This is a genomic window from Desulfofalx alkaliphila DSM 12257, assembly GCF_000711975.1.
Taxonomy (GTDB): Bacteria; Bacillota; Desulfotomaculia; order Desulfotomaculales; family Desulfohalotomaculaceae; genus Desulfofalx; species Desulfofalx alkaliphila.
The window spans coordinates 1-54,823 of the sequence record NZ_JONT01000016.1; the positions used below are offsets into that span (position 1 = coordinate 1).

The 54,823-nt window shown below is 41.6% G+C and carries 57 protein-coding genes and 1 other annotated feature; of the genes, 44 read left to right on the plus strand and 13 right to left on the minus strand.

The features are described 5' to 3' along the window. On the minus strand, positions 1-279 hold a 279-nt coding region (locus tag BR02_RS0109520; RefSeq protein WP_031516539.1), incomplete at its 3' end, for a transposase. Between the two features lie 289 nt (positions 280-568). On the opposite strand from BR02_RS0109520, the gene thpR reads away from it, so the two are divergent. The 3 genes from thpR (at position 569) to BR02_RS0109540 (ending at position 3,502) form a co-directional block, all read left to right on the plus strand. Continuing rightward, a complete protein-coding gene (gene thpR / locus BR02_RS0109525; RefSeq protein ID WP_031516541.1) occupies positions 569-1,102 on the plus strand; it encodes an RNA 2',3'-cyclic phosphodiesterase in 534 nt (177 codons plus the stop codon). Between the two features lie 138 nt (positions 1,103-1,240). Further along, entirely contained in the window at positions 1,241-1,537 is a 297-nt protein-coding gene (locus BR02_RS0109535; RefSeq protein WP_031516543.1) for a hypothetical protein, read from the plus strand. Between the two features lie 108 nt (positions 1,538-1,645). Continuing rightward, positions 1,646-3,502, plus strand: coding sequence for a heavy metal translocating P-type ATPase (locus BR02_RS0109540; RefSeq protein WP_207641009.1), 1,857 nt, complete (start codon positions 1,646-1,648; stop codon positions 3,500-3,502). Positions 3,503-3,628: 126 nt separating this feature from the next. Here the strand turns inward: BR02_RS0109540 and BR02_RS0109545 are convergent, their stop codons facing one another. From BR02_RS0109545 to BR02_RS0109555, 3 genes are read right to left on the minus strand one after another with little or no spacing between them, the layout of a single operon-like run. Further along, positions 3,629-4,153: a hypothetical protein gene (locus BR02_RS0109545; RefSeq protein ID WP_114638860.1), complete on the minus strand. Its 525-nt coding sequence runs from the start codon at positions 4,151-4,153 to the stop codon at positions 3,629-3,631. Positions 4,154-4,166: 13 nt separating this feature from the next. Continuing rightward, a complete protein-coding gene (locus BR02_RS0109550) occupies positions 4,167-4,457 on the minus strand; it encodes a hypothetical protein (RefSeq protein ID WP_031516550.1) in 291 nt (96 codons plus the stop codon). Beyond that, positions 4,454-4,765: an ArsR/SmtB family transcription factor gene (locus BR02_RS0109555; RefSeq protein WP_274377128.1), complete on the minus strand. Its 312-nt coding sequence runs from the start codon at positions 4,763-4,765 to the stop codon at positions 4,454-4,456. The genes BR02_RS0109550 and BR02_RS0109555 overlap by 4 nt, the downstream gene beginning before the upstream one ends. A 256-nt stretch (positions 4,766-5,021) precedes the next feature. Between BR02_RS0109555 and BR02_RS0109560 the strand changes: the two genes are divergently transcribed. Together BR02_RS0109560 and BR02_RS0109565 are read left to right on the plus strand one after the other, a co-directional pair. Beyond that, positions 5,022-5,255: a heavy-metal-associated domain-containing protein gene (locus BR02_RS0109560; RefSeq protein ID WP_031516553.1), complete on the plus strand. Its 234-nt coding sequence runs from the start codon at positions 5,022-5,024 to the stop codon at positions 5,253-5,255. 126 nt (positions 5,256-5,381) lie between these two features. Continuing rightward, the gene (locus tag BR02_RS0109565) at positions 5,382-6,248 is read left to right on the plus strand and encodes a DUF2935 domain-containing protein (protein WP_034639151.1); all 867 of its coding nucleotides are present in this window, start codon (positions 5,382-5,384) and stop codon (positions 6,246-6,248) included. A gap of 89 nt (positions 6,249-6,337) precedes the next feature. On the opposite strand, the gene BR02_RS0109570 is transcribed toward BR02_RS0109565, so the two are convergent. Next, positions 6,338-7,021 (minus strand): Dps family protein, encoded by a 684-nt coding sequence (locus BR02_RS0109570; protein ID WP_238442448.1) that lies wholly within the window; start codon positions 7,019-7,021, stop codon positions 6,338-6,340. A 216-nt stretch (positions 7,022-7,237) separates the two neighbouring features. Then, positions 7,238-7,482 (plus strand) — a binding site (T-box leader). Positions 7,483-7,571: 89 nt separating this feature from the next. On the opposite strand from BR02_RS0109570, the gene trpB reads away from it, so the two are divergent. The 5 genes from trpB to BR02_RS0109595 all read left to right on the plus strand — a co-directional run bounded on the left by trpB (position 7,572) and on the right by BR02_RS0109595 (position 14,289). Then, positions 7,572-8,753, plus strand: a complete 1,182-nt coding sequence (gene trpB / locus BR02_RS0109575) for a tryptophan synthase subunit beta (RefSeq protein ID WP_031516559.1) — start codon at positions 7,572-7,574, stop codon at positions 8,751-8,753. Between the two features lie 755 nt (positions 8,754-9,508). Next, complete coding sequence (locus tag BR02_RS0109580; RefSeq protein WP_031516561.1) at positions 9,509-10,798, plus strand: sulfite exporter TauE/SafE family protein; 1,290 nt, start codon at positions 9,509-9,511, stop codon at positions 10,796-10,798. Next, positions 10,798-11,493 (plus strand): hypothetical protein, encoded by a 696-nt coding sequence (locus tag BR02_RS0109585; protein WP_031516563.1) that lies wholly within the window; start codon positions 10,798-10,800, stop codon positions 11,491-11,493. Before BR02_RS0109580 ends, BR02_RS0109585 begins: the two co-directional genes overlap by 1 nt. Before the next feature lie 164 nt (positions 11,494-11,657). Further along, positions 11,658-13,316, plus strand: a complete 1,659-nt coding sequence (locus BR02_RS14830) for a HAMP domain-containing methyl-accepting chemotaxis protein (RefSeq protein ID WP_051688252.1) — start codon at positions 11,658-11,660, stop codon at positions 13,314-13,316. Positions 13,317-13,458: 142 nt separating this feature from the next. Next, positions 13,459-14,289: an undecaprenyl-diphosphate phosphatase gene (locus BR02_RS0109595; protein ID WP_031516566.1), complete on the plus strand. Its 831-nt coding sequence runs from the start codon at positions 13,459-13,461 to the stop codon at positions 14,287-14,289. Here the strand turns inward: BR02_RS0109595 and BR02_RS0109600 are convergent. From BR02_RS0109600 to BR02_RS0109610, 3 genes are all read right to left on the minus strand, one after another. Next, the gene (locus BR02_RS0109600) at positions 14,267-14,752 is read right to left on the minus strand and encodes an NUDIX hydrolase (protein WP_051688253.1); all 486 of its coding nucleotides are present in this window, start codon (positions 14,750-14,752) and stop codon (positions 14,267-14,269) included. The genes BR02_RS0109595 and BR02_RS0109600 overlap by 23 nt on opposite strands. Positions 14,753-14,832: 80 nt before the next feature. Beyond that, complete coding sequence (locus BR02_RS0109605; protein WP_031516569.1) at positions 14,833-15,543, minus strand: lysophospholipid acyltransferase family protein; 711 nt, start codon at positions 15,541-15,543, stop codon at positions 14,833-14,835. Between the two features lie 14 nt (positions 15,544-15,557). Then, positions 15,558-16,550, minus strand: coding sequence for a zinc dependent phospholipase C family protein (locus tag BR02_RS0109610; RefSeq protein ID WP_031516571.1), 993 nt, complete (start codon positions 16,548-16,550; stop codon positions 15,558-15,560). A gap of 99 nt (positions 16,551-16,649) precedes the next feature. Here BR02_RS0109610 and ychF point away from each other — a divergent pair, with 99 nt between their 5' ends. After that, on the plus strand, positions 16,650-17,750 hold the full coding sequence (ychF, locus tag BR02_RS0109615; protein ID WP_169738594.1) for a redox-regulated ATPase YchF: 1,101 nt from the start codon (positions 16,650-16,652) through the stop codon (positions 17,748-17,750). A gap of 35 nt (positions 17,751-17,785) precedes the next feature. Here the strand turns inward: ychF and BR02_RS0109620 are convergent, their stop codons facing one another. Beyond that, positions 17,786-18,556: a YkgJ family cysteine cluster protein gene (locus tag BR02_RS0109620; RefSeq protein WP_238442449.1), complete on the minus strand. Its 771-nt coding sequence runs from the start codon at positions 18,554-18,556 to the stop codon at positions 17,786-17,788. 374 nt (positions 18,557-18,930) lie between these two features. On the opposite strand from BR02_RS0109620, the gene BR02_RS0109625 reads away from it, so the two are divergent. Beyond that, positions 18,931-20,622, plus strand: coding sequence for a Na/Pi cotransporter family protein (locus BR02_RS0109625; protein WP_031516577.1), 1,692 nt, complete (start codon positions 18,931-18,933; stop codon positions 20,620-20,622). 63 nt (positions 20,623-20,685) lie between these two features. Here the strand turns inward: BR02_RS0109625 and BR02_RS0109630 are convergent, their stop codons facing one another. Then, a complete protein-coding gene (locus BR02_RS0109630) occupies positions 20,686-22,635 on the minus strand; it encodes an S-layer homology domain-containing protein (protein WP_207641010.1) in 1,950 nt (649 codons plus the stop codon). Between the two features lie 165 nt (positions 22,636-22,800). On the opposite strand from BR02_RS0109630, the gene BR02_RS0109635 reads away from it, so the two are divergent. The 7 genes from BR02_RS0109635 (at position 22,801) to trxA (ending at position 30,635) form a co-directional block, all read left to right on the plus strand. Beyond that, positions 22,801-24,267, plus strand: coding sequence for an S-layer homology domain-containing protein (locus BR02_RS0109635; protein ID WP_031516581.1), 1,467 nt, complete (start codon positions 22,801-22,803; stop codon positions 24,265-24,267). A gap of 101 nt (positions 24,268-24,368) precedes the next feature. Beyond that, entirely contained in the window at positions 24,369-25,103 is a 735-nt protein-coding gene (locus BR02_RS0109640) for a P-loop NTPase family protein (RefSeq protein WP_031516583.1), read from the plus strand. 158 nt (positions 25,104-25,261) lie between these two features. After that, a complete protein-coding gene (gene mltG / locus BR02_RS0109645) occupies positions 25,262-26,287 on the plus strand; it encodes an endolytic transglycosylase MltG (RefSeq protein ID WP_031516586.1) in 1,026 nt (341 codons plus the stop codon). A 17-nt stretch (positions 26,288-26,304) separates the two neighbouring features. Further along, the gene (locus BR02_RS0109650) at positions 26,305-27,525 is read left to right on the plus strand and encodes a peptidase U32 family protein (protein WP_031516588.1); all 1,221 of its coding nucleotides are present in this window, start codon (positions 26,305-26,307) and stop codon (positions 27,523-27,525) included. Positions 27,526-27,632: 107 nt separating this feature from the next. Beyond that, positions 27,633-29,342 carry a peptidoglycan D,D-transpeptidase FtsI family protein gene (locus BR02_RS0109655; protein ID WP_031516590.1) on the plus strand — a complete coding sequence of 570 codons (1,710 nt, stop codon included), beginning with the start codon at positions 27,633-27,635 and terminating at the stop codon, positions 29,340-29,342. A 63-nt stretch (positions 29,343-29,405) separates the two neighbouring features. Beyond that, positions 29,406-30,173: a helix-turn-helix domain-containing protein gene (locus BR02_RS0109660; protein ID WP_031516592.1), complete on the plus strand. Its 768-nt coding sequence runs from the start codon at positions 29,406-29,408 to the stop codon at positions 30,171-30,173. A 144-nt stretch (positions 30,174-30,317) separates the two neighbouring features. Beyond that, positions 30,318-30,635, plus strand: a complete 318-nt coding sequence (gene trxA / locus BR02_RS0109665) for a thioredoxin (RefSeq protein WP_031516594.1) — start codon at positions 30,318-30,320, stop codon at positions 30,633-30,635. A 40-nt stretch (positions 30,636-30,675) separates the two neighbouring features. Here trxA and BR02_RS0109670 read toward each other — a convergent pair whose 3' ends face one another. From BR02_RS0109670 to BR02_RS0109685, 3 genes are all read right to left on the minus strand, one after another. Further along, positions 30,676-31,716 (minus strand): ComEC/Rec2 family competence protein, encoded by a 1,041-nt coding sequence (locus BR02_RS0109670; protein WP_031516595.1) that lies wholly within the window; start codon positions 31,714-31,716, stop codon positions 30,676-30,678. A gap of 10 nt (positions 31,717-31,726) precedes the next feature. Then, positions 31,727-31,927 carry a DUF3006 domain-containing protein gene (locus BR02_RS0109675; protein ID WP_031516597.1) on the minus strand — a complete coding sequence of 67 codons (201 nt, stop codon included), beginning with the start codon at positions 31,925-31,927 and terminating at the stop codon, positions 31,727-31,729. 255 nt (positions 31,928-32,182) lie between these two features. Then, positions 32,183-32,527: a sigma-70 family RNA polymerase sigma factor gene (locus BR02_RS0109685; protein WP_238442450.1), complete on the minus strand. Its 345-nt coding sequence runs from the start codon at positions 32,525-32,527 to the stop codon at positions 32,183-32,185. Between the two features lie 456 nt (positions 32,528-32,983). Between BR02_RS0109685 and tcmP the strand changes: the two genes are divergently transcribed. The 25 genes from tcmP (at position 32,984) to BR02_RS14840 (ending at position 54,649) form a co-directional block, all read left to right on the plus strand. After that, positions 32,984-34,180 (plus strand): three-Cys-motif partner protein TcmP, encoded by a 1,197-nt coding sequence (gene tcmP, locus BR02_RS0109690; protein WP_031516603.1) that lies wholly within the window; start codon positions 32,984-32,986, stop codon positions 34,178-34,180. Between the two features lie 9 nt (positions 34,181-34,189). Then, positions 34,190-34,954 (plus strand): radical SAM protein, encoded by a 765-nt coding sequence (locus tag BR02_RS0109695; RefSeq protein ID WP_238442451.1) that lies wholly within the window; start codon positions 34,190-34,192, stop codon positions 34,952-34,954. A gap of 188 nt (positions 34,955-35,142) precedes the next feature. Beyond that, positions 35,143-35,994, plus strand: a complete 852-nt coding sequence (locus tag BR02_RS0109700) for a tyrosine-type recombinase/integrase (protein ID WP_031516607.1) — start codon at positions 35,143-35,145, stop codon at positions 35,992-35,994. 217 nt (positions 35,995-36,211) lie between these two features. Then, positions 36,212-36,922 carry a metal-dependent hydrolase gene (locus tag BR02_RS14835; protein WP_337999137.1) on the plus strand — a complete coding sequence of 237 codons (711 nt, stop codon included), beginning with the start codon at positions 36,212-36,214 and terminating at the stop codon, positions 36,920-36,922. A 27-nt stretch (positions 36,923-36,949) separates the two neighbouring features. After that, positions 36,950-37,252 (plus strand): hypothetical protein, encoded by a 303-nt coding sequence (locus BR02_RS0109710; RefSeq protein ID WP_031516611.1) that lies wholly within the window; start codon positions 36,950-36,952, stop codon positions 37,250-37,252. Between the two features lie 17 nt (positions 37,253-37,269). After that, entirely contained in the window at positions 37,270-37,623 is a 354-nt protein-coding gene (locus BR02_RS0109715; protein ID WP_031516613.1) for a hypothetical protein, read from the plus strand. A 14-nt stretch (positions 37,624-37,637) separates the two neighbouring features. Continuing rightward, positions 37,638-37,940, plus strand: a complete 303-nt coding sequence (locus BR02_RS0109720) for a PrgI family mobile element protein (protein WP_031516615.1) — start codon at positions 37,638-37,640, stop codon at positions 37,938-37,940. A 39-nt stretch (positions 37,941-37,979) separates the two neighbouring features. Then, positions 37,980-38,723, plus strand: a complete 744-nt coding sequence (locus BR02_RS0109725; protein WP_207641011.1) for a hypothetical protein — start codon at positions 37,980-37,982, stop codon at positions 38,721-38,723. Next, complete coding sequence (locus BR02_RS0109730; protein ID WP_051688255.1) at positions 38,689-40,569, plus strand: VirB4 family type IV secretion system protein; 1,881 nt, start codon at positions 38,689-38,691, stop codon at positions 40,567-40,569. The genes BR02_RS0109725 and BR02_RS0109730 overlap by 35 nt, the downstream gene beginning before the upstream one ends. Further along, the gene (locus BR02_RS0109735) at positions 40,562-40,855 is read left to right on the plus strand and encodes a hypothetical protein (protein ID WP_031516621.1); all 294 of its coding nucleotides are present in this window, start codon (positions 40,562-40,564) and stop codon (positions 40,853-40,855) included. Before BR02_RS0109730 ends, BR02_RS0109735 begins: the two co-directional genes overlap by 8 nt. Further along, positions 40,848-42,569, plus strand: a complete 1,722-nt coding sequence (locus BR02_RS0109740) for a hypothetical protein (protein WP_157834949.1) — start codon at positions 40,848-40,850, stop codon at positions 42,567-42,569. Before BR02_RS0109735 ends, BR02_RS0109740 begins: the two co-directional genes overlap by 8 nt. Before the next feature lie 51 nt (positions 42,570-42,620). Then, positions 42,621-44,372 (plus strand): M23 family metallopeptidase, encoded by a 1,752-nt coding sequence (locus BR02_RS0109745; protein WP_031516625.1) that lies wholly within the window; start codon positions 42,621-42,623, stop codon positions 44,370-44,372. 69 nt (positions 44,373-44,441) lie between these two features. Then, a complete protein-coding gene (locus BR02_RS0109750; RefSeq protein ID WP_031516627.1) occupies positions 44,442-46,265 on the plus strand; it encodes a hypothetical protein in 1,824 nt (607 codons plus the stop codon). 253 nt (positions 46,266-46,518) lie between these two features. After that, entirely contained in the window at positions 46,519-47,040 is a 522-nt protein-coding gene (locus tag BR02_RS0109760) for a hypothetical protein (RefSeq protein WP_031516631.1), read from the plus strand. A gap of 162 nt (positions 47,041-47,202) precedes the next feature. Beyond that, entirely contained in the window at positions 47,203-47,835 is a 633-nt protein-coding gene (locus BR02_RS0109770) for an SAF domain-containing protein (RefSeq protein ID WP_238442452.1), read from the plus strand. Further along, complete coding sequence (locus tag BR02_RS0109775) at positions 47,836-48,729, plus strand: CpaE/TadZ family protein (RefSeq protein ID WP_031516635.1); 894 nt, start codon at positions 47,836-47,838, stop codon at positions 48,727-48,729. It abuts the gene before it with no gap. Then, on the plus strand, positions 48,730-50,082 hold the full coding sequence (locus tag BR02_RS0109780) for a TadA family conjugal transfer-associated ATPase (protein WP_051688256.1): 1,353 nt from the start codon (positions 48,730-48,732) through the stop codon (positions 50,080-50,082). After that, the gene (locus BR02_RS0109785; protein WP_031516638.1) at positions 50,079-50,912 is read left to right on the plus strand and encodes a type II secretion system F family protein; all 834 of its coding nucleotides are present in this window, start codon (positions 50,079-50,081) and stop codon (positions 50,910-50,912) included. The genes BR02_RS0109780 and BR02_RS0109785 overlap by 4 nt, the downstream gene beginning before the upstream one ends. 3 nt (positions 50,913-50,915) lie before the next feature. Continuing rightward, positions 50,916-51,734, plus strand: coding sequence for a type II secretion system F family protein (locus BR02_RS0109790; protein WP_031516640.1), 819 nt, complete (start codon positions 50,916-50,918; stop codon positions 51,732-51,734). 41 nt (positions 51,735-51,775) lie between these two features. After that, complete coding sequence (locus BR02_RS15115) at positions 51,776-51,931, plus strand: Flp family type IVb pilin (protein ID WP_420795390.1); 156 nt, start codon at positions 51,776-51,778, stop codon at positions 51,929-51,931. Positions 51,932-51,986: 55 nt separating this feature from the next. Further along, the gene (locus tag BR02_RS15645) at positions 51,987-52,241 is read left to right on the plus strand and encodes a hypothetical protein (protein ID WP_031516642.1); all 255 of its coding nucleotides are present in this window, start codon (positions 51,987-51,989) and stop codon (positions 52,239-52,241) included. Continuing rightward, positions 52,238-52,756, plus strand: coding sequence for a prepilin peptidase (locus BR02_RS0109805; RefSeq protein ID WP_031516644.1), 519 nt, complete (start codon positions 52,238-52,240; stop codon positions 52,754-52,756). The genes BR02_RS15645 and BR02_RS0109805 overlap by 4 nt, the downstream gene beginning before the upstream one ends. 150 nt (positions 52,757-52,906) lie before the next feature. Next, entirely contained in the window at positions 52,907-53,788 is an 882-nt protein-coding gene (locus BR02_RS0109815; RefSeq protein ID WP_031516646.1) for a hypothetical protein, read from the plus strand. 97 nt (positions 53,789-53,885) lie between these two features. After that, positions 53,886-54,104, plus strand: a complete 219-nt coding sequence (locus BR02_RS0109820; RefSeq protein WP_031516648.1) for an AbrB/MazE/SpoVT family DNA-binding domain-containing protein — start codon at positions 53,886-53,888, stop codon at positions 54,102-54,104. Beyond that, positions 54,101-54,649, plus strand: coding sequence for a copper amine oxidase N-terminal domain-containing protein (locus BR02_RS14840; RefSeq protein ID WP_051688257.1), 549 nt, complete (start codon positions 54,101-54,103; stop codon positions 54,647-54,649). The genes BR02_RS0109820 and BR02_RS14840 overlap by 4 nt, the downstream gene beginning before the upstream one ends. Positions 54,650-54,823 lie beyond the last annotated feature (174 nt).

Here is a 54,823-nt window from a genome sequence, read left to right on the forward strand (position 1 = left end):
CTTTGCAAAGAATGCCGCTGCTTTTTTTAAGAAGGCAATTTCCTTCTCTTTCTCAGCTAGTTCCCGACGTAATCTTTTATTCTCTTCGAAAGCATCTGTTTGTTCTTGTAGTTGAGGGTTGAATTGGCATTCTTTGCGGTGTTGCTTTAACCAGTATGATATCGTACCTTGGCCAAGGCCATATTCTTCAGTCAGACTCTTTTGTGTGCGCCCTTCTTCGAGATGAAGGCGTATAATCTTTTGTTTTAACTCGGGTTCATAGTATGGTTTTTTAGCCACTTGTCATCGCTCCCTTGATTTAGTATAACAAAATCCTATATCAAGGTGTTACAACTTTAGTTTACCAGGTCAAAGATAAAGAGTTTTATATTTTAGTGATGGAGGAAGTGGGAAGAGTGTTATATAAAGAATTAAGAAACAAATAATTTATTGCATAATATTTTGGCCATTTTCATAATATTGAACTCGTTAAGTGGGTGCTTCATCCTATTTTAGGTATTATTGCTGTTAATAGAGCGGATATTGTAGATATTGACATGGATTCTATGCTTGTGAGGGAGAAATAAGGATGAGATTGTTTATAGCGGTTAATTTTAATGAACAGGTTAAGAGGGATATAAAAAATATAGTGGAAAGAGTTAAGAGATATGCTAAACAGGGGCGATTTGTAAATGAAGAGCATATGCATTTGACATTGGAGTTCCTGGGTGAGATTACTGAGGAAAGAGTGAAGGACATTTTATCTGCAATGAAGCTTGTAAATGCTGCTCCATTTACCCTAGCTTTGTCCGACCTAGGATATTTTAAACGCAGAGAGGGAAATATTTACTGGTTTGGAATTACTGAAAACAAAGATTTAATGGTTATGCAAAGGGAAGTTCACAAACTGCTAAAAGAAAGGGGATTTAATCTAGAAGAAAGGGAATACAGACCCCATATTACCATTGGCAGAAAAGTTAAATTGACAAACACCTTTAATTCAGACGAGCTAAAGGAATCCATTGGCAAGATTCAGATCCGGGTGAATTCAATAGATTTGGTGAAAAGTGAAAGAATTAATGGCAAGTTAATTTATACAACAATTTTTTCAAAAGCTTTGTAAGGAAAAACATGCCTGTTATGGGGCAGGTTTTTTCTTTTTTAGGAAAAATTTTAACATTTCTTGATATAAATCAATTTATTTTAGAAGACTACTTGGTAAAATGAACACAACATAAATGATATGAAAGAAGGGGAAAATATGTCAAAACATTTTAATGATGTAAAGGAACGGCATTTTAACAAATTGGAGCAATATGTACCTGTTGTTGCACGGGTTCATGGGGGCAGTCACCCAGAATTCCATGAGGTGCGGGCCTTATTTGAAGCTATCAGCAAGAAGATCAAGGGGGCAGGGTCAGAAAGGCCTGAGCTAAATGAAGAATTTGCTAAGTTACGTGAAATTACAAATAACTATACTGTTCCGGCTGATGTATGCGAAACCTATGAGGGGGTTTACAAAATGTTGGCCGAATTAGATAAAGCATATCAAGCTTAGTAGAAATAATTCAAAATGATTTGCCCGCGAAGATGAATCCAGAAAGTAGTAATTTAGCAAGTACTTTCTGGATTCATTTTCATAAATCAAAAATACGGAGGTGATAAAATGGTGCAGAGATTTATATTAAGAAGAAGAAGTCAAATAGCATTAATCAGTGGTGTTTTAATTATAATTGCATTTACCGGCAAATTAGCTTTTAAAAATATAGATGTGTTTGTTTGGTCGCTGATTATTGCCTCCATCTTAGGGGTTGCTCCCATTGCAATTCAAGCATATCAAGCATTAAAGGTCAGGGTTGTCAGTATCGATGTTTTAGTTACCATAGCAGTTGTTGGGGCATTTTTAATTAACAACTATGAAGAGGCAGCCATCGTAACCTTCCTATTCTTATTTGGTGCTTATCTGGAACAACGCACATTGAATAAAACACGTTCTGCCATAAAAGAATTAACTGAAATCGCCCCGGAAAGTGCCTTGAAGCAAATGGAAAATGGAGAATTCGAAGAGGTAGAAGTGGATGAGGTTGACATAGGTGATGTTTTACTTGTTAAAACCGGGGCAAAAGTTCCTGTGGACGGTACAGTCTTAACAGGTGAAGGTCATATTAATGAGGCCAGTATTACCGGTGAATCCGTTCCGGTAAGTAAAAAGAAGGGTTCTCAAGTATATGCCGGCACCATTTTAGAAAACGGCACCATTCAAGTAGTTGCAGATCGCGTCGGTGAGGATACTACTTTTGGTAAAATTATAGAATTAGTGGAAGAAGCACAAGATTCAAAGTCAGAGGCTGAGCGCTTCATTGATAGATTTTCTAAGTACTATACTCCGGCTGTTTTAGTTTTTGCTGCTATTGTATGGCTTATTTCCCGGGACCTTGAACTTGCAATTACCATTTTAGTACTAGGCTGTCCGGGGGCATTGGTTATCGGTGTGCCGGTTTCTAACGTTGCCGGAATCGGTAATGGAGCACGAAACGGTGTTCTATTGAAAGGCAGCGAAGTGATTCACGATTTTAGTAAAGTTGACACAGTGGTATTTGACAAAACAGGTACATTAACAATAGGAAATCCTAAGGTGGCCGATACCCAATTTTATACAAATAACCTTGATGAAGTGTTGGGTTACCTTGCAAGTGTTGAAAGTGAATCAGACCATCCATTGGCCAAAGCAGTTGTAGAACATATTGGAGATACGAAATCCTATACCGTTGAAAGCACAGATGTTGTAAAAGGTGGCGGAATTGTTGCTTACGTAAACGGGCATAGGGTAGCAGTCGGTAATGTTGCATTGATGGAAGAAGAAAATGTACATTTAAATGAAAAAGTTCGTGATGATATTGCCCGATTTGAGCAAAAGGGTAACTCACTTGTACTGACAGCGGTTGATGGTGAATTAAAAGTACTAATGGGTATCCGTGATCAAATTCGACCCGGTGTAAAAGAAGATCTTCAAAGGTTAAAGAAATTAGGTGTGAAAAACCTAATAGTCCTCTCAGGAGATAACCAGGGAACAGTTGATTTAGTAGCCCATGAACTTGGAATGACCGAAGCGCACGGGCACATGCTGCCGGAAGATAAATCAGCCTACATTGAGGAGTTACAAGCCAAAGGTCAAATTGTGGCCTTTGTTGGAGATGGAGTAAACGACAGTCCTTCCCTGGCTCTGGCAGACATCGGAATCGCCATGGGAAGTGGTACAGATGTAGCAATTGAAACTTCAGATATTGTCTTGATGAATTCAGACTTCAGTCGCCTGCCACATGCTTTGGGCCTAACAAAGGCAACAGCCAATAATATGCGTCAAAATATTGTTATCGCAGTGGGGGTTGTAATAGTTCTACTGGCCAGTGTGTTCTTAAGTGAGTGGATGAATATGACAATCGGTATGTTAGCACACGAGGCAAGTATCTTAGTTGTAATTTTAAACGGTATGAGACTCCTGGGTTATAAATTAAGAAAGTAGTTTAAGTGGGGAAAATAGCGTCATCTTTATGCCGGCACAAACCAGATGATGGCATTGGTGACGCTTCCCATTTCAAACAGCTTCTTACGCAACAGTAAAATAATAGCAATTAATTGCAGGGTAGAATTAGGGGTGGCTGTTAGAATGGGCTTCAGTCCCCAAACTTTGCCTGTTCTTATGAGCCTTCTTTCTAGGCTTGAAAACTGATACACCAATCATAATCAGCATAATTAATATCTGTAAGGAGATGAATAAAAGAACAAGTCCTCCGTCCGAAAAGCCACCATTAAAGCCGGATGTGTTTACCTTATCTATTATTGAAAATATTTGACCAATAGTTCCGACACCAATACATGGTATGAGCAATAAAATTAAGATCCATTTAGAAAGTACCCAACCGTTCTTAATAAATCCCCAGTTTGTAAAAAATCCGTAGACTAAACCTTGAATTAGTGTAAAAATGGCTACAGGCAAGATTAATTTTTGATATAACATGGGTATTAAAGGGGCAATTACCAGAAAATCAGTTTCATTTAGAGTAAAAAAACTTATCAAGGCCAGTATACCTATAGATGCCGTTGCTCCAAACCATATGCTTGCAGTTATTATATGCAAAATACGCAACCATTTCATACTTTTACCCTTTATCATTTTTTACCTCCTGTTAACCAACCTCGCGCAGCATTTTTTCAATAGCACTGATACGTGCCTTTATATCCGCTATATCATTGGCCATGTTTTCCTGCTTTTCAACCATTTTCTGCTGTGCTGAAATAGATTCTTCAGCCAGCTTGCGATATGCTTCATCGCGGGCGGCTTCAGCTATACCGGCGTTTTTGGCCCTTATGTTTTTGGATATTTGCGAAATGGCTGTCACAGCTATTATGGTTATTAATGTTAGAATAAATAGTACAAATCCCATGCCTCCAATGCCAAAAATAACCTCTTCGTTCATTCTTTATCCTCCTTTTTATTTTCCTTTGAAGTTGTATTGCCGGCCTCTTTGAGAGTAAGTGTTTTTACTGCCCCAGTAATAGTCTCAGGGGTTAGCTTGAGTGCAAAGGGCAGTAATTCAAAATAATTCATTGCCTTGCCGTCTTCTGATAATTCCAGTTTGCTTGTCACCAAACCGGCCTTTTCTAAGCGCTTTAAGTGCATATAGAGCAGTGGGCGACTAATCATAGCCTCCCGGGCAAGTTGACTTACATGGATGCGCCTTCCATTTAACAAGGCCAGAATTCTTAATCGATGTGGGTTTGCCAATGCTTCCAGTATTGAGAGCAGCTCATCTCCAGATGGTAATGTGGGTTTTAAACGATCTTTATCATCTATTGCTTATCCATCCTTTCAAAGATATAAAAGCATAACACCTGTAATAATTTTATTACAGGTGAAATAATATGTCAACTATGATTAGGATATATTATGAGATAAATTTGATGTAAATCAATTTATTTTTAATAGCAATAGAGTAAAATAAGTATTAAGAAAACAAGTGTTTAAAAAAGGAGCGATAATAATGCAAAAAGCCACGATTCAATTGGAAACCTTAACCTGTCCTTCATGCTTACAAAAAATTGACAAGGCAGTAAAGTCCTTAGAAGGTGTGGACAAAGAGAGTGTAAATGTATTATTTAACTCAAGTAAAGTAAAGTTAGACTTTGATAATGAAAAAATATCAATAGAAAAGATTAAAGATGCCATCACTGCCCTAGGGTTTGAAGTAAAAAAATCCCAAGTAAGAGACAAATAAGACCAAACCGATCCCACCATGGGGATCGGTATATTTTTTATCTGAAAAAATAATCCTGGAAAATAATGTAAATAAATTGCAACCTGTTAAATATCCTTCCATATTATGTTAGTAGGGAGGGATATTATGTGTAAAAATGAAAAAGAATTTGCAAATGAGTCTTTGCGCCAAAACTTATTCTGGCTGCGGATTATGGCGGAGCATGCCCTGTTCGTTCGGCTGGGGCTTCCCTGCAATGAAACACAATTGATTAATGAAGCAATAGAATTGGAAGCACAGTTTCGAATGTTACTGAAGACTGCCCGCGAAACTCCGAAGGATGAAAAAGCAGTACGTAGATTAAACAGCATGGTGATTAAGGCTCTGGATAGAATTATTAGCTTCAAAACCAGAGTACTAAAGCGTATCATTACCTGTTCTATCGGTGGTGCAAACTACCCGCTGTTAGTAGATCACATTAGAAGAGAAGCGATCCGTTTTAGGGCTATTCTTATTCGCTTAAATAAAGGAATTAAACTGCCCCTTAATGAAAAGGTACTTCAAGAAGAAATTTTCTGGTTGCGAATTATGGGTGACCACGCAAGATTTATTGCCCACCTGCTTGACCCTTCAGAGAGGGAACTGGTTGGCGTATCCTTCAAGTTTGCCGAACGATTTGAAACATTGCGCCTGCAAGCCAGGGACCTTGAATCAATGCTTGTTCCCGGAGTTTTTGAGGAAGAGCAATTCCCAGTGAAATTTGTAGAGGAACCCTTGCTTACCCATTTTCCTGTTAAACCCGGTGTAATTCCTAGATTAATAAGATTTAATAAGCAGGTGATTAATGCCACCAAAGATATTAGAGATTTTAAGAAGATTGCCCGTGAATTAATTGCAGCCTGTAAGGTTTTAAGTATTATTGACCCGCTCCTTGCAGACCATGTTCTTCGCGAAGCTAATATGGCGTTGGAAGATTTAACGATGATTCAAAATAAGATTGATATAAAATGTTAATGTTATGGAAAACAGACAAGTGTTAATTTATGCCGCTAAAGAAGGGCGGGTTTCACGCCCGCCCCATAACCCCAGCAGTCTTTAGGGGATTACTGAAGCTTATTTTGATTATTAACCATTTCGTCGCCAACCTTGTTGTGTTCCGCGCTAATTAAATGCTCCATACCCCTTACCAGTGTGTCATCTTCAAGAATACTAAATAAATGATAGCCAAGATCTTCTCTGTCTAATAAAACTTCTTCAAGAACCTCTACAGTGCCCCAATCGTTAAGCTCATGGGCCCGCTTAATTTGTTTGCGTAGCATATCCTGTAGCTTTAGCTCATGTTCAAGGTCGTTGCGAATAAAATCCCTCATGGTGTAGCGTCCTTCGACCTCATGCTTAATATACGACAGTTCGTGCTGAGTTACAGGATGGGCGGTGGGAACACCTCCCAGGCGGGCAACGCGCTCACCTATCATATCTATATGTTTGATGGTCTTTTCTATATGTTCTTCTAACAAATGATGCAGGCTAAGAAATGATTCTGCTCCTTCAGTTAGCCAATGATGTTTGTTGTACTGGTGTAATGCAACGGTTAGAGCGCACATATGATCATCAAGCATTAATGCCATTTCATGACGTATTTCATAGGGAAGTCCTATTCCACACCCCTCTATTTTAACCGTTCTGGGCTGTTGTCTTAAAACCATATGGTGGTTGCTTGAATGTCCGGGAGTAGTGGGATTGAAACCGGACTTATCTAGGTTAAACTTGCCTTCAAAATTACTCATATTAATTACTGTTGTTTTGAGTTCATTCGATACAAAATTACTTGTTTCCATAATATATTACCTCCATGCCCTTTAAATTTTTGTTCTTAGTTTTCTTATATAAGGACCGGTTTATTCAAAATATTAGTAAAACTATTTTTAGCTCAGAATACAAAGGAATTGTTGATTTAATGTCAATTATGTGCTAAAATCTGGCTGAGTTAATAAGTCAATACAGCTAAAACGAAGATTGAGAAGAGTAGTCATAAATTGAAAGCTACAGAGAGTCGCTAGTGGCTGAGAATGCGGCGGGGATATTTATGATGAATGGGCTCATGAGTGCGATCCGAAAGTGGTTAGTAGGCATCGCCGGAAATCCTATCCGTTATCAAGGGGACATGTATGATAGTACATGGTTAAAGTTGGGCATGTAAATATGCCAATTTGGGTGGCACCGCAGGAGATAGCCTCTTGTCCCATAGTCTGGGATAAGGGGTTTTTTATATTTTCAGCAGATAACCCTGCTTTAACGAAGTACCAAAACAATTAATTAATAGAGGGGAGTTTAACTATGATTAACAAGAGAGGCTATTTTGGAGAGTTTGGTGGCAGATTTGTTCCGGAACAGTTAGTGGCACCGCTTGATGAGTTGGAAGAAAACTTCTACAAGTATATTCAAGACGAAGAATTTCTAAAGGAGCTGAACTACTATTATAAACAATTTGTTGGACGCAGCAACCCCTTATACTTTGCGAAAAAATTAACAAACCAAGTGGGCGGAGGGAAAATATACCTAAAAAGAGAGGATTTAAATCACACCGGTGCCCACAAGATTAACAATGCCTTGGGCCAGATCTTGCTGGCGAAGAAAATGGGTAAAAAAAGAATTATTGCTGAAACCGGAGCCGGGCAACACGGTGTGGCCACCGCCACGGCATGCGCACTTTTCGGACTTGAATGTGTAATTTATATGGGTGCAGTTGATATAGAACGGCAAGAACTTAACGTTTTCCGCATGGAATTGTTGGGGGCCAAGGTGCATTCAGTAAAAACAGGCACCGCTACTTTAAAGGATGCAGTGGATGAGGCTTTAAAAGATTATGCCTTAAATTATGATAACACCTTTTATTTATTAGGCTCAGCTGTGGGGCCCCACCCCTATCCAACCATGGTGCGTGAGTTCCAAAGCGTCATTGGCCGAGAGGCCAAGGAGCAGATTTTGGAGGCAGAAGGTAGGCTGCCGGACTACTTGGTGGCCTGTGTTGGCGGCGGCAGTAATGCCATTGGCCTATTCCACCCCTTCTATCATGACAGTTCAGTTAAAATGATTGGTGTTGAACCGGCCGGTAAAGGTTTAGACACCGGTGAACATGCTGCCAGCATAACAAAAGGCACCGTAGGTGTTATACACGGTTTTAAATGCTATACTCTGCAGGATGAAAACAACGAGCCCCTGCCGGTGCATTCCATCGCTGCAGGTCTTGACTACCCCGGAGTAGGACCTGAACACAGTTACTATAGTCAAAGTGGCCGGGCGGAATACCACTGTATTACCGATGATGAAGCATTGGCAGCCTTTATGCAGTTATCCAAAACTGAAGGGATAATCCCTGCCATTGAAAGTGCCCATGCGGTGGCCTATGCCATAAAGTTAGCCAAAACACTCGATCCGGACCAAATTATTATTGTAAACCTTTCCGGTCGAGGGGATAAGGATGTGGCCCAGGTGCAAGAAATGCTAAAAAATAAATAATTAAAAAACCTCTGCTGAGAGTTTGGCAGAGGTTTTTTATTAGAAGCCATAATATAACCAACAATTAATTGCTATCCATAATAAAAAATAATTATTGAAATATGTTCAAAAAAGTAATGACAATCACAAAGCCTTGTGCTATATTATTACCAATCAAAATTTGTGAAAATTGACACATACCTTCAATATTGATGGAATGGGGCCCAATAATTTCCACCCCTAATTACTATAAACTATGATATTTGCAGAAAAAACCACCACAGCGGTGTTTCAAGCCAAAATAACAGTATAATTAAAGATTTCTTTACTGACAAAACTATTGTCATTACATTGCCGTGATTGTATAATAGCAATAACTAAATAATTAGTAACTATTTAATAATTGATAACAACATTATAGTCTGTTATTTTTCCTTTGTATAGAGTGCTTGGGCATGACCGGTAGTATGCTTGGGCATGACCAAGCTTTTATAATGTCTACCCATGTGAAATTTTCATCAACCTATTACATAAAGGGGGAATGCTTGGAATTAGTTTAGTAAAGCTATCCCTTGAACAAGAAGAGGTTAAAATTAGAAACTGTAATGATTCCACTAACGATGCCCGATGCTCCATTTGACTATGGTGGTGAGGTGAAAACCTTGACCATATAACTTTCGGCTTTCCGAGAGCTTTATTCTATGGAAAAGGGGGGTTAATGGATAATTTCAAAGCACCTTTTTTGTCAGATTAAAATTTGAAGGGGGGAATTGGTTTTGAGAAAGCTATACAATGCTTTCATGCAAGCCTCCACGGCCCATGCCAGGTGGGACTATGAAACATCAATGACAATTCTGCGGGATAAAAAACGGTTATTCTTGCTATTATTAATGGCGCTGCCCATATTAATTCCAGCTATCGCCCATGCAGCTTCAAACTTGCCAGGGGTTTTAGGTGGAAATGCAGCCTATGCGCCTTCTTTTTATTCACCGCAAGTATTTTATGTATCAATTGCCGTGGGATTAGTTGCCGGTTTGATTACCGGTTGTATTGGTGCAGGCGGAGGATTTATTATTGCACCGGCGTTAATGAGTGTAGGGGTAAAAGGTATTTTGGCTGTAGGTACTGACCTGTTCCATATATTTGCCAAATCCATTATGGGAACCACTATCCACAAAAAGCTAGGTAACGTACACGTTGGCTTAGCCATAGCGTTTTTAGTGGGTTCCGGCCTTGGAGTAACAGTGGGTGGGCAAATAAACCGTGCAGTTTATAACATGAACCCCGTGCTAAGTGACATGGTGATTAGCCTTATTTATGTGCTAATGTTAGGATTTTTAGGAACCTATGCCATGTACGACTTTCTTAAGTCTAACCAAAAGAACAAAGGCTCCGACCAACCCCAGCAAGGGGGAGAAGAGCTAACTGCTTTGGCCAAAGCTGTACAAAGCAAAAAGATACCGCCGATGATTACCTTTGATGAGCACATGGTTCCCGGTGGTAGAAAAATATCTGCGTGGTTTGTGGCATTTTGCGGCTCCATTGTTGGTTTCTTTGCAGCCATGATGGGTGTAGGCGGCGGATTTTTAACCTTCCCCATGTTTGTTTACGGTATGGGGGTAGGAACAGCTACCACTGTGGGTACTGATATTCTGCAAATTATCTTTACCGCCGGTTATGGTGCCATTAGCCAGTATGCCATCTATGGATATATTTTTTATACCTTAGCCATGGGTATGTTAATAGGTTCATTGCTGGGTATTCAGGTGGGCGCCCTTACCACAAAGGTAGTTTCCGGCCACACCATTCGTGGTTTTTATGCCGTTACCATAATAGCAGGTTTTGTTAACCGCCTGTTTGCTCTGCCGTCAAAGCTGGTGACGATGGAGTACATCTCGATGTCTGCATCCACCGCTCAAACAATTAACAGTGTAGGTAACGTTGTTTTCTTTGCCATTGTAGGTTTCTTTGGTTTCTGGGTGTTCAGTAAATTTATTACCAACATTGGAAGACTTAGAGAAGATGCTATAGCGGCCTCCTCCAACGGGAAAGGAGTGAGCCAGTAATGATAGTAAATAAAAAAGAGTTTACCATTGGTATTGCACTGGCAATAAGCTTCTTTGTTATATTTGCTTTTATACTGTCTCCATCCTTTGGCGACGGACGCAATGGCCTAGAGTTTTCTGACGATATGTTTAACTCTATCTCTAAAGGCTCCAGTTATCGCATCCCTGAATTAAAGGAAGATGTTGAATCTAAAGTAGGGCAAACGCTAAGTTCATCATTTGAAGCCGCCAGTGCCGAACAGGCCGAAAAGATTGCTTTGTTGTATAAAGAGGCCGGCGCCCAAGTAACTGTAGACGGTACTGAAGTTAAAATTGACGGGGATTTAGGCAACATAATCAAAGCTACCATCGCTGATTCTGACGACATGTATTTTAATAATGGCACAGTGGTAAGTGACAGATATGGTTATGATGAAAAAGAAGTGATGTACAACTGGTGGTACTCCTTTGAAGGACTGAACGGGTCTTTACAGAAGGAAGGCCAGTTTAGTGTAGCGGCATACATCAATGATGTTAAAATTAAAGCAGTTGAACCGGCCTATAACTACTATGGTATTGAAGCCCAAAATGCGGCTGACCAAAAGCTGCCTTTGGCAGGGATGTTGGTGTTTTATGTAATATACACCATATGGTGGGGATTTGCCATCTTCTACATCTGTGAAGGTGTGGGTGTGCTGATGGTTGATAAAAAATGATAAATTTGTATAAAAAATATAAGTTTGTATAAAAAATTGGGGTGGACCGTTGTCCACCCCAATTTTTGTATAAATATTCACAGAGATATTAACAAAGTTACCCAAACAAGCTATAATGTAATAGTGTGTTATTTTCACCACAAATTTACATTTTATAAGGGGGGATGGTAGCAATTTTTAAGAACATACAAATTAGGACAGTATTAATGACGTCGTTTTTTGCTGTTGCAATGGTGGCTGCAACCATTGGTTTTTTTGGCTACAAAGGCATTAATGATGTATCAGAAAGTATAGTGGAGATTGAAGAGGTGTGTATGCCCAGTATTCAATCGCTGCAGACCATAAGAGAAGCTCTTTCTTCGGTGGTGGTGGGTGAACGGGGCTTATTGATTCATGAGTGGTTTGGTGAACAATACCTGCGAAATACCCAGTACCAACACATAGATGATTCAATAAATCGGGCCAATGAGGCCTGGAATACATATGAACCCCTGCCTAAAACAGAAGAAGAGGAAATGTACTGGGGTATGTTTAAATTAGAATGGAACCGCTGGCAGGGGCGCAGCCAGCAGGTGATAGACCTGGCCAAAGAAATAGACGCATTGATTGCGGAGGGCTATGCAGTGGATGATCCGGCGGTGTTAGAACTAGAAGAGCAGATTATTAGGGCCGCTGAGATGTCACGGATATCTTATTTGGTTGCTGATGGAACACTCCAGGAATTAATTGATATGAATGTGCAGGTGGCTGATGATGCTCGCCTTGCAGCCGATGCCACTGCCAGATCAGCAAGTCAAATGATTATAGGCGCAGTGATAGCTATAGTGGTGTTTGCCGTGGTACTGGCAATTTTTATTGGTCGTACAGTTGAACAACGTTTGACTAAACCTGTGGGCGAATTGGCTGCGGTGGCCGGTGCAGCTTCAAAGGGTGACTTAACGGTAGATGTACAAGTAAAAAGTCAAGATGAAATTGGTAAACTTGCCGAGGCAATTAAAATGATGATCAATCAGATGAGGGAAATGGTAGGACATATTGCTGAAAAGTCTGATGCGGTATTTTCGTCTGCACAACAGTTAAGTGCTACTTCCCAACAAACTGCGGCCAGTGCCAATGAAACGGCATCTACAATGAGTGAAATATCTTCCACCGTTGACCAAGTAAGCACTAACATACAAGAGGTTTCTAACGTTTCAGAGAGCGTAGCCAAACATGCTGATCATGGCGCCCGGGGAATTGATCAGGTTATTAACCAAATAACTAAGATTTCCCATTCCACCCAAGAGGTGGGGCAGTCAATTAACGGTGTGAATGAAAAATCAATAGAAATTAACAAGATAGTGGAATTGATAACCGGCATAGCAGAACAAACCAACCTGTTGGCCCTAAATGCTGCCATAGAAGCGGCCCGGGCAGGGGAACAGGGCAAAGGTTTTGCGGTGGTGGCTGAGGAAGTAAGAAACCTTGCCGAGCAGTCCACCGAGGCGGCCAAGGAAATTGCTGTATTGATTAAAGACATTCAAGAACAGTCTGATGTTGCAGTTGCCACAATGAACCAAAGTGTTGAAGATGTGGAAGAGGGTACCAGGGTTGTGCAAGAACTGGGAACGGACTTTAAAGAAATTATTGGCCAGGTGCAGGGCCTGACAGACCAAGTGCAGCAGGTGGCAGCGGCCACCCAGCAGATGTCTTCCGGGGTGCAAAATGTAGCCGCCACCGCCGAGGAGCAAACTGCTTCAATGGAAGAGGTATCTGCTGCAGCCCAAACCATGTCACATCTGTCAGAGGAATTAAATGAACTTGTGGATAAGTTTAAGGTATAGTAGGAAATGGAAAAAAACAGTTATGGGGCGGACCACACTAGGTCCGCCTTACTTATTCTTATAATTTAAATATTGTGGTATAATTCTTTGGGAAACTCATCTATATATAAATAAGGAAACTCAGCAATGAAAGGAGCTTACCATGTCCATTTTAGAGGCACTAATATTTGGTTTTGTTCAAGGTTTAACAGAATTTTTACCCATTTCTAGTACTGCCCATATCGTGATTACGCAATTAATATTAGGTTACAAATTCACCGGACTGGAGTTTGAAATTTTTCTTCACTTTGCCTCGGTATTGGCAGTGATTATTTATTTTAGAAAGGATGTCTGGGAAGTAATTGTGGGCTTTTTTTCTTACCTTAAAACCAGATCTTCCCGGCACTATACACAATTCCGTTTTGCCATTTACATACTGGTGGCTACGGTAATTACAGGGGGTCTGGGGGTGGTTTTCAGTGATTTAATTGAGGACTCCATGAAAACCTCTGGATTTATTGCTGCCAGCTTAGCTGTTACCGGGGCCATGTTAATTTTTATTGAGCGATTTCATCATTACGGCAACCGGGGTATAAAGGATATGCGGTTATTGGATTCAATTATTGTGGGATTAGCCCAAACGCTGGCTGTGATGCCCGGTATTTCTCGTTCCGGCACCACGCTGGTTGCTGCCCTATGGGCCGGCTTAAACCGGGACACTGCAGTGCGTTATTCTTTTTTGTTGGCCATACCCGTTATTCTGGGCTCTACGGTACTGGCAGTGGGCAACTATAATGCAGAAATGTGGGCCACCGTTGGCGCTGTTCCGCTATTGGTAGCCTTTGTAGCAACCTTTATTTTTTCTTGGATTGGTATCATCTGGTTGATAGATTTTTTAAAGCGCAGCAAACTAATTTATTTCGCCATTTATTGCTTTGTTTTAGCCTTTTTAGTGTATATGTTTATTGATACTAACATCGTTCTTGACCTATAAAAAAGTCGCGGCAAAAATCAATTAATTGACGGTCAATCTCATCGATGTACCCAATATCTTCTTTTAAGTCCCAAAACTTTATTGCTGCGATTTCTTCGTTTGCTTGAAAGGTATTTACCTTTTCAATTTGACCGTAAAACAAGGTACCGTATTCAATTCGACGGTCCGGTTGAAAACAAAACTTCATTATACCCTTTAGACAAATGCTGTTCACAGCCTGGCTTGATTCTTCGTATAGTTCTCGCCGGGCGCACTGTTTGGGAGTTTCGCCGGGGTCTATATAACCGCCCGGCAACTCCCATTTGTTTTTAAAACGATTAAATACCAAGAGGCAGCTATTTTTTGCCTTTGCAACTATCACCGAATGGGTGAGCGGCGCATCTATGGCTATGCCGCTTAATTTTTCGTCATTGGTTTCTACAAATTCCAGAAAAATATCTCCGTTTTTATTTACCAGTATCATTTAAAACCCCCACCACATTAGCCCAATCAAAGTACTTACCGCAGCAAAGGGTGGTCGCCACAGATGAAATGGCGGCCTCTTTAATTTAATTCCTTGGCAATAATATCCCTTACCGTTTCAGATAATTTGGCCTGTTCTTCCTTGCTTAGTTTATCCACATAAATTGGTGGCGACACCACCAATTTAACCTTTGCCGGTTTAATTAGCCTTTTTTGCTCTAACATTTGATAAGACCCCTTAATGGTTACCGGCACAATGGGCACCTTAGCTTTCAGTGCCAACTTCATCCCCCCGGCTTTAAATTCATTCATCACATTGCTTTTACTGCGGGTGCCTTCAGGAAACAACACCATGCTTTTACCCTGCTTTAATAATTCAATGCCCTCAAGAATGGCCTTCACTGACTGCCGCATATTGTCCCTCTCAATAAAGACGCAGTGGATTTTTTCCATCCATGTTCTAATAATGGGCACCTTCTTTAATTCTGCTTTGGCAATAAATCCCTTTGGTTTATCTATATAACCAATTAACAGAGGAATATCAAAATTACTTTGGTGATTGCTGACAAAGAGCACGGTGCCCTCAGGAATATTTTCTAAACCCGCCACCTCTACCTTGGTACCGGTGTATTTAATTATGGACCTGGCCCAGCTCCGGGCAATGGCGGCTATTTCTTTTTCGGCTTGCTGGTGTTGTCCACTATTTATTAGGCGGTTCACTTTTTTTAGCAAGAGCAGAGAGTATAATTTGTATAACCAAAAATAGGTAAACCAGAGCACGGTTCTTAGCAAGATTCATAACCCCCTTATGGCAATAATGGATTAGTGTATAAGAGCGGCCGTTTATCGGCAGTATCTTTGCCGGTATTAAAAGATATGTTGGGAAAAAGCGCTGTCAGTTGCTCGGTATTTTTGATGTTCACTTGCTTACTGTTCAGCAACTGCCAGGTGCCGTTAATAATTGTTACTGCCTCCCTGCGGGCGGTGGCCAGCAGCTGATGAAGACTGTAGTCATAACACTCATTTTTATCGCAAGGGTGACACCAACCTTGTCTACCTTCGTTTAAATAATCATCCTTTAGGCAATCTACCGGGCGATAAATATAATAGCGGGCGTTTATTTTGCTGCCGGTGATAAAGTCAAAACCGGTTAATAACCTTCTTTTAATACCCCAGGGGTCATAAAAGAAATCCAGTGCCTGCATCATATGTCGGTAGCACCTATCTATCAATTCTGCTGTGGGCTTTACCGGCGCTTTGTCTAAATAAAGTTTATTTAATACCTGCATATACAGGTGGTTAATGTCCTGGGGCAGGTGACTGCCTAACTGGATATAGGGCTTTACCGGAGTTTTGCTTGTATCGATCTTCCACCTGGAGTGGGCCAAAATACTGTCTATGGCCGCTTCTATTCTCTTGTGATTGCCGGCTGGGTGCTTTATTCCCGATATATAATGTATATAAGGATGGGCCCATCTGTCCACCGTCCAGTGACAAATTAATCCCATTAAATACACAGTTAACCTATTGCGTAATTTGGTGTCGGTGATTGCATTGATATAGGCAGCGATTTCTTGAAAGAAATTACCGCATTGTTCAAGGTGGATGATTTCGCCAAAATAGGTGCCCCTTTTATCCCTTAACCAGGGCCAGAAATTGTAATACAAAAAGAAGTCCGGGCCTTGGCATCCAAATCTAAATAGGTTGAGGTGCCGCCGGATTAGCAGGCGGCATTGGTTATCCGGTAGGTCGGCTACTATTTCTTCTCCGGTGATGATATGTGTCCAAAGGTCTGGCATATATTCACCCCGTTATCGGTTTAAATATATTTTAACATACAAGCGAGGGCTTGACTTGTGGTAGCAGGTTTTTTCTGCTAAAATTGTCGAGGGAGAGTGATAAAAGTGAATTTAACCACCGGTCTAGTGGGTTTACCCCTGGTGGGTAAAACAACAATTTTTAACTTGCTTACCGACTCAAATTTAGAGACATCTAATTTTTTATCCGGCAAAACGGAAACCAATATGGGCCAGGCCAGGGTACCTGATAAACGCATTGACTTTTTATCCAATATGTTTAAACCGCGCAAAACTACATATGCACAAATTCAGGTTCATGATGTACCTGGCCTGGTGCGGGGTGCCAGTCAAGGCCAGGGAGTAGGCAACAAATTTATGGATAATATCCGCAATGTAGATATGCTGGTACATGTGGTAAGGGCCTTTAACAACCCTGATGTTCCCCATGTGGAGGACAGCATTAACCCCATGCGTGACATTGAAACCATTAACACCGAATTGTTGTTTGCTGATATAGAGCTGCTGGATAAACGCATAGAACGTATTCAGCAGGGCAAAAAAATTAAAAAGGAGCAGCTAAAGGAGCTGGAGGTGCTGAAAAGACTTTTGGCTGCCCTGGAGAATGAACAACCCCTCAGCATGGTGGAGCTGAACGAAGATGAGCAGCAACTGCTGCAGCACTACAGCTTTTTTACCGAAAAACCCCTGCTGCTGGTAATTAACATCGATGAAGAACAGTTTCAATCTAATGATTATCCCCATAAGGCAGAGGTTGAAGCGTGGGCGGCCCAAAGGGATGTACCGGTGCTGGAGATATGCGGCCAAATTGAGATGGAAATTAGTCAATTGCCCCCCGAAGACCGGGAGATGTTTATGGAGGACCTGGGCATTACCGATTCCGGTATTAATCGTTTGGCCAGGGCCACCTATGAAAGGCTTGGTTTAATATCCTTTTTCACCACAGGGGAGGATGAAGTAAAGGCCTGGACAATCCGCAAAAACACTGATGCCAAAAGGGCTGCGGGGAAAATTCACTCTGACATAGAGCGGGGCTTTATCCGTGCCGAGGTAGTTAAATACCAGGATTTGGTGGATGTGGGCAGCATGGCAAAGCTAAAGGATCTGGGCAAATACCGCCTGGAAGGAAAAGAGTATATTGTGCAAGACGGAGATATTATAAACTTTAGGTTTAATGTATAAGGGGGCGGAAGAATTCCGCCCCCCAATTATTTTTATTAAAATTCATACTTGGCAGCCCTAGCCACAATGGGATCTAATAGTTCCCTGCTTTGGTGGTCTGCATATTCCTTCATAATCTTAAGCTTCCTGGCCCTGGCGCCGTCGCCCAGCACAGTGTTCATTAAATGTACCGGGTAGGGCAACATGGTACCTTCTTGGTCAACTAACTGCTCGGGGAAAAAATATGCATCAAGCTTTGCCAGTTCACCGATGATAATGCCCAATTCCTTCTTTGGCACAGGTTTACCGGTGCTGTTGCTGACATCACCGCAATACTCTATTTTAGAGTTTGCTATCTCATCGGGTATTTTAATTTGATGGTCTTCCCACAGTTTTTTGGCCACATACTGCAGCCCCTGATTTAGATTTCCTTTCTCAAACTCCTGCTTACTTAATAGGCCAAAAAAGCGACAGGTGGCCGGGCGTACCTCGTAAATATCACACCTCTTGTCATCGCCTAAAAAGGGGCATTTTTGATTAACATCCACAAGCTCCAGATAAAAATACTCGGCTGATTTGGATAAAAAGTCTTGCCAGCGATCCTTTAAGTGGTCGCGCACATACCTATACATATTAATATACTCTATGAAAAAAGCCGGAGGGCTGCCGATGCTACAGCAGCGGGCGCAGTTTTTACAGGTGCTTTTCGGTAGCTTATCATATGCAAGTTGTAATTCGTCAAAAAGTTTTTGTTGCTGTGCTTTGTTTAAAGCCTTATAGAGTTCAACAGCAGGTAGCATTATGCGGTCATCTCCTTTGTTAATCATTTCACTATTTCATTATAACAAATAATATAACTTAATGCGATAGTAAAACTATAGTTGAAATAAAGGAAATATGAAATTTCATTGGAAATTTCACTTAATTTAATATCCTTGAATATAATGTCGATATATGTCATAATATTTGTCGACACGAACCTTTTCTCTCCATGAGAAATAATATTAAATGTTTTTTTATTGTCCCCCTGCTCAAAGAGATAGGGGGTCTTTTTTATATTTTTTCTTATTTGTACGATAAAACTTCCTAAATAGACACAGGGAAAAAAATCTTATCCATTGTCTAAGTACGTGAAATGATTTACAATATTGATATAGGCATATATCTGGCAAAATTTTGTCTAAGCGAGGTGAATTTTGCTATGTGGTTGGAAGCCACCTTGGGTCTAATGGGCGGCATGGGCCTGCTGCTCTATGGTATGTACATCATGAGCGAGGGCTTACAAAAGATAGCCGGCCAAAAACTACGCACCGTAATGAGCACCTTAACCCAAAATAGATTTATCGGTCTCTTGGTTGGTGCAGTGGTTACAGTAATTTTACAAAGCAGCACTGCAACCACAGTTATACTGGTGGGTTTGACCAGTGCCTCTATCATAACCTTGAGACAGACGCTGGCGGTAATACTGGGTGCTGATATTGGAACCACCATCACTGCCCAGTTAATAGCCCTTAAGGTAACTGAAATTGCACTACCCATAGTGGGTATTGGCGCCACCATTATATTTTTCGGTAAAACAGGGAAATACAAGCGCATCGGCCAGGCAATAACAGGTTTTGGTCTACTGTTTTTAGGTCTTAAAATAATGTCAGATGTGATGTACCCACTGCGGGATGACCCCTTTTTTACCAATGCTCTCATGCAAATCAGTGATCGCCCGGTGCTGGCTATATTATTGGCGGCCATATTTACCTTTTTAGTGCACAGCAGTGCTGCCACCATAGGTATCATTATGCTGTTGGCAATGCAGGGTTTGGTGCCGCTGGTTTCGGCAGTTTTCCTGCTCTTTGGTGCCAACATCGGCACATCATTTACCGCCCTGATATCCAGCTTGGGGTCCACTAGGGAGGCCCAAAGGGTGGCCACTGCCCATTTGCTTTTTAAACTTGTGGGGGTGTTAATCTTTTTACCCTTTGTGAGCCCCTTTGCAAACCTGGTTACTTGGATTACACCTAACTCACCGGGCTTTCAGGTGGCAAACGTGCACACCATTTTTAATGTGGCGATAGCTTTAATGTTTTTGCCTTTCACTGCCCAGTTTGCTAAGTTTCTAGAATATATTATTCCGGAAAAGGATATGACGGTTAAAGAGTTCAAACCTAGGTACCTTGACGACACACTGATAAGCTCACCTTCTATCGCCATTGGTTTGGCAACTAAAGAAATTATTAGGGTATCGGATAACGTTACCGAAATGGTGCGTAAATGTGACCAATTATTTAAAGAATACAATCCTGAAATGGTGGAAGAACTGTTAAATAAAGAAGAAAAGGTTGACCAACTATCTGAAAACATTAATAAATATTTAACAAAAATAATGCGTCAGTCCATTTCCAGGGATGATTTTAACCGCTGTATGGGGCTGGTGCATATTGTAAAGGATTATGAGCATATCGGCGACGTGATAGAAAAGAACATTGTTTATCTGGCGGAAAGTAAGTATGCCAATAATGCTGACTTTACTCCCGAAGGACATCGGGAAATAACAGTGATGCTGCAAAGAATTATCGAGTTAATGACGGTGGTTAATACCGCCTTTGTATCTAACAGCTGCTACATGGCAGAAAAGGCCAAAATGATGCAGGATGATATTATTGATTTAGAGTTCAGGTTAAGAATGAGCCACTTTGCCCGGATGCAAAAGGGCGGTAAAGAGGTTGAAAATACCAGCTCTATTTTCCTGGATATCATCAATTCTTACCTTAGAATTGGCGAGCACCTGAGCAACATTGCCATGGCCTTAACCGATGAAGTTTCATGTACATGGCATGCAGAAGTAGAACTGATTTATGGTCCTGACAATAGCATCGAAACCGGCGGATTAACTAAGTAATTAATAAGCACATAAAAAACCCCCACCGTAAAATCAATTTTTACGGTGGGGGTTAAATAATTTCTACTTGTCGTATACGGTTATTTTCCGCACCTCTTTGTTTTTAAGTTCTAATTCCACTTCCCAGTTTCTTTTTAAATCTTCAAAATAGAGGTTATCGTCATCTACCCGGTCTCTAATGGTTACCCTGTTGTATACGTCAAAGGTGAATCTGTTACCGCTGTCCTGTCGTATTTCAATTTCCCAGTCTCTTTCGCTCACAGATGAGATTGTACCTGTGACGGTAATATCTTCATCGTCAGTCACTTCAATTGCCTTTACTTCATCCTTGTGCACATAAACTGTCACTTCGCTGCCGATGATATAGCGGTCAATATCGAATCCACGGGGTAAATCCAATATTTTTCTGCCCACTTTAATTTCATCTCTACTTAAATCTTCAATGATACCATTGTATTCTTCCACCAGCTCGATGGTTTCTACCTTGCCCCTTTTGTCCAGGTGCAACATTACAGTATCCCTGTCGCTGCTGTCAAGTTGCCAGAAGGATATCTTTTTACCGTTAAGATCATATACCGCTACGTCATAATTTACATCAAAGCTGTTTCTGTTGCCGTAGTTATCTATAATGGTAATTCTCCAGTCGTCATCGTCATTCCGCTCATTATTCAAGCGGCTAACGGTGCCGATGTTGTGTAGGGTGCCTTTTTCTAAAAACTGTATTTTATAGGCTTTGCCGTCGCCATGGGTAATTTTCACCACGTAGCCGGTGCTTAAATCATCGTAATAGTATTTGGAATCCCTATGGTCGGTAACACTTGTCCACCGGCTGTCAACGTCATAGGAGTGCTGTCTACCGTCCTTGCCAATGGTAATTCTATCATCCCTGATGGAGGTAATATGTCCCTCAATTGTACTGCTTTCTATCATGTCAATGCGCTGCAGATCATTACCCCTTAAAGTCATCTTCACAAGGGCGTCTTTATTTAAGGACAGTAAGGAAGTTGACTTGTTGTTGGCGTCATAAACGCCGGTGCTTGACGAAATGTTATAGGTTTTTGTGCTGCCGTCCATCAATTCGACTCTTAAGGTATTTAAGGCCAGCTCTTTTACATAACCCCAGCGGTCTTCAACCTTTGAAGTATTGTTATTAACCGGTGACTTAATGCTTCCGCCGGTTGTTTTAATAAAAGTAATACGATTATTGTTATCTAAATATGCCCTAACTAACTGGCTTGACGGTATGTTGGATATTGAAACCAATTTTTCGTTGCTGTATACCGGTGCATTGTTGCTTAGGGTGTAGACACTGGTGAGTCCGGAACCGGTATTAATGGTTACCCTTGAGTTGGCGGTGTCAACTTTCTCAATGTAGCCAACCAGCCGTTTACCGGGATTTGGGTCTGCCAGGCCTTTTTCTGTCAGCCTGGAAAGAATGGTAGCCACCTCTTGACGCAGAACACTGGATGTGGGATCAAACTGAGTGGTGGTTCTACCTTGCATTATTCCTGCTTCATATACCCCGGCTATATAACTGTGGTAGGCAGAGGAGATCTTGTTTTTATCCGTAAAGGGCAATTTGTCGGCATTACCCCGCAGGTCAAAGGCCGCTGCAACAATGATAGCCACTTCTTGTCTTGAGGCAGCACTGTTTGGGTTCATGTGCTTTAAACCGGCGGCGTTTAACCAACCTCTGTCGGCAGCCACTGCCAGATATTTTTTAACGGTGTCGTTGGCCCCCGGCGGAAATTCGTAGGAACAGTTTTGCAAGTTGTACCGCTCGGCTTCATCCACCAGGTTATTAATGCGTGCCAGCATAACAATGGTTTGATTAAGGGTTACCGGATCCCTGGGGCCAAAGGTGCCGTCGGTGTGGCCTGCAATTACCCCGGCGGCATTCATTTCTTCAACGCTGGGCCTGGCCCAGTGGTCGCCGGTGACATCGCTAAATATGGGCTGTGCAGCCCAGGCAGTACTGGATAAAGCCAAAAGCATAGCGCTTATTAATGCCATGAATAATAAATTTTTTATCCCTTTCCTCATAATACCCTCCCATTTATTGTGTGTTAATAATTAATTAATTATCCGTCTTTTAGGCAAATCCTGCCTAAACTGCTAAAGTATTGTTAAAAAATTACCGACATTAATATTATGGAATCTACTAAGGAGGATGGCATCATGAGAAGGCATAGCAAAGGTATTTTAATATTTGTACTGGTAACACTGCTGCTTATTTTAACCGCCCAGCCTGCCCTGGCTGACAGAACTTATTCTGTGCGTGTAAGCCCCGGCGAGGAGCTTGAAGACGATAAATATACGGTATTATCCAACACAGTAGAAATTAGGGTGCGGGGAAGTACCGGAACTGAAAAAGTTACCATTGGCAATGTAGAGGCTGAGCCCAAGGGACGCTACTGGTACTTTGAAGACTACCCCCTAAGCAGGGGAGAAAACAAACTAACCATCACCGTGGAAGAAATTGAAATAGAAAACGGGCAAGAAGTAACTAAAACCTATACCCAAGACTTAACCATTTATTATAGGGATGTGGCGGCACCCGAATCCCGTTATCGGGTGGCAGATATAACCGAGGTAAACACCATTGAAGCCTTTGGCGGTGAGGTGGTTTTACGGTTGGGAGACCATAATGCCGTCATGAACAGTGGCCGCAACCGCCTGGCCGATGATCAGAGTATAGATATCACTGTATACAGCGAAGGGGCCCGCTATCGTCCTAATTTTATACCTGCAAGCAGGCTTTTTGAAATCCGCGCCGACAGTGATAAATATAGCCTGTTAAATGAAGGCCAAATAACACTTAAATACAATACTGAGAGTTTTGGTGCAGGGCTGGAAACCCTTACGGTGCTATGGTTCCAAGATTATAGCGGAGACCCCAACCGCTCAGTGTTTGAGAATTTAGGCGGTGTGGTGGACCCAGAGAACAAAACCATTACCGTTCCCTTGCGCAAAAACGGTTTTGGTTATTATGGTGTCTTTAACGTTTCAAACGCCTTTAATGACTTTTATATGTATCAGGGCAAGGTAAGTTGGTCCAGCACCTATGTTATGCCCCTTTATGCCAAAGGAATTATGAACCCCCTTAACCCACAGACCGGTTCCTTTGGTTTGCTTACTTGGGACGGCAGAGAGCAGCCAACCACCCAGGGTGAGTTCGCCACCATGCTGGCTAAGGCACTACAGCTGCCTGTGGATAGAATTGAGCCCTATAACTATGACTACGACTACAACCACTATCACTACAGATATTTGACGGCCATAAGCGATCCCCATGTGGAAGCGGCGGCACGCCATGGCTTGTTAAACGGCATACCTATTGGGGCCAACAACTTTATTAGCCGGGAACAAGCGGCTGTGATGATTACCCGTGCCGCCAACCTGAAGGTGTATGATGACCCTAACCTAATCAGCAGGATAAACGAAAGAATATTTACCGATGCCAAGCTAATGTCCCACTGGAAACAACCTTATATATATGCAGCTTACCGCGCCAACTTAATGCCGGTAACTGCCGATAAGAATCAGCGCAACCGCTTTAAGTTTGAGCCCCAACAGCCGCTGACCAGGGTACAGGCGGCAGAGATGGTATATAAACTGATGAAAAATAGGGAGCAGAATCAATAAAATTATGTTTTTAGGTCACTTTCCTCCTGCTAAAAACCCCTTTGCCGGCATATACATTAGAAACGAAACTGTGTAGATAGGGGTTTGAGGAGGGAAACCTGTTGAAAAAAATTGTAATTGCCGGCAGGAACGATGCGGGTAAAAGCACTATACTGGGTGAGATTTACAAGGGCTTAAAGAATAAAGGCTATCAACCCTTGGCGGTGGGTTCGGGGGTGCAGGATGAAAAACCATACCTCCATAAGGACATTGATGTTAACTACCTAACCATAGCGGTGCCGGAGCCCGGTTGGGACGTGGTGGAAGATATTGAAAGGGTAATTCGCAATGCCTGCAATCAGCTGCAAGAAAAGAATATGCTTATTAAGCATGCCCGTAAAGCGTTGGAAGAGTTGAACAAGGTGCGTTCGGTGCTGGAGTTGGGCCACCTTTCCCAGTCAGACATACCCAAAATTTCTAAGGCACCTAACGTGGTACTGGTTGAGGCGGTGGGCATCAACGACGGATATAAATCTGTGGAATGCCGTAAATTGGCAGATGTACTGGTCACCGTCATACCCGCCGGAATAAAGGGTGAGATAATAATGGAAGCCGGTAATGTGTTGCTGGATGAGGCGGATATTCTGGTTGTCACTAAGATAGACGAAACTCCGCGGGATGTAACCTCAACCACCATTAAACTGCTGCAGCGTATTTACCGCTATAAACCAATTATCCCGGTGGTGGCCACCCAAGGTGTACACTTAAATCTAGTTATCGATGAGATATTAAAATTTATGATTGATCCGTTAATTTTGGTGGACAAAGCGGAAAACTACGAAGCGAAAAAACACTGATCCAAACCCCTTCTGAAACTTCAGAAGGGGTTTCTGCTTGCTTTATCCATAGGCCCCTCCGCCCCAGCCGCCATAATCATATTGTAACAAAAACCGTTATAATGTTATAATTGGTTGACATGCTATAAAATACTATAGGGGAGATTGTCTTGAGAAGGATGACCTTTAACCCTAAAAAGGGTATTAGATTTGCAGTTGGCCTTTTATTGGCTCTTTTGGTGGTGGGTGCAGGGGCATTGCTGTATTTTAATTCTTTATTGGCCCCGGTTGCAAAAGAAGCCCAACAAGCGGAGATGGTGGAGATTCCCGCTAACAGCAGCGGCGCCGCCGTGGCAGCAATGCTTGAGGAAAGGGGCCTAATAAAAAGTTCACTGGCCTTTAGAGTCTATTGCCGCTACAAGGGCTTAGACAGTGAAATTAAAACCGGTGAATATGAGCTTGGTGCCCATATGTCTACGCCGGAAATAATAGAAAGTTTAATACAGGGTAGCCAGGTTTACTATAGCTTTACCATACCTGAAGGTTACACTGTGGAACAAATTGCCGACCTTCTTTATGAGCAAGGGTTTGTAAATAAAGAAAAGTTTTTACAGCTTTGCAAAGAGGGGGACTTTGATTTTCCCTTTTTGCCTAAAAAACAAGAAGACATCCGGTATAGGCTGGAAGGTTATCTCTTCCCAAACACTTACAGCATTACCAGGCACGATGATGAAGAAAGTATTATTTTGATGATGTTAGAGCGGTTTGTTTATGAAACCAATAACATTAATTTTGAAGAAAGGGCCAAGGCCTTGGGTTTAACGGTGCATGAAGCGGTGACGGTGGCGGCAATGATTGAGCGCGAGGCCAAGGTGGAAAAAGATCGTCCCCTTATTGCGGGGGTTATTTATAACCGCCTGAAAATAAACATGCCCTTGCAAATTGATGCCACTGTGCTCTATGCCCTGGGCGAGCATAAAGAAACGGTCCTGTACAAAGACTTAGAGGTAAAATCTCCTTATAACACTTATTACATTAACACCATGCCGGTGGGGCCCATTGCCAACCCTGGGCTGTCATCCCTGGAGGCCACCGTTAAGCCTGATAAAAATGATTATTTGTACTATGTGGCTAAGCCCGACGGCAGCCATGTGTTCTCAAAAACCTTAGAGGAGCACGAGTTAAATAAAGCCAAGTACTTGTAAAATGGAGCGAATATAAAGTGCAAAAACCGGAATTATTGGCCCCTGCGGGGGATTTAGAAAAGCTTAAAACAGCTGTCATTTACGGGGCAGATGCAGTATACCTGGGGGGCAGGCAGTTTAGCCTGCGGGCCGGGGCGGCAAACTTCAGTCCCGAAGAATTGCTTGAAGGGGTGGAATTTGCCCATCAAAGGGGGGCCAGGGTGTATGCCGCTGTAAACATCTTTGCCCACAACCAAGACCTTGATTTACTTCCCGGCTATATTTCTGAATTGCGGCAGGCCGGGGTTGATGGGGTAATTGCCAGCGATCCCGGTGTAATTACTGTGCTGCGCAATGGGGCACCGGACCTGCCCATACACCTGAGCACCCAGGCCAATACCACCAATTGGCTGAGCGCAGAGTTCTGGCGGCAGCAGGGAGTGAAGCGCATTGTGCTGGCCCGGGAACTGTCCCTAAAAGAGATTGGCCTTATCTCTAAAAAGGTAGATGTGGAAACAGAGGTTTTTATCCATGGGGCCATGTGCATGGCCTATTCCGGCCGCTGCCTGCTCAGCAATTACTTAACCGGGCGGGATGCCAACCGGGGAGACTGTGCCCAACCCTGCCGTTGGAAATATCAACTGGTGGAAGAAAAGCGTCCGGGGCAGTATTTTCCGGTTCAAGAGGAAGAACGGGGCAGTTACTTCATGAGTTCCCGGGATTTGTGTTTAATTGAATACATTCCCCAGCTGGTTGAAGCCGGGGTAAATAGTTTTAAAATTGAGGGGCGCATGAAAAGTATGCATTATGTGGCCACCGTGGTTAAGTGCTACCGCCGGGCCATTGATGAGTACTTTAAGGACCCCGAAAACTATACCTTTGACAGTGGCTGGCTGGAAGAAATATCAAAGGTCAGCCATCGCGACTATACCACCGGTTTTTTACTGGGACAACCCGGGGGAGAAGCCCAATCCTATAAAAAATCACAATATACCCGAAATCACCGTTTTGTGGGGGTTGTGAGGCAATATGATGCAGCCAGCGGCCTGGCCCTGGTGGAACAGCGCAATAATTTTGCGGTGGGAGACACCATCGAGGTGTTCCAGCCCCAGGGGGATAACTTTACCTTTACGGTTGAAAAAATATTTGATGAAGAAAATAACCCCCAAACCAAGGCGCCTCATCCCCAACAGTTAATAAAAGTACCGGTGCAGCAGGCTGTGGAAGAGTGGAGTATGTTGAGACAAAAGTATCGTTAGGTAAAATAAAAAATTTTTCTAGGGGTGGAACTTATTTCCACCCCTTTTTGTATAAATTACCCTTCCATTGCACAAGCTAAAGGTAATTGTTGGAAGGAAGGGTAATTATGGATATTAAAGGGCAAAAGAGATTGGTACTTACCTTTTATCTATTAATTATACTTTTTTTACCTTTAGTGGCCCAGTTGGCCGATGTTCAGTTAGCAAAGGGACCGGAATATGCCCGCCGGGCACTGGAACAGCGCTCTATCACAGTGGTGCTGGAAGACCTACCCAGGGGCGATATTTTAGACAGAAATCTAATTTCGCTTACGGGCAGTGAGCAGCAAGAGAGGGTAATTGTTTTTCCCAGTTTAATGGAATTACCCCTGCAGGTGGCAGAAGAGCTGGCCTCTATTCTTAATGTGGATGCGGCAGAAATAGTAAATGATTTTTCCAGTGGCAGCGGAGTCTTGTCTTACCCTTTAGAAAAAAAGCAAATTAGGATGATAAGTGAGCGAAACTGGCCCGGTGTAATGGTGCTTCCGGTTTACCAGCGGTATCTAAACCAACCACTGGCCGTGCACCTTATTGGCCACCTGGGTAAAATACCGTCCCAAGAGGCATTATATCAGCTGACTGCGGAATCTGAAAAACAGTATCAACTTAACGATTTAGTGGGCAAAATGGGCTTAGAAAAACACTATGAGCATTACTTAAAGGGAACCGGCCCTGAGCATTCGGTGCGTGCCTTTGCCGATGCTTCCGGCTCGGTCCTTTCCGGCATGGGCTTTAAGATAGAAACCAATGGGGTGGACCGGGGGCGAAATCACCTGGTTACCACCATAGATTATAACATTCAACGGATTGTGGAAGAGGTGATGGATGAGCAGGTGGAGCAGGGGGCAGTGGTGGTAATGGATGTGCGTACCGGTGACATTGTGGCCATGGCCAGTCGCCCCAACTTTCATCCGGCCGAGGTGGCCGATTTGCTGGAAACGGCGCCTCCGGATACATTTATTGATCACTGCACGGCATTATATCAGCCGGGGTCCATATTTAAAATTGTGGTGGCAGCTGCAGCCTTAGAAGAGGGTTTAGTAAGCCCGGACAGCACCTTTGTATGCCTGGGCGAAAAGGCGCCCTATGTAAGTTGCTGGCATAAGCCCGGCCACGGCTTAATAAGTTTTTCCCAAGCCTTTGCAGATTCCTGCAATCCTGCCTTTGCCGAGTTGGGTCTGAAGTTAGGGGCGGAAAAAATTATTGAATATGCCATAAAACTGGGGATGGATAAGCAGACGATAATCGGTTATCCGGTGATAGCAGATATTAGGCAGGACCTGTCAGCAATTGCCCAGCCCTATAATCTGACCAATTGCAGCATTGGCCAGGGGCCGGTATTGGTCACCCCGGTGCAGCTTAGCTCAATGGTAAACACGATTGTGAATGACGGTACATACCTACCGCCCAGGCTGGTGCGGGAACTGCGCAAATCTGACGGCACGGTAAATAAGAGATTTCCCCCGGGCAACAGTTATAAAGCCATCTCCGCCGATACTGCCAAGCAGCTAAGGGAGTTACTGGCCTTGACGGTGGAAGAAGGTGTAGGGCAAAAGGCAATGGTGGCCCACTATGGTAGTGCGGGAAAAACAGGCTCGGCAGAAGTTGCGGGGCAAAATGGAGTTAATGCCTGGTTTGTGGGGTACTCACCCAAGGATAACCCGCGCTACGTAACCGCCGTGTTGGTAAAGGACGGTGTCAGCGGCGGCGAAACCGCCGGCCCGGTTTTTAGGGAAGTGATGGAGCAAATATTAGGCTGCCTTCCGTTGACTAGATAGTGGCAATATAGTAGAATAATAGTATAATTTTAGAGAAAAAATTCACTAAATGGGGTGGATAGCATGATAGTACGGGGAGAACAGATTCGTGCCCTGCGCGAAGAAAGAGGCTATACATTACAAGACCTTGCCAAGCGTGCCAAATTATCCTTATCATATTTAAGTGAAATTGAAAGGGGCTCCAAGCGCCCGTCTTTAAAGACCATTGATAAATTGGCCACTGCTTTAAATGTGGCAAAAACGCAGTTAATTGAAGGAGAGGTAACGGATACGGGGCTGGCCCTGGGCGAAAAAATTCGTATCATCCGCAACGAAAAAGACATGTCCTTACAGGAACTGGCGGATAAAGTGGGCATCTCTCTTTCGTATCTAAGCGAAATTGAAAGGGGTACCGTTTACCCGGCATTAAACACCTTGAAAAGAGTTGCCGAAGGTTTAGGCGTGCCCCCAACGGCCCTGATGGGGCATGAGGGTACCTTGGGCCATAAATTAAAAGCCCTGCGGGAAGAGTATGGTCTAACCCAGGCGCAGCTTGCTAACTTAGCCGGTGTAACCGCCGGCCTAATAGGGCAAATTGAACAGGGCAAGGTACAGCCCTCCCTTAAAACTTTAGAGAAGCTGTCAGAGGTGATGGGTGTATCACCCTGTTACTTCATTATGGAACCCGGTGCCGTTGACCAAATAGTTAGCTTAATGAATCCCGAACTGCGTGAACTGCTGGTGCATCCCAGCGTGCAGTCGGTGTTAAGCATGATTTGCAATTTAAATGAAAAGGAACTGCAGTTTATACTCAACTTTATTCAGCTATTTAAACGTTCAGATTTAAGTTAACCGGGGTGATTGTTGACAAAGTCTTCCTGTGGCATGGTGAGAAAATCCAATTTTAGTTAATTTCTTTCAGAGAAAGGTGGTCTCCGAAAGAAATTTCTGTTAGAATATAGGCGTAGAGAAAAAATATAATAGGGGGATGGAAACATGGCACAGGATATTAATGAAGTTGACTTTGAACAAGAAGTGTTAAAATCTGATATCCCGGTATTAGTAGATTTTTGGGCCAGTTGGTGCGGACCATGTCGCAGTATTGCACCCATTTTGGATCAGCTGTCTGAAGAATATGCTGGCAGGGCTAAGGTTTGTAAAGTAAATGTGGACATGAACCAATCCCTTGCCAAACAGTACCAGGTGATGAGTATACCTAACATAGTATTTTTTAAGGATGGCAAGAAAGTAGATCAAATAGTTGGCTTTACTCCCAAACAAGAACTGGCCAAAAAACTGGACTCACTTCTTTAACAATAAAGTGACCATGATGCCTATGCATCATGGTCTTTTCTTATGGTTTGCAGGAGGCGCAGGGTACATATCCCGCATTATTAGCCTCAATTAGGTCTTTAAACCACACCAAATTGTGGGCGGCGATACTTTCCACATGCCTACAATGGGGATAATGAAATTTATCTGAGTTGCTGCTGCCCACATACCGTTTTGTGATTTGAACGGCCGCATTATCTTCCGGCGGATTATCGGATTCTACGGTAAAGTCTTCTCCGTCAGTTGAAATAACTATTGTGCCGTTTAAATCGGTGCGATAGACTTCAACATCTGCCCCCTGTAGCAAATCAAGTACTTCCCTGTGGGGGTGACCGTAATCGTTATTGGCAGCCAGGCAGATCACTGCCACCTCGGGATTAACTGCCTTGAGAAATTCCCCGGTGGTGGAAGTGCTGCTGCCGTGGTGGCCCACCTTCAACACCTGCGCTTGTAAATCATACCCGCTGTTAACCATTTCTTTTTCAGAAGTTTCTTCGGCGTCTCCGGTAAACAGAAAAGACACCTTGCCAAAGGTGAGCTTGATTACTGCCGAATAATCGTTTATATTTTCATATTGATCGCCTTTTGGCGCCAACACCACCGCTTGCAATTCCTCGCTACTTATTATTTCCATCCCTGCCCTTGCAGTTTTTACTTTCAAACCCTTACTTTGAACTGCCTCTAACAGGTCTTGAAAGGTTTGGGTGGTGTGGGTTACCCGCGGCATGTATATTTTTCCGATATCCAAGGAGTTTATCACCGTATCCATACCACCAATGTGGTCAGCATGGGGGTGTGTGCCCACTAAATAATCAATTTTATTTACCCCCAGTTTTTTTATGTAATCAACTATCATTTCACCGTCACCGTTGTTGCCGGCATCAATCAACATCTGTTGTCCGCTGGGTAGTTGGATGAATATAGAGTCGCCCTGGCCCACATCTATGAAATGTACGGTAAGCAGCTCTTCGGTATCACTGGTATCACTGCCGCAACCCAGTGATGCCAGTACAATGAAAAGACCTAATACCAATAATATAATGTAGTTTTTTCTATTAAGCATTTAATCTCTCCTAGTCTTCAAATAAGCTGTCAGCAATTTTGTTAATGGATTTTTTAGCTTTTTCAGTGGCATCCTTGTCCACAAGAACGGTAATATTAATTACATCCCCTTCCTTTGCTCCCGATGGGAGTAAACACTTAGGAATGTTAAATGTACTACGGTTGTATTCTACCACCGCCCATTTACCCTCAAAGCGATCAATGATAAACATAGGCACACCTTCCTTAATAAGATTTTTTTTGTTGATAGCAAACGCATCTGATACCGGTACTTTTAAAAACTATCACCGAAGGAATGTATCTGGTTTTAATACCATAAGCTTTACATCCCCGGGGGTACCTTTTATCCCAGGTGACATAAAAATGCTTGCACTTTTGGCAGTTTACCCGTTTATTGACTGACATTTTCATAACCCCTTTCCCCCTTTATATTATAATAGAAAACTCCTGCCGTGGCAGGAGTGGGGTTACTTTGCTTTATTTTCTAATGTAAATTCTTTAATCAACTTAGTCAGTGCACGTTTTTCAATGCGGGAAACATAACTGCGGGAGATGCCCAGTTCTTTGGCTATTTCCCGCTGGGTCTTTTTACCGTTATTATGCAGGCCAAAACGCATTTCAAGCACCTTTCTTTCCCTAGTGCTTAATTTATTTATTGTTTTTAACAATCGCCTGCGTTCAAAACTGCTTTCCACAAGGTCTGCCACCAGTTCCGGATCGGTGCCCAAAATATCGATAAGGGAAATCTCATTACCTTCCTTGTCTATCCCAATGGGATCATAAAGGGAAACCTCTGCCCGCACCTTTTTCATAAATCTTAAATGCATTAATATCTCAATTCTTATGACTAGTAAGTAGCGGAAGAGGTTACAAAAAACTAGGAGTGCAATCCTAAATAACGTTTACTATTTTATCAATGCCCTCTTCCTCTGATCCTAATTCTACGGGTTTTACTGGGTACGGAATAGATAACGACGGTGCAACCTACACAATTTCTGGTCACTAAAGTGCCGGACGCCTGGTCGGTGGGCCGTGGAAAGTACTTCACTAAATGTCCCGCATGGGTCGAATGCGGTACATTCACGTAATAATTGCGATAAAATACTAAAGAGGTGTTCGTACCATAATCCGGCAATATATAATCGATAATGCAACATCAGAGAATAATTCCAAAATAAAAAGGATTCCTGCTAGTGATGTTAGTAATATACGGTAATTAATGTTTTTACACATAAGAAGATTCTTAAGTGTGAAAGGGGGAAGTATGTTTGAGTAAAAATAATGAGGATTTTTATAAAGAAAAAAAACCGTGGTCAATAATAAAAGACCAGTTATTAGGAAGTTATCTCAAGCCATATTTCGCCAAAATACTTGCGACACAAAAACCAATATTTTATGTAGATGCTTTCGCTGGGAAAGGCATGTTTGATGATGGAGATCCAGGATCTCCTGTTATTGCATTAGATATTATATCTGAGGCCTTAGAAAAAACACAGTTTAGAAAACCAAATATAAAGTCATGCTTTATAGAATTGAACCATGCACATGCTTTGCGGGATAATATTAAAAATTATAAGAATGTAGATGTGGTCGAAGGTAAATATGAAGAGAATATTGACTTAATGCTGGAAGGAAAACAATTACATAATGTGTTTTTATATATAGATCCTTATGGTATAAAATCGTTACATTTTTCTATATTTGAAAAACTGTCCAGCAAAAGACTTTATAGTGTTGAACTGCTTATTAATCTTAACTCTTTTGGATTCATAAGAGAGGCTTGTAATGCTATGGATGTTGTTTTTGATATAGAAGAGTTAGAAGATTTGATAGAAATCGAAATTGATTCAAGTACCAATAATAAGAAATCAATTCTAGACTTGAACGGAGTTGCTGGCGGTGATTACTGGCAGGAAATTATTCAAGAATATAATAATGAAATTATTGATGGATATGAGGCCGAAATGAAATTTTCTGAAATGTATTGTGAAAGACTCAAAGATCATTTTAGGTATGTTCTTAACATGCCTATTAGGCTAAAAAGGGGTCAAAGGCCAAAGTATCGCATGATCCATGCAACCAACCACCCGGCAGGTTGCGTTTTAATGAATGATAATATGTGTAAACGTTGGGAAGCAGTGCAGGATCTACAAAATCAGGGACAGTTGTCCTTTTTCACGGAAGATGTAGAAAATAGACATATATATACTGGAGAATTACAAGCAGAAATATTAGAAGTTATGTCCACTTACAAAGATTACGTAGATATTGAGGTTTTCTATGCTGACTTTGTTAGCAAATACGGTGTAAGGCTTTCAACTAGTGATATTCGTAACGAGTTGAAACAATTATTTAATAGTAGAAAGATAGATGTAAAGAGACATCCTAAAAAAACAGTACAAGGAAAAGCATCAACATTTTGGACAACTGGAAAAGGCAAAACTATAAAGGTAAGGTGTTTATAATTGAAAAAGGTGACCAAGTTCATTCAAAGGAAAACCCTAATATATAAGACAGCTGTGGAGTATGGTGATTATACATTAAATCATGTGCAAGGATGTTATCATGGATGCAAATATCCATGTTATGCTTTCTTAATGGCCAAAAGATTTGGAAGAGTAAAATCATATGAACAATGGATAGAACCATCATTAGTAGAAAATGCTATGGATTTACTAGATAAAGAGATACCAAAATTCAAAGACAGAATAAAGACTCTTCATCTGTGTTTTACAACTGATCCTTTTATGAATGAATATGAAGAGATATCGAATATGAGTGTTGAGATAATAAAAAAGGCCAACAGCAAAGGAATTAAGTGTAGTGCATTAACTAAGGGGCTGCTACCTTTAAGTCTAGCTGAATTATCAAAAGAGAACGAGTATGGAATCACACTAATTTCCCTAGATGAAACATTCAGGGAAAAAATCGAACCTAATGCTGCACCATATCAAGAAAGGATAAATCGTCTAAAAGAATTAAGCGAAAAAGATTGTAAAACTTGGGTTAGCATTGAACCTTACCCCACCCCTAATATTATTAAACAAGATTTTTCTTCAATACTTGAAGCTATAGGTTTTGTTGACAAAATAATTTTTGGACGTACAAATTATAATCCCGAAATAACGAAATACAAAGGTGTTAAACAGTATTACAATGAATTAAGTAAACAAGTAATTGACTTCAGTGTGAAGAGGAATATTGAATATCATATTAAAAACGGTACTTTAACAGAATAGTTTACTACATATTTTTCTGTTATAATCAGATCTTAAATATGAAATGTTCGCCTAGAGTGATTATATAAGTATGTCACACAAGATGTCTTATACGACAAAAAACAAGTAAAAACTATACTTTTAAAGCCAAAATGACCGTGCTAAGCGGTCATTTTTTTGTCGCATAAGGCAAGGGGTGTTAAAACGAAATGAATTATATAAATGATTTCAAAAAAAGTCTTCTAAGTCGTGGCTTATCAAAAAGTACAGTTAACACTTATTTAGCCATATTAACTAAATTCAAAGAGTATTTGATTAGCAAATATGATAGTGCAGAATTTACTGCTGTAACTGCCCTTGATATTGCAGATTACCGGCGGTACCTGGTCGACCAAGGGAAAAAACCGGCTACAGTTAATCTATCTTTAGACGCATTACGGTCTTTTTACAAATGGGCTACTGCAGAACAAATCGTCTCCATTAATCCAGTAACTGGAGTGAAACGGGTTCCTGAGCAAGAAAACGCGCCAAAATGGCTAGAAAGAAAAGACCTTGGAAAATTTATGAGAGCGGTACAAAAATATGGGTCTGTTAAGGATTTAGCCCTCATTAATTTATTACTACATACCGGATTACGAATTTCAGAGGCATGTTCCCTGATGACACAAGATGTAACAATCAGGGAACGTTCCGGGGTGCTTAAGGTACGGGAGGGGAAAGGAAGTAAATACCGTGAATTACCTTTGAATATAACAATTCGTAGGGTACTAGATATTTACATTGCGGAGTCAACAAGTAAATGGCTATTTCCCGGTCGAAAAACGCATATAACTACCCGAACCGCAGAAAGGATTATTAGCAAATATGGCCGGATTGCGGATGTGGAAGTAACCCCACACATGTTGCGCCACACTTTCGGTAAGATGCTTATCGATGCAGGGGAAAGCCTAGATAGGGTGGCTACACTAATGGGCCACTCAGACCTAAACACCACAGCTAAATACACACGGCCATCTATACATGACCTGGAAAAAGCGGTAGAAAAGTTAGCCTGGGAGTGAAGAGGTATCCCAAAGCATTAATAAAGGTACTTTAGTGAAAAGTCCATGCAGGATTATACCTGCATGGACTTTTCTATTTGTAGAAGGGAGGCGGTCTATATAGTTGCTTGCTAAAACCCACGTTAATATAGGCTTTTTAGCGTCTGCCCTTACAAAAGTTCCGTTACCTGCCGGACCAACGGCTATAACACTAATAGTATTTAATCTGGTTCCGACTATGTTGCGGTATTTACTGTTAGCAGTGGTGGTGGCAGTATGCATTCTAGTACCAGAGAAAGGAGGCATCTTTTTACTCCCTCTGGCCGTAATGATAGGTTCCTTATTACCCGACATTGACCACCCCAATTCAACACTGTCGCAAATGATTGCCCCTACAGGGCTAGTAATTCGCTTGTTAGTTGTAGCGGCTGGGTCATTGATTGTGTGGCAAGGTTGGGGTACCTATTGGATTATGGCGGCCGGGGGTGCTTTAGCATTAGTGGGACTTTTGAATATTAAAGTGTTGCCAATGGAGTTACTACAACGAATGCTTTTAATTATTACGGGAGTGGCTTTAATTGCATGGGCAAATACCCCTCTTGTATCTGGCCTAGGTGTTATGTATTTCATTATGGGCATCATCAGCCATCGGGGATTAACTCACTCCCTAGAGGGTGCCATAATAGCGATAATAGGGGCCTGGTGGTTTACAATAAACATTGGGCATCCAGAGTTGTTAATACCCTTTGCCATTGGCTATATTATGCATCTACTGGCAGACCTAATAGCAGACAGTGGGATATATTTAAGCTACTTTGCAAAAAGTAAAATTTCTATACCTATTATTAAAACCGGTTTCTTGGTAGATAGGGCCATTGGTATTGTCGTGTTGGCAATTTCTCTTATTTTGCTGACAAACATCTCATCATATAAGGAGTTGTTTTTGTGAAAATAGCGAGGGGAGGTTAGTGATCTATTGAATGATTCGTTAAATACGATGCCTATCAAAACTATTAGTCCAGATGAAGCTGTACCTAAATTTGTCGAGTTGCTGCTAAACATCCATGAGTCTATAGGAAGTATAGTTATGCCTCTGGCTATGGTGACACTTAGTCTACTTGCAGTTATATTCATTGTTGGTTTTGTCCCTGGTTTGCGCTTTTTAAGAAGTGTAGGTTGGATAGGGTTTCTTTCCTGTTGTTTTGGATTATTCCTCTACGCCGCAATACCTATAGTTGTTGGCATTATTTATGGTGCTGGCACCAGTTTATCCAATTAGATAAGGAGTGAGTAGTATTGCTAAACAAAATCAAAACAACGTTGTTTTTATCAACAGCCAGCCTTTTTGGTTTGGCCACTAAAGCATACGCCAATACCAATTATGGCGGTGTTACCCCCGAGGATGCCGGTACATTAGGAGAAAAGATCACCACTTTAGTATCAAAAGTAGGTATGCCTATCGGCGGTGGCTTGCTCTTTTTCTCTGTCCTTATAATCGCCATCAAGCTCATTATGACATCAGGCAACGCCAGAAAACGTGCCGAAGTCATGGATGGTTTTGTGTATTTAGGCATTGGAGGCGTTCTCTTGGGTGCAACAATGTTTGTTGCCGGTGCACTACTGGGTATTGGGAGTGAACTTAGTAACTAAGGAGAATATCTAAAATGAGAATGTTTTCTATCCCCATGGAATTAGAAGGAGAAGAAAGGACTTTTGGCGGTGTTGCTACCATTCGGCAAGTAGTTTATGTAGTTGCTACGTTGATAGTAACGGTATCGGTACATTTTCTATTAAAATTATTGGCAGTGTCGATGGTAATAAACATATTTATTTGCACTCCACTGCTCATGTTGGGTATGTGTCTTGCTTTTATTAAGATACACGAAATTAAGTTAGATAAGTATATTTTGCTTCTGGTGCGTTATCATCTGCGTTCCAGAGCATTTATTCTAAAGGGAGATGATTAATTGCTAATAGGCGTCATATTCTTTATACTTACCTTCGCGGTGGCTCTAGCCACCCCTTTTATTTTAAAGCACCAGAAGAAAAAGTTGGTGGAAGGTAAATATAGTGGTAAAAAAAACGAAATAGAAAAACCACAAAAGAAGCTATTTAAAAAAACTACATCCAATCAATTGCAAAATGTTTGGGGTGTAAAAGACATCCGAAACGGAGTGGTTATCACTGACGATAACTATCATCGTTTAATAATAAGGATTGGCTCCCTTGACTATTACCTTATGAGTCCCGAGGAACAAACGGTTGTTGAAAATGTGTTAATATCTTTGGCATTGTCGTTAAACTTTCCGTTACAGTTATTTACCACAACCGAAATGGTAGATACTAAAAACTGCATTGCCACTATGTATAACAGGCTCAACGATCCTTTACTAGACAACATGAGGGCATATCTTATTAATAGCATTGAATATTTGGATGGCTTGATGCAAAATCGTTCAGTCCATGTTCGACGCAGTTATGTTGTGATTAGCACCAATAAAGTAGAGCCTCTATCAAAGGCAACAGCTGAACTATACCGCAGGGCGGAAACAGTGATGGGTAATTTAAGCCGTTGTGGGATTAAGTCTGAAATATTAGATAGCAATGGGGTTATTGATCTGCTGTACAGAGTATTAAATAGAGGCCGAACAGTTAAACCGTCAGAATTAATAGTTACAGGTGGTACCTCTTTGTTTAAAGGAAGGGAGGTAAATCATGTTTCTCCGCAAGATCAAGAAAAAGCAGGATAAGCAAACTAAGAATCTTAACTTAGAAAAAAACGTCCCTAAACTACAAGATTTGTTTGCACCAGATGGTTTGGAAGAACATAAAGACTTTTTGCATACCGGACCCTCCAGGTATTCAAGGGTATATGTCCTGGCTATTTATCCTAGGGAGATTAACATTGGATGGCTTGATCGTATCTACAGTTTGGGTGACGTTGACATTTCTATTCATGTAGACCCAGTACCAAATAGGGCAGTGGTAGTAGATTTAACTAGAAAAGTATCCTCTGCCCAGGCCCAATATATGGTCTATGAGAAAAAAGGCAATATACTATATTTGCCGGAGTTGGAGCAGGTAATTAGAGATTTGGAAGCAACACGCTCTAATATCCAAACCAATAGAGATAAGCTGTTTTATGTATTGGTGACAATAACTCTTAATGCCAGAAGTTTAGATGAGTTGAATGCCAAGTCCGACAACATGGAAGATATATTGGCAGCATCATCCACACAAATTAGAACATTGATGTTTCGTCAGCTAGACGGATTGAAAAATGGATTACCAATAAACACTCCTACAATTCCGGACTACTGGAGAAATATGACCACCGGAGGCGTGGCAGCTATGATGCCTGTTGCCAACAGTGATTTATCACATCCCTCTGGCGTTTTTTTAGGTTACAATTACCATTCGGGGGCACCGATGTTTCTGGATAGCTTCATTGGCCCACCACATCTAAATAACCAGCATATTGCAGTATTTGGTGGTTCCGGTTCAGGTAAAAGTGTGCTATTAAAGGTTGTAACTATCTTGCGGTCTGTGGCCCAAGGTGTTCGGGTTGTAGCCCTCGATCCCGAAGGAGAGTGCTCTCGCCTTGTTGAGGGCTTATTGGGCGGTGTAGTGGTAAAAATCAACTCTAATACCCCATCGGGTATAAACCCCTTTGATGTAGAACCAGACATTGATGATAACGGCAACATTATATCAATAAACCTAAACGACAAAATCAACGAGATTAGGGCATTGGTCAACTCTATTATTTTCAACAGATCTGCACGCCACCTTACTCCGGTAGAGACAGCCGTTCTTGAAGACAGTATTAGAGAGGTGTATACCGATAAAGAAATAACCTCTGACCCAAACAGCATATATCGGTCTGCCAGTGGTGAATTAAAAGAAGGCGCCTTTGCGGTAGGGCAAGTAAAAAAGGACATGCCTACTTTGACAGATCTAGTCGAGGTATTAAAAACAAAGACCCATGCCGAAGAATTGTGTATTCTACTAGCACCCTTTCTGCGTGGTGGAACCCTGGGAATGTTTGACTGTCAAACCACAGTGGACCTTAAAAGCCATGTTATATCTCTAGACTTATCTGCTATAAAAGATGAGTTTACGAGATTTTACGCCATGTACGTTTTGTTAGGGTGGAGTTGGCAGAAGTTTGCCCAAGGGGTGTTGGGTGTAGACAAAAGAATTGTATTAGACGAGGCTTGGTTTTTCATGAAGTACCAGGATAGTGCAGACTTTTTGGAAAACCTATCAAAAAGGGGTAGAAAGTACAGAACTTCTTTGGTGGTAGCCAGCCAACAAATAGAGGATTTTCTTGATAAAAAAGAAGGCAGGGCAGTCATAGGTAATTGTGAAACCTTCATTCTTTTAAGACAAAACGCAGCACTAGTGGATCATGTGGTCGAAACCTTTAGGTTGTCCGGTGGTTGCCGGGAGTATTTGCAGTCATTTGCCCCGGGAGAGGCCATAATATCAATTGGCGGTAATTTAACCGCGGTAAAAATAACGCCCACGGCCTTTGAGATGCCATGGGTACAAACAGTAAGGGACTGGAAGGAAGGAGGGGCTAGCGGTGTATAACCAATATAATCAAAATGACGAGACCCATTCATCCGACATTTTAATGGTACCAGTTTGGTTAGTGTTTGGCTTTATATTTGTAGAACTGCTAAGACTTCTGGCTTTTCTTTTTAACCTTCTGGCTTTTTCCAATTACTATGATCGAAAAAATGCTAATGAAGCCAATAGTGTCGAGATTGAGTTATGCAATGCTCGGCAAAGAAGCAGGATGTTAAAACTAAGCAATGCAGGAGTTAGGGAAAGGTATGTTGAGAAAAACGGGAAGTGGGTAAAGGTTGATGTATAGAAACTTAAAACCCACTGCTGTTTTAGTTTTGCTGATACTGGCTTTTTCATTATTATTTCCTGGAACTGTAATGGCCACTGAAACCATCCAAGATGAAGGTGGTATGTTTGAACGAGCCATTGCCAGTGTAGTAGATGCTATTGTGGGTGTGTTCCAAACCTTAGAGAAAACAGCCCAGTTTAAAACATTAGACGTGCTTGTTTTTAACGAAGGTCTAAGCCCCGCAGACAAAGAAATGGCCCCTTTTAGCAGGTTGGATTGGCAGAAATTAAACACTTGGTATTGGGGCATGGCAGCGGCGGCCGGAAGTTTTTCTCTTATTGCAGTTCTAATCTCTGCTTACAGATTGATGTGGGCAGGGGCCATCAACCCCCAGGCCAGAAGAGATGCCATTGAAAGTATGTGGCGTTGGCTTTGGGCAGTAGCTTTTATAGCCGGAGCACCGGCAATATTTTATGTTGTATTCCAGATAAATAACGGCTTGGTAGATGCCTTAGTAAATATAGCATCTGGTGTCAGTTCCAATGTTGATGACATGGAAAAGTTAGGTTTGTCAGGCGAAAAAAGTATCATACAGTCAATAATCACTGGTTCGGTGCTGGGCACAGCTATAGCTAAATTAATGTTTTGCGGTATTGAGTTATGGTTTAATGTGATATACATTTTACGTCATTTCGCTTTGATGGCTATTTTTGTATTTACACCTTTAATGGCTTGGATGTGGGCATTGAACAAAAACGTCAATGCTATGCCCATCTGGTTTGGTGAACTGTTTTCTAACGCTTTCATGCAAACAGCCCACGCCCTTTGCTTGTTGCTGTTTCTAACCTTTTGCACCATCGAAGATGGGAAGTCGTGGGCGGTCCTTTTGGTCTGGATGTACGCAATTATTCCACTGTCTGAGATGCTTAGAAACAGTGTCCAAGGCTTGTTCACTCGTATGTCAGGGTTCGATGAGTCTGGTACCGCAACTAAGGTATTCGGTGCAATAGGAGGCGTAAGTTCACTGGTCGGGATGGGCAACCTAATGAGGGCTACAACGCCGATTAGGGCACAGTCAAGCTCAAGAAATACTGGTAGTGGTACGGGTGGTACTGGCACAGGTGCTACGGGGTCTTCGGAACCCGGTGGCAGCCAAACACCTTTAAATACGCAACAACCTAATTCTCAAGCTTCTGCACCTGCTGGGTATACCACAAGTGCATCGGGTTTAATTGTACCATCAGGTGCGGCGGCATCCCAACAGAATGCAAACCCAGAAGCACCACAATCTAATCAACCTCCTCTGGGAATGGTAAGGGCTGCAAACGCCGCAAGAGTAGCAGGTACAGCCGCAGGGGTAGTGACAGGTTTAGGTGCAAAGGCCATGTTTGCCGCAGTTCCCGGGGGTCAAAACATAGCTAATCTAGTCTCTCGCGGAGCATCCAGTGTTACTGGTGCTACCGCAGCAGCGGGTGCTGTTGGCGTACAAGCTGCCTATCAAGGTATGCAAAACTATAGGGAAACTGGTAAAGCTAATATGGGTGAGGTATTTAAAAATGTTACAGGCAGTATGGATGCTAAAAAGGCAGTATTAAACACAGCCTCTCTCAGTGCCAACGAAGGGTTAAACCCCCTTATTGGGCATCACAATGCAAATATCATAGCCCCAAACCCTGTTTCTCAATTTAATAATCAACCTCCCCCCTCCATGGATGGACACAGGTGGAGATAAGGCGTGCCTTTTTATGGCACGCTTTTTTTCTTATTATGAGGAGTTGGTTGCATGAAGCATTTGGCCAAAAATGCTGTCAAAAAAACTGCCAAAAAGGCAGTGAAATTTGCAGGCCGTAAACTACTACTAATCCTAGCCCCTTTTATACCTTTAATACTTATCTTTTTAGCAGCATTGTTTTTCATAGCTCTTTTGGTGGCATCAATATATGGTAGCATGGCTCCCCAACATGCCATGACTGGTGTGGAACAACTGCCGGAAAAAGATAAAGAGATTATTCGCCACTACAAAGATTTGTGTGGTTTTTATAACGTAAAAGACACATGGCTAATTAACGAAGAAGCTGCCACGCCAGAACGAGGCGGAGCATACGAAAGCACACCCGATGCCCCTTTCTATCCCGGCACAGGCACACAGAAAATAGGTGAATTAGTAGACCGCTTCCGCAACGACTATAAGTTGCGATTAGAATGGCCGGTTGTGCATTCCGTTGGGTTATTCTGGGCTTTTTCCCAAGGCGAGTCAGAAATAAGCGAAAGTATGAGAGAGAAGTTTGCAGAAGATACTCACCCTTATTATTACTATAAAAAATCACAGGTGATTACCACAACTACGGGCGAAGGCGGGGAAAGCACGACTTCTATAAGAGAAGTCTACCTCTTAGTTGAAGCTTACACCATTTACGGACATTACCAGTATCACTATGAGTGGCATACTACGTATGGAGAAAATTCAAGTACCACTGCAGAAAGGTTAAAAGATATCCAGCAAATATTGCCTAACAGGTGGCAACGGTTTGATGATTACATAATAGAAGCATACGAACTTAAAGCTGACGATGATATAGAGTTAAACCGCACCTTTGTTCTAGAGGCAGCCGAAGGATACGACAAACAAAAAGAATGGATGGACTGGTTAATTGATAAAGTAGGGTTTCAATATTTTGTATCATCAGCTATGATACCCCCTGACCTCATAATGTATTTTAAAGAGGCAGAAGAAGAGTATGGTATTCCCTGGTGGTTTTTAGCAGCTGTATCTTTTCAAGAGAGCAGTTTTAACCCCCAGGCAGAAAACAGCAAAAGCAAGTGTTATGGCTTAATGCAGTTAACACCAAGCAACTGGGAACACTATTCGGCCCTGCTGGGATTTGATCCGGTACATGACCGTGATAGCCCACGTGCTCAAATAATGTGCGGTGCTTACATGTTGGCTAAATTAGGTTTGGAAAATGTTGATTGGAAAAGGGATGATTGGCAGGAGCAAACTTTACCTATACTTACTTTCTACGGAGGATTTGTAAAAGTACCAGCAAATAAACCTTATGATTCGCCAGAAGAATGGTGTCGGGCAGAATATGCTTCTAAAATATGGGACGTTGCCGAAGGATTTACTAAACATGGTTCTGCCATCTGGCCTGTGCCTGGATATACCCATATCAGTTCTTACTACGGCTGGAGAGATGATCCCACAGGCAAAACTGAAAACAGGGAGTATCATGGTGGGATTGATATTCCTGCAGATACCGGTACCCCCATAGTATCGGTATCTGCAGGAACAGTAATTGTAGCTGCCAGTGATCAATGGAATGGCAACCATGTTAAAATACGCGATGCTATGCATCAGTATACTTACTGCCATATGGATTCTATTGACGTTAAAGTGGGTGATATTGTGCAACCAGGGCAAGTAATCGGCAAGGTAGGTAGTACAGGCAGGAGTACCGGACCACACCTGCACTTTGAAGTAGTTGACTTAACTAACGCTTGCAGGATAGATCCGTTAACATTATTACAAAGATAGATTTAGAGGGAGGTACTAAAGATAATAAAAGTATTACTGGCAACTGGTGTAGAAGATTTAGACAAGTCTTTGGTAGATCATATATCTAATAATGCTACACCTGATATTGAATTGGTTGGAGAAGTATATTATAGAGAGGCATTAAGAGACCTTCAACAAGAGGTAGACGTTGTAATAATATCGGAATCACTGCCGGGCACTGAAGATTTTGTAAGTTCTACAATTCTTCATCTTAGGGAACTTGGAATAAGGGTAGTTTTACTGCCAGGGGACGAGGAAAACGAACGAACCAAAGAACTCATTAATAAATGTACTCCTTTGGGTGTTTATGATTATGTATTCAATACTGTAACAATAGATGAAATTGTCAGCAAGATATTAAAACCCTCTACCATTAAGGATGTTAAAGAAATACAAGAGGCACAGAATGATGCTGATGATTCGCAAAAATGGTTTGCTGCTAAAAAGAATATCTCAGATGTTAGGCAGTATTTATTGCCGGGTTCACTGCTACAGGACACACAGTTTTCTACCATGAAAACTAATTACGATAAAGAAAATGCTAATGACGAGACCAAAAAAGAAAGTTTTTTGGGAAGGTTTTTTAATCCCCCTGAAGCAAGGGTTGAGCAAAAAGAACAATTCAAGGAAAGCCCCACTACAAGCAAGGTATTGCCCATACAAGAAACCCCAACAGTGGTTTTAGGTTTGGGAAACCAAAATTTAAACGATTGGTTTAAAAATACTTTTTCTGGTCTAGTGGAAATATTGGCATCAACCACTACCCCTGATGAATTTAAACAAGCTGTTGGTTTTTACAATCCTGATATTGCAATCATCATGCGACCCAGTCCTATGGGTGGGTTACCGGAAGCAGATGTATTAGCAAAGTGGGCAACCCATCAAGTACATGCTGTGCTTTTTGTTGCAGGTGAGTTAGATGAACAGGGTACAGTTATGGCAGATACGGTTAAGTCCGCAGGAGGACATGTTCTTTCCTGTCCTCCTGGCGAAACCATTAGCGGGGACGAACTGGTACTGTTGATGCGGTCAATTATTACAGAGTTGCCCAAAGAAATAAGTAGTGAAAATACAGAAGTTAAAACACCCAAAATTCCAACAATAAACTTAGAGGCTCTAAAAAAAGAAGCATCTCAACTGTCTAGTGTTTTAAAGTTAAACGGCAAAAAGAAAAAGACAGCGGAAATAAAAATACCAATTGAAAACATGCCCCGGCAAAATAATAAGCAAAACACAAACCCCACTGCAATAGTCGCAGGGGGGCTTTTTGCTGTAGTCTCTCCATGGAGACCGGGGCTTGCAGGAAGTATTGCCGCGGAAATAGGTAAGATGTTGGCAGAAGAAACAGAGGGGCCTGTTGCAGTTATAGGGGCTACTGGACATAGCACTGCAGCATTATGGCTTGAAGTGCCTGAAGAAGAGTTAATCTTGTCTGACTGGCGGGTGCCCGGTTCACAAGCACCCGTTGTTATTAACAATATTAACATTTGGGCCGTTGACCCTGTTAAGTCGCTACATACTAAAGTAGAAGAAGAATTGTTAGATTTAGTCGCCAGCGTAAGACAGGCGGCTACATACACCGTAATAGATTTAGCAAGTGACATGGAGTTGGCTCAAAAGTTAGTCTATCAGAAAAATGCCGTAATACTGGTTGTTCTTCCGGGTACTGATCTGGTGGAGTATAAAACCTCGTTATTTTGGCTTAATCGTCTTAAAGAAGGCAAGGAAAATATTGTTACTGGTATTGATTTAAGGGGGGTGTCAATAGATATGCCTGAAGATATTAAACCTACGGTGGTTATTGAAACTAATCCCGCTGAAACCTTAAAGAAAGTCTTGAAGAAGAATCTAGATGAGTTTGTGTGGTTGTAATGGGAGGATGCAATGGGCTCAAATATTTCTCATTTAATTGTTGCGGTTATCAGTGTGATAGCAAGTGTTGGGTGTTTTTGGTGGTTAAGCAAACTAACTGCTTTGTCTTTTTTGGTTAAGGTAGGCCTTACATGGGTTATTATTGCAGGGATTGCGATCTTAATATGGCTAGTGCTGTTTTTAATAGTACTAGTAGTGAAAGTATATTGCACTTTAAAAAATATAGGCTAATTGATACCGAGGAGGTAAATTAATGAGTAATTCTAAAAACTGCCCTGATAACCATTTTATTAAAGTAGGTCAAGCTGATACAGGAATAAAGACTACAATGCACAAACATGAGGTTCAATTAGATGTATTAAAAGAGTTCAATAAATTGCATGGATCACAAAGACCAACAGAAACATTACAGAGGTTTCTTATGTCACGACGGGTAGAAGTAGAAGTCAAACCTGGTACAAAGATGTGTACCGGTATGCTTGATGGCAAGAAGGGCTTATCCTTTGGAAGAACTATGGGGTCAGAAGGCTCCCGTATGAGCTCTTTTAAAAACATGTTGAGCAAGATAGAACCCTCAAAAACAAAAGTAATAGACCCTAAAAGTGAGTGGTTAGATAAGGAAAAAAACTTGTCCAAAGAACTGCCTTCCATGGAAAACAGATTTACCAATGCACTCAAAGCTAAACCAGGCCCTCCTTTAGCTGGTGAAACAAAACCAGAAGTTGATTGGGCTGACATTATCTGCAATAACACACAGAGGAAAGAGGAAAAATGAGAGATTATAAAATCTCTTTATCAGGTAGAATTAACGCTGCCTTAATTGTAAGTGTCTTAGTAATTAAGGTTGCTTTATATTTGTCCGGGATGTTAGTGGAATGGTCAGAAGTATTGATTATACAATTAACCGATAAGTAAGGGAGAGTGCAGATAATTGAATATGTTAAAAAAATATCTACACATCATATTAGCTATTGCCTTAGCTGTTGGTGGTGCCACAGCAGCATGGTACTTTATTCAATCCCAAACCCCAACAGAGAGGGTAGTAGTTACCAAGGGTAAATACCAAGCAGGAACAGTGTTAACGCAACATCACATTGGCACAAAGTTGGTGGGTAAAGCTATGCTGCCAGACGGTGCCATAACAAGCCCCGAAGATGTTATCGGTAGAACTCTAACTATGAGTGTTTTAGATGATGAAGTTGTCCGAGCAGATCATTTAATAGCTGGTCAAGGTAATCTAAGCGCTAGATTAGTTACAGTTGCACCAGGTAGAGTGGCGGTAGATTTACCGCAGGATGCAGCCGCAGGACTTAGAGGAATAGAGGTAGGCGATAGGGTAAACATCTACGGCGAAATAGGTATTGTAACCGGTGATGGTCAAGATGCTACCATCGTAGATAAAGTAGCCGAAAATGCCATAATCTTATATGCCCCGAATCCTAATGACATGGCAAGCGGGGTAGCAGCAATTATCATAGCTTGTGAACCCGAAGAAGAAAAAATAATAGCTGATGTACTCACTAGGGGTAAAAGGGTAACCCTTTTCTTACAGCAGGAAGGGGTGCAGTAAGTGTTAGGTAAACTTATTAATCTTGCCAAGAAAAATAAAGAGTACCAAGAAGAAGAATGTCCGGTACTTTGGCAACCGGGGGAGTATGCAAGTAGCGATGAAGAGACAAAAGAAATAACCCACCTACATAACATACCGGTTAAACCACAAGCAATAACTGGTAGGGGTATGGTTTGGACTGTGCAATCACCGCAGGGTGGAGATGGTGCTACAACAGTGGCCACAAACCTAGCAGCACTTCTTGCAATAACAAGTCCAGAAAAGGTAATAATTATTGATTTAGACGGTATTGGGGCTGTGCGTTCCAGAATGGGCTTACCTGTCTCCCAATGCTTAGTTAATATTTTAGACTGGCAGGATATAACTTCTACCACAGACATGCAAAGGGCTATGGTATCCCACTCAACGGGAGTTATGGTAGTGCCTGGCGTTGTGCACTATGACCATATGGAACAGATAAACCCAAGGTTTCTTTTCAACATGCTGACAATTTCAAAAGAGCGTTTTGACCATATAGTGTTAGATTGCCCACCCATTAGTTTTAACCCTAATACTTGGGCAGCAGCATTAGTTTCTGACTGTATTATTACAGTATTAAAACCGGATCGGACAAGCCTTGACCTTGCAAGAGACAACATTAGCTATATTCACAGGCTAGATTGCTATAATCGGTCCTTTGTAATTTTGAACCAGTCAGGAATACCTGGGGGCCTTAAAGCAACAGATTTACAAGACAACCCCGAGATAGGTATAGATATACACTATACATTGCCTTACAGTGTGTTTGTGGCTGAGGCAAACAACCGAAGGGAGCTGGTAGCAAGGGCAAAACCCAAAGATGTTTTTTCAATAGCATTAAAGGACTTAGTTAAGAAAATGGGGGGAGAAAGATAAATGAGTTTAGATACCGAATTGATACAAAAAATATCCTCTCTCTGCGGTGAGCACCGGCACTTTGAATTTATAGATGACACCGTATCATCTGACCAAGACGTTGCTATGAGTAATGTACCGGGGCTAAGCGTTGTAGACTATGACCGTATTAGGGTGTATGTACAGACAGAATTAAGAAGGCAGTTAAAGCCGGAGGAACAACGTCGGTCAAGAGATCCACTGGTTAGGTCAAAGCTTCGTTCTATAGTAGCTAGGGCTTTAGTAGCTAATGATATACCACTAGGTCAAAATGCAGCAGAAAAACTGGTTGATGAACTGGGTAATGACTGCTTAGGTTTTGGCCCAATAGAACCATTCTTTTTCGACAAAGACGTAACTGAAATGATTTTCAATAAAGATGAAATACGAATTGAAAAGCATGGAAAGTTAGAGTTAATAGAAGGTGTTGTTTTTAAAAGCGAAGATCATATTAGAGATGTATTAGACAGAATGATTGCTCCCACTGGTAGAAGTATAAGTCCTAACGTGCCTTGGGTTAATGCAACACTTTGGGATGGTAGTCGTTTAATTGCCCAAATCCCTCCGCTGTCCCCGGAGGGAACGCTTGTGACTATACGCAGATTCCGAGATGATATGACTATAGAAAAGCTGTTAGAAAGAAAAGCATTTTGTTCTAAAGTAGCCAAATTTTTAGAAGCAGCGGTGGTGGCTAAGCAAAATATAATTATTTCTGGTGGTACCGGTAGCGGTAAAACCACAACCCTGAACTGCGTGGCCAGTTTTATACCTAAAAAAGAAAGTATTATTACTATAGAAGATCCCTGCGAACTACAACTACAACACCCCTTTGTTAGAAAACTGGAAGCAAGGCCACCCAATAATGAGGGTAAAGGTGGCATTACACAAAAGCAGTGTATTGCTTTTTCGCTGAGGATGCGCCCGGACAGGATTGTTGTGGGTGAGGTTAGAGAAGACGAAACCTTAGCGATGCTACAGGCCATGAATACCGGACACCCGGGCAGTTTATCAACGATTCACTCTGACAGCGCCTATGAGTGCATAGATAGGCTATATACACTGATTAGCCAGTATTCCACCATGCCAAACGAAGCGATATATAATCAAATAAAGACCATTGACCTAATTGTGCAAGTAGTGCGTGAAAAGGGTGGTAGACGTAGGCTAGACCATATCGTAGAGGTAAACGGAATAAAAAAGGACGATGTAACGGGCACCATTACTTTAGATTTAAACACTCTAATTCAGTACGACAAGAAAACCGATAGCTTTGTTTGGGTGGCTAAAGAGTTTAAGCGGAAAGAGATTCTGATTGAAGGAGGTTGGCAGCAGTGAGCCTCCTTATATTATGCCAAATTCTAGTTGCCCTTTCGGTGATAATGATATTTTTCGGACCCAAAATACTTTTTAAAAACAGATATGTCCGGTACAAGGATGAAAAGCTTGAGAGTGCCAGCGGAGTTAAAACATCCTCAAACTACATTGCTTTAATTGCTGGTTGTATCGGAGGTGCCGGAATTGCCTATGCAGTAACAGGTAGCATGTTGTTTACACTGCTGGGGTTAAGCGGAGGTTTTTTTGCTCTCAAGTGGATGCAAAAGAAACAAGAAGAAGATCGCAAAGAACTCTTGCGACAACAATATCCTGATATACTATCCCAACTAGAGGCAGCCAGTAGGGGTAATTTAAACCCTTATCAAGCCCTAGAAGATACAGTACCTAACCTGCCCCGCCCAGCTAGAGATATATTCTATGAAGTGCTGCGCCGGGTAAGAACAGGCCAGAGCATGTCAGACTCACTAGATGATGTTATTAAAGAGACTGGTTGGAGGGATCTTAAAACACTGTCACTAGCCTTTAAACTTAATAGCCGAATGGGTATAGATATATCAAAAATCTGTAATCATGCAATTGAAGCCCATTACGACAAAGAAAGCCAGCAGGGGCAAATAAGGGCGGCTACTTCCCAAAACGCAGCAACCATTAAGGTGCTAAGTGGATTGCCTTTCTTTATTGTAGGAGTTGCCAGAGCAGTATCGCCAGAGTTTGCAGCTCCTCTATTTAATACTTTAGGGGGAGGTATCTTTTTTGCTTTATGCGTCCTTATGATAGTTATGGGTAACTTAGTGGCCAAAAATATGATAGTTAAAACCTTGGAGGGGTGATGAATGGAGCTAAATGTACTGGCTGCAACATTAATAGCATTGTCGGTTTTGGTGGCAGTTGGTGGTCGTAAAATTATCATGCCAGCAGGTGCCAATGTCACTAATGTTAATACTGAAAAAATATTGCTCAAAACAGGGGCTAAGTATACAAGTGAAGAAAATAAGGCTCTCCTTAAAAAGAAGATTGATCAGGCAGGTCTTGAGCTTGAACCGGAATATTTTATAGGGTTACAAATAGCTCTGCCAATATTGAGTATCGCAGTGCTACTGCCTTTTGTAATACTAGGATTAATTGACATCATTTGGGTAATTTTACCTGTGCTGATATTATTCTTTCTGCCCCGTGCTTGGCTAAACAAAAAAGCTGAAGCTAGGGTAGCTAAACTTAATAACGAATTGCCTGATTTTTGTATTAACTTTGCATCGGTTCTGGATTCTGGAGCCGATTTTTTAACTGCTACCACAGAGGTTTCGCACTCCATGAAAGGAGAACTAAGCAAGGAGTTTTTAAGGGCAGTAGATGATATGGCTGTAGGTAAAAGAAGGACAGACGCCCTATACGATATGGCTAATAGATGCGGTATACCCGACCTCACAAACTTAGTCAGGCGCATTGATGAGGCCCAGCGATATGGCACGCCTTTAGCAGATGCAGTAAGATTTCACACTGAAAAAATAATGCAGAGAAGAAAAAACGAAGGTCAGGAGAAAGCAGGTAAGTTAGTAATTAAGCTTTTGTTTCCAATAATGATCTTTATTTTACTGCCGATGATGGGCTTATTGTTTTTCCCCGTAGGCTATCATTTAATGCAAGCATTTTAAGTCAATAAAATAGTGAAAGGTGGTGAACTCACATGAAGGAAATGTTAACCAACTTGTATTCCGATGAAGATGGTCAGGGTATGGCTGAATACGGTCTAATTATTGCTTTAATAGCCGTAGTAGTTATCGTGGCCTTAACCGCAATAGGAGTAAAAATTAGAGATAAGTTTGAGGATGTCAGTGATGCTCTTAGTTAATTGCTTAACCCCCCTGGTTAATTAAACCCGGGGGGTTTTTGCTTTTTATAAGGGGGTGATACATCTGCAAATACTAGACTCTGCAGGTATAGGCGATTCGTTGCTGCTAATAGGCATATTGGTTTTGGTTGTTGCTCTGGTAAGTATAGTTGGTAAGGCATTAAGTGATATGTTTATATCTTTTGGTCTAAGTTCTAAAAATGCACTGTTTAGTACAATAGGAGTGTTTGCTTTAGTTTTTTATGTACTAATTTGCAAGACCAGTTTTTTAGAAACGTGTAATTGGCTAACAAGGGTGGTGGCAAATTGACATTACTGGTACAACTGGGGTTAGCTGCTACCTTTGTAGGGATAACCACCTATACTGATGCTAAGCAAATGAAAATTTATAATAAGCACGTATTTCCGTTTTTTTTAATAGGGTTTGCCCTAGCGGTCATAAGTAAAAATTATGAACTGTTGATTAGTGCAGTCATAGTATTTGGAGTGTTCCTTTTTATTTATAATGGTGGGAGAGTTATGTCAAAGCTAATTGCTTCTATGGGTGGTCTACCCCTTTCCTCTGGACAAAAACCTATGGCCGGGGGAGATGTTAAACTTGCCACCACTCTAGCTTTGTATCTTGGTTTTTTACCAGTGCTATACGGCACTATTTTGGCATGTGTGTTTATGGTGGTTTTAGCAGGGATTAAGGCTTGGCGAACCACTGGCAACTCTATGGCTGTAGCGTTTGTAGCCACTGGTAAAATGCCAGCTAAACCAGTTCCTATTGGCGCATTGATGGGGCCTTGTTCTTTGGTTATAGCACTATTGTTTTTAATATAGAACGGGAGGTGTTAGGAGGAAGATGGATAATAACGAAAGTGCAGGTTTGGCTTTTTATGTGAGTGCATGTCTGGGTATTTATGTTTTTACTTCACTGTTGTTAAATTTTACCCGAGTTAAGTAAGAAAGATGCGAAGAAAGGAGTGCGAAATGGACTATCAGCCATCAGTTAAGACAACAACAGTTCATCACAAGAACCCTGCTGCATTATTAGGAACTTTATATTTGATATGTTTTTGTTTAATGTTACCTTTCTATTTGACTTACTCTGGAAGTCAAATACTGACTGAATCGGTAATGCTATTATTATCCCTTGTTGCAATAGTTGGGGTGCATATACTTCTTAACTGGGCATATTGTTTGGCAAAAATTATTCCAATAACAATGTCTATTATCCTTTTTGCAACTGGTTCTATAGTTTGGGTAATGACACCCCTTTTTATGGCTCCTTTAGAAATGATATTAGGAGTTACTTTTGGCACTATAGATATCTTTACAAGAGGTGTTGGCAGTAGTTTTATGGTAGGCGTTTCCGGCATGATTGGTGGTGTAACAGAAACCGTGTCCCGGATAGGCCAACTCCTTATGATTATTGCAGGTTGGTTTTGGTGGTTAGCAGAAAAAACATCCAAACTTGATCAAAAAGCCCTCGGTTTTTACCTCATATGTTTAGCTGCTTTTGGAGTGATAAGTGGTTTAGCGTCCCTGTACGGGTTACTTATATTTTTGTATTTTTGGCTAATAGTTTTGTATCAACTAGAGGGTAGGGACGACGTTCCTAGGTTAAGGCTAATCTTTCAACTGGTAGCTACGGTTATTATTGCGCTTAAAGTACCGACATCGATAATTTATACAGAAATGACAGTAACTAATCAAATATCAAGCTGGTTAAGTGCTTATCAGAGCCTGCTTATGATAATTATGCTGCTTGTCGTATGGAAACCAAACATGCTTGTTGACGTAATGCCTGATAAAATTAAAGAATTAGGTAGCAATATATTAAATAATGGCAAGGCATTTATTAAAATTTAACAAATTCCCCCTTGACAAGATATGGTAGTGGTAATATGGTAAGAATATAGTAAGTAAATAGTAAGTAAATAGTAAGTCAGTCAGGGGGTATAAAGCAATGCTTAGGCAAGTAACATCAACCATTACCTCAAAAGGACAAACTACCATACCAAAAGAAATAAGATACATGCTTGGGTTAGAAGAAGGAAACAAAATAGTATATACACCATGTAAAGAGGGTTTTATCATATCTAGGGCAACAGATAAAAATAACATTTGTCCTTATTGTAAAGGTACCGGTCGATGTAAAAAAAATAAGGAGAGTGATAGTTCATGATGAAAAGAATGTTGGTATTTTTTATGATGGCGATGATGATGTTTGCAGCCCCGGCTTTTGGCTCTCAGCTTATTGTACCGGGTGATGGTGGGGGTGGTGTTGATAATTCTCCAATAACTGGTCATATTGGTGAAGACACTACACCAACTCAACCACAACAACCAGTCACACCGCCACCACCGGCACCACCTGCTGGTATTACAATCATTGTTGATGGGATAAAGGTAAATCCCGATGTAGCACCGTATGTAGACAACAACTACCGCACCCAAGCACCCTTTAGGGCAATTGGTGAAACCCTTGGTTGCACAGTAACTTGGCTAGAATCAGAACGTAAGGTAATGGTAGAAAAAGAAGGCTTTAAAGTAGAGATGGTAATTGGGCAGCGATCCTTTACTGTCAACGGTGCAACCAAAACCATGGATACATCACCTGTTATTAAAAACGGCAGAACCTTCATTCCAGTACGTTACCTGGGCGAAGCTTTAGATTGTAACGTGGAGTGGATAGATGACACGAAAACTGTAAACATAACTAGCAAGTAAACAAACCCGGCGCAAGCTGGGTTTTAGCTTTGTCCAAAAGGAGGTATATATAGTGAGAAAAGCCTTAATATTAGCCTTGATGATAGCACTAACATTATCATTTAGTTTTTGTGCATTTGCAAATACCAGTAGCGGTGATGTAACTACCTTTGGTTTTAATGACAACCGCAATCG

Coding starts and splice junctions, on each gene's coding strand:
- BR02_RS0109630 (WP_207641010.1), bottom strand. CDS start 22,635: ATGGCATTAATAAGCGCTATGCTTTTGGCTTTATCCAGTACTGCCTGG.
- BR02_RS0109545 (WP_114638860.1), bottom strand. CDS start 4,153: ATGATAAAGGGTAAAAGTATGAAATGGTTGCGTATTTTGCATATAATA.
- BR02_RS0109745 (WP_031516625.1), top strand. CDS start 42,621: ATGAAGCATTTGGCCAAAAATGCTGTCAAAAAAACTGCCAAAAAGGCA.
- BR02_RS0109565 (WP_034639151.1), top strand. CDS start 5,382: ATGTGTAAAAATGAAAAAGAATTTGCAAATGAGTCTTTGCGCCAAAAC.
- BR02_RS14840 (WP_051688257.1), top strand. CDS start 54,101: ATGATGAAAAGAATGTTGGTATTTTTTATGATGGCGATGATGATGTTT.
- BR02_RS0109790 (WP_031516640.1), top strand. CDS start 50,916: ATGGAGCTAAATGTACTGGCTGCAACATTAATAGCATTGTCGGTTTTG.
- BR02_RS0109655 (WP_031516590.1), top strand. CDS start 27,633: ATGGATATTAAAGGGCAAAAGAGATTGGTACTTACCTTTTATCTATTA.
- BR02_RS0109550 (WP_031516550.1), bottom strand. CDS start 4,457: ATGAACGAAGAGGTTATTTTTGGCATTGGAGGCATGGGATTTGTACTA.
- BR02_RS0109700 (WP_031516607.1), top strand. CDS start 35,143: ATGAATTATATAAATGATTTCAAAAAAAGTCTTCTAAGTCGTGGCTTA.
- BR02_RS0109730 (WP_051688255.1), top strand. CDS start 38,689: ATGTTTCTCCGCAAGATCAAGAAAAAGCAGGATAAGCAAACTAAGAAT.
- trxA (WP_031516594.1), top strand. CDS start 30,318: ATGGCACAGGATATTAATGAAGTTGACTTTGAACAAGAAGTGTTAAAA.
- BR02_RS0109675 (WP_031516597.1), bottom strand. CDS start 31,927: ATGTTTATCATTGATCGCTTTGAGGGTAAATGGGCGGTGGTAGAATAC.
- BR02_RS0109820 (WP_031516648.1), top strand. CDS start 53,886: ATGCTTAGGCAAGTAACATCAACCATTACCTCAAAAGGACAAACTACC.
- BR02_RS0109720 (WP_031516615.1), top strand. CDS start 37,638: ATGAGAATGTTTTCTATCCCCATGGAATTAGAAGGAGAAGAAAGGACT.
- BR02_RS14835 (WP_337999137.1), top strand. CDS start 36,212: ATGTTGCGGTATTTACTGTTAGCAGTGGTGGTGGCAGTATGCATTCTA.
- BR02_RS0109780 (WP_051688256.1), top strand. CDS start 48,730: ATGAGTTTAGATACCGAATTGATACAAAAAATATCCTCTCTCTGCGGT.
- BR02_RS0109815 (WP_031516646.1), top strand. CDS start 52,907: ATGGACTATCAGCCATCAGTTAAGACAACAACAGTTCATCACAAGAAC.
- BR02_RS0109595 (WP_031516566.1), top strand. CDS start 13,459: ATGTCCATTTTAGAGGCACTAATATTTGGTTTTGTTCAAGGTTTAACA.
- BR02_RS0109670 (WP_031516595.1), bottom strand. CDS start 31,716: ATGCTTAATAGAAAAAACTACATTATATTATTGGTATTAGGTCTTTTC.
- BR02_RS0109540 (WP_207641009.1), top strand. CDS start 1,646: ATGGTGCAGAGATTTATATTAAGAAGAAGAAGTCAAATAGCATTAATC.
- BR02_RS0109535 (WP_031516543.1), top strand. CDS start 1,241: ATGTCAAAACATTTTAATGATGTAAAGGAACGGCATTTTAACAAATTG.
- BR02_RS0109685 (WP_238442450.1), bottom strand. CDS start 32,527: ATGAAAAAGGTGCGGGCAGAGGTTTCCCTTTATGATCCCATTGGGATA.
- BR02_RS0109740 (WP_157834949.1), top strand. CDS start 40,848: ATGTATAGAAACTTAAAACCCACTGCTGTTTTAGTTTTGCTGATACTG.
- BR02_RS0109660 (WP_031516592.1), top strand. CDS start 29,406: ATGATAGTACGGGGAGAACAGATTCGTGCCCTGCGCGAAGAAAGAGGC.
- BR02_RS0109770 (WP_238442452.1), top strand. CDS start 47,203: ATGTTAAAAAAATATCTACACATCATATTAGCTATTGCCTTAGCTGTT.
- trpB (WP_031516559.1), top strand. CDS start 7,572: ATGATTAACAAGAGAGGCTATTTTGGAGAGTTTGGTGGCAGATTTGTT.
- BR02_RS14830 (WP_051688252.1), top strand. CDS start 11,658: ATGGTAGCAATTTTTAAGAACATACAAATTAGGACAGTATTAATGACG.
- BR02_RS0109570 (WP_238442448.1), bottom strand. CDS start 7,021: ATGAGTAATTTTGAAGGCAAGTTTAACCTAGATAAGTCCGGTTTCAAT.
- BR02_RS0109625 (WP_031516577.1), top strand. CDS start 18,931: ATGTGGTTGGAAGCCACCTTGGGTCTAATGGGCGGCATGGGCCTGCTG.
- BR02_RS0109635 (WP_031516581.1), top strand. CDS start 22,801: ATGAGAAGGCATAGCAAAGGTATTTTAATATTTGTACTGGTAACACTG.
- BR02_RS0109600 (WP_051688253.1), bottom strand. CDS start 14,752: ATGATACTGGTAAATAAAAACGGAGATATTTTTCTGGAATTTGTAGAA.
- BR02_RS0109610 (WP_031516571.1), bottom strand. CDS start 16,550: ATGCCAGACCTTTGGACACATATCATCACCGGAGAAGAAATAGTAGCC.
- BR02_RS0109560 (WP_031516553.1), top strand. CDS start 5,022: ATGCAAAAAGCCACGATTCAATTGGAAACCTTAACCTGTCCTTCATGC.
- mltG (WP_031516586.1), top strand. CDS start 25,262: ATGACCTTTAACCCTAAAAAGGGTATTAGATTTGCAGTTGGCCTTTTA.
- BR02_RS0109760 (WP_031516631.1), top strand. CDS start 46,519: ATGAGTAATTCTAAAAACTGCCCTGATAACCATTTTATTAAAGTAGGT.
- thpR (WP_031516541.1), top strand. CDS start 569: ATGAGATTGTTTATAGCGGTTAATTTTAATGAACAGGTTAAGAGGGAT.
- BR02_RS0109620 (WP_238442449.1), bottom strand. CDS start 18,556: ATGATTAACAAAGGAGATGACCGCATAATGCTACCTGCTGTTGAACTC.
- BR02_RS0109585 (WP_031516563.1), top strand. CDS start 10,798: ATGATAGTAAATAAAAAAGAGTTTACCATTGGTATTGCACTGGCAATA.
- BR02_RS15115 (WP_420795390.1), top strand. CDS start 51,776: ATGTTAACCAACTTGTATTCCGATGAAGATGGTCAGGGTATGGCTGAA.